This window comes from Microcoleus sp. SVA1B4 (assembly GCF_036700545.1).
In the GTDB taxonomy this organism is placed as follows: Bacteria; Cyanobacteriota; Cyanobacteriia; order Cyanobacteriales; family Microcoleaceae; genus Microcoleus.
Map to the genome: position 1 here is coordinate 1 of NZ_JAUBPB010000048.1, position 52289 is coordinate 52289.

Below are 52289 nucleotides of genomic sequence, written 5' to 3' on the forward strand. Positions count from 1 at the left end.
GATAGATTTACCGTTGGGTGGGGGCGGGTTTACGAGATTGTGGATTATTGACGATTATTGTGGGTGAACCCGCCCCTACAATTCCCGAAATGATTAGTCCCAGCCGAAGTCTCGATCGCACAATTGGGCTAGTCTTTGGTTGTGCGATCGAAAATATGCTCTCAATTGGTCGTATACTGTCTCGCTGATGGGGGTATATTGGGTGGCGTTGTATTTTTCGTAGGTTTGTAGTTGGTGCGGCGGCAATTCTAGAAATTCTAAGACGCTGTTGTATGTGCCGAAGGGATTGGTATATAAGTCTTCGCTTTTGAGGATTAAAAGTTGTGATTTGGGAAAAAGTTTCATCCAGGCTGGGAGTTGATCGGCGTAAATGCCGCGGGTTAGATAACTGTGGTGTTGGTGTTCGTAACTGTAGTAGTTTGGGTTGGCTTGGAGTTTTTCTATTTCGCCTTTGAGTCTTTCGGGTTCGGCGGCGATCGCACTTTCTAATGATAGGGATTCGTAGCCTATTTTGATATAGTAATAATAGTGGGAGATTGCGCGTTCTACTGGGTTTCTCAGCAGGGCGATTATTTTAACTTTGGGACATAAATCATAAATTCGCTGGGGAACTTGGGGGTGACAGATATAGTAGGGGCTGGCTTCTCCGGTTACTAGATTTTCGCTTGTTTGGGGCTGGGGAAATTGGGCGTAGTACCAGTCGGGGCTTTTGTCGAAGTTGAAGTCGAAGTAATGGATTTCTTTTTGGACTGCGGGGGCGACTTGGGGATGTTGGATTAGGTAATTGTACAGGGATGTTGTGCCGCCTTTTTGGGCGCCGATGATGATGAAGTCGGGGGGTTTGGGGGGTTGTTTCATGGGTGGGGATGCTAGGTTTATTTGGCACTTGTACTGACAGTGTTTCGGATTTGGCATTTGTACCGATTGTCCGCCGGGGGTTAAAACCCCCGTCTCATAGCGCAAGTCCTTTGAAAAGGACTGAAGATGTATTTATATATCTAATATCTTAATATTTGATTAGTCCTCTTTAGAGGACTTTAGCTATGAGACGGGGGTTTTTAACCCCCGGCGGGCTGGGGCGCAAGACGGAAATTCGATCGCACTTGGGGGCATTACAGCAATTCGATCGCACTTGGGGGCATTAGGGCAATTCGATCGCACATCTTGCACCATTCTCAGGAACAGGCAAGATGCCTGTTCCACAAAGAGTAAATTTTCTTGTGGAACAGGCATCTTGCCTGTTCATAAAAAGCTTATTGAGAATGGTGCAACATCTCAATTCGATCGCACTTGGGGGCATTAGGGCAATTCGATCGCACTTGGGGGCATTAGGGCAATTCGATCGCACTTGGGGGCATTAGGGCAATTCGATCGCACTTAGGGGCATTACGGCAATTCGATCGCCCAATTTAGATTTGATCGCGCTGACAGGCATAACGATTCGATGGGCCGATCGTGATTGTAGATTCCGGTGGTTGAAAAGCGCTAGCAAGGCGAACACAACAACAAAGCCTGCCAGATAAGGGCTGGGAAATACATGGGATACGATCGCGATCGCTGTTTTTGGGCGATCGCATTCACTCTGGGTCTGACCACGAATTTCAAAGGTGGTATCAAGCCCCCGCATTTATCTCGCGCAAGTCAATCGAAAATCGAAAATCCTCAAGCCCCCGCATTTATCTCGCGCAAGTCAATCGAAAATCGAAAATCGAAAATCGAAAATCGATTGACCCCTGACATTTCAATTTAACTAGATTAGAGTGGAGTTAGGAATATCTAATCCCTGCGGGGCAAATCTTTCGCTGAAAAATATATTATCGGCGGCGATTTTGGTTGTGGGTTTGTGGGTTTTATTTTTCAGCCAAGGTACAAATTAAAATTTGTGCAAGAGGCTGATATGCAGGTTGTGGAAAATGGGAACAATAAAGATGGGATTGTACTGTCGAGCAGTAACTACCAGCAATACCATCTCTGAAATTATTCAGGAAGGCGTCAATGTTTAAGAGCAAATTATCCAAAGTTATCGTATCCCTGCTGCGGCGGATTGCTGGTGTTACCAGATCCGGGGCGAAGCGGCTGATGAGAGCAATGCTGCAAACCCTGATGGCTATGGGCCGGAGGGCGAGACTGCCGGTGGCGGGGTTTGTGCTGCCGACGGTGACGATGGTGTTGCTGGTAGTCATTTTGTTGACTGTGGCGATTACCCTGCGATCGTTCGATCGGGCGAATACGGCGCGTAACGTGCGCGTGAACCAGCAGGTGCTGGCGGCCGCGACTCCCGCGCTCGATCGGGCAAAAGCGAAAATTCAGTTCCTGCTGGAGCAAACCCAGAATCGGGGTACCCCTTCTGATGCAGACTTGTATTTGCCGATCGCCAACCCCACTACACCTGGAAGTACAGTTGATAATTATACCTTTGGGGACGAAGAACGCCTGAGACTTAAGTATGACCTAGACGGTAGCGGTGGCATAAGTCCCGATTTTAAGGTTAACGATACTGGCTTTGATATCGAAACCAACGAATCTATAAATACTGCTTGGAGATATCCCGTCGATACAAATGGAGATGGCAAATTTGACAGTTTTACCCTCTACGGCATATTCTTCCGCACCCCCCCAAGGGGCACGCAAGCCCCTACTTTGGGGGACTTTGAAAGAAAAAGAGAGCCGTTGGAGGCAAGAAAGCCACCGCAGAAGCCACTTAAGGCTGGTTGCGAACAGGGTGGAGGTACGGTCGCTACTTTAGCGGGGGACTCAGGCTGGTACAGGATAGACGGGAAACTTAAAAAAAGTTTTTTCGTTTATACAGTTAACGTACCGATGACAGAAGCAGATGTTGCGGCTGCTCCTGATCCTACTAAGTATCAAAAATTCACAGGAACTTCTAGCATTTCAGCCCTGGAATATCAGCAAGACCAAGCTCTTATTCCGATCCCCAACAACGCGGTTGTTTATGAAAACGATCTAGACATATCGCCGGGACCTCCGTTGAATCTAAACGGGCGGATATTCACAAACAGTAATTTGCTAGTGACAGGGTTGAATAATTCTAACAGCATAAAACTGTATCAGGTCAGCAGCCCAGATTCTTGTTTCTACGAACAAGAAGGTAGCAAAATTGTTGTGGCTGGTAATGTAGTAAATGGTTGGTCTGGTAACAACACCGTTAAGAATGCAGTGGACGTGCACCTTTTCAAACAAGGTAGCCTCCCTACGAGCGGAAAAAACGCATTCATGCTGAGTAAAAAATTAGAAATTAAGGCGGGTACGGAATCAACTAGCGATTCTAGATTGAATGTTCTTTACAATGACGAAGCCTATACAAAGCGCCTAGATTTGCTAGTACAAGGGCAGATGGGAAACCCCGCCAGTCCCAACCCGGAGGCTAACGATCCGTTGTCAGTGCGGCAGCGACCGCAAACCCTAGATCGTAAACAAGCGCTGACAGAATATTTTAAGCAGATGCTCCGCAAGGTTCCCTATGCGGAAGTGCCACTTGGAGGAGACGCAACGGCGGGTTACGGTCTTCCGTGGTCAACACCTGCCGGAACCCCACCCATTGAAGGCACAAAAGAGACCCTAAGACCAATAGACAAATGGACAAGCCTTGCGGAAACCAAAGTTAACCTAACGCTTGCTCAGCTAGAAGCAACAGACCCCTCAAAAGAACCTGAAGAAGAACAATTTCTGGGTGATCGCGTTGTGGTAGGCAACAACCTACCAGCCAAGAGATGGGACGCCACCAAATCCGAATTTACCAGTAAGCCGGAAGAAATACCAGCAGCGAAGTGGAATTCGATCGACCCCCTAGATCCTAATTTTCCGCGCACTCGATCGTCCCAGGTGACAAAGATCGCTGATGTAGGAGCGACAGACCGCAACGGTTTTTGGGAACAAGAAGCAGCAAGAAACCCGAAAAATCCCTTGGATGGCATTGGCGGTTTGCGCGTCATTACTGGTGCAGGGGTTTACGATCGCACTAATTCATTCCTCCCACCGCCTAGCTGGATAAATCCTTCGAGTGGTGCGCTCAAAGGCGGGGAATTAGACCCTACTGCTACTTACGACGACCCAACAACGACCGCCGCCACTGAGCAGTACCGTGTCGTCTGGCCCGACTCCATGCCGATGTCACCACTGGGGCAGGGGTCAGAAGTATATGATAATGTTGCCGGTAACTGGATTAGCTGGGACCCAGCTTGGTCTAGTCCTACCGATATCAGCGCCACTCTCCCACCAGCAGTCGCCTCTACTACTCTACTTCCAGGTATTGTTGAGCAAGCTACCACCGCTAGGAAATATGCCAAAGGCGATTTGCGGATGCGGGCGACGGTAGTTTATCACTATAAAGATAATCCCCCGGCCAAGGGAGAGTTGAATGACAAACCGCTGGCCTGCGTAAGCACCTATTACGACCCTAGCAACGCTTCCACAGCGAGAAACATTTCGACGGGAAGCCTACCCGATGTCAGCGGCCAGGGAGCGCTCGCACCAGATATCGCAACACGCGCACCTGGGCTAGGAAGACGGCAGACCTTTATCGGCTCCAACAACGGCATCACCTACGCCCCCCCGAAAGCGCGACCGGGTGGCGCTTCAACGCTTTCTGCTACAACAGGCTTGCTTAGTGGCGGAGAAGCCGCTTTAGATATGCAAGCTAATTTAGTCTTCCCCGACGGTCGGTTTGCTAATAAGCCGTTGAGAGATGCTCTTGTGAAAGCAGACACCGATCGCAATTTGGCAGAAAAAGCTGCGATCGACTCAACGAATTGCGCGCTACAGATACTTAAGGGCGAGATAGCTCCCAATCCGGCACTGATTCCTCACGGGGCTATCCAAGAAGTAGCATTTTTGAATGCCAGAGAAATCAAGGCGATCGATCGTGATGATCCGACTACCACCAACGTTAACGAAGCCTTTACGCTGAGCAGCCCGACCACAGGTGCCCAAGCAGCAAAACTAACAGGGAATTACAACCAGCCCTTAGAAGAAAGGCAACCTTTAGAAATTCGTGCCACTCAGATAGACCTTGATGTACTGCGAAGGACTAAATTTGGAACGGACGAGTATTTACTGCCAAACAGCGGGATTATTTATGCCACTCGCGACGATGCGCTGCCCGATCGCAGTGCTCGCCCTGGTCTTGCCGCAGGTGGCATAGATGAAAGTAGTAGCGCAACAGTCAGCCCCACAGATTCCCGGCTAGACCCTACTCGCAAGCCCAACGGAATTCTACTTGTCAATGGTAAGGAGCTAGGCAGACTTCCTGGTTCCTCCGCTACTGTGGCGGATGTGGTCATGGAAAAGGGGCTGACTTTGGCATCTAATTTACCCGTTTACATCAAAAACGAATTTAACCTTCACTCCGGCGAAGAGTTTACTCAGGCCGTGGGTGATTGGAGTGCCTTTTACGATCGCGCAGCCGCAAACCTCAATAAGAACTTTGCCTGTCGCCCAAACGACCCCAGATTAGGTGGTAAATGTACAACCGGCGACACCTGGCGTCCCGCCAACATACTGGCAGATGCTGTCACCCTGCTTTCAAAAAATTACCGTTTTGGCTTCCGCAACGAGGGAGATTTTGACCTGAGAAATAATGCCGGTGCTGCTGCTGTAATGTATCGCAAACAGCAAGGATTTTACAGCAACAACTTTGTGACAAACGGACTTTCCAGCGGGGCGTTTTCAAACAACGGAAATTTACTAGGTACCACAGGTGCTAGCACTACAGCGCTGACAGATGCTACCTACGTCACCACCACTCCCCCGATTACAAGTTCTTACTTCAACAACTTTGTTACTCCAGTGCAGCGACGCGGGAAATTCCCAGAGTATTTAATGGAAGTTTGTAACAAAATCCCGGTTTCTGCCTGTAAGGATGCAGACTGGTTCGTCAATCCGCAAACTAAGCTTTCTGCAAATGTTGGTGTGCCCTCTGCAGATTGGCTAGCCGGAACAACTGCTGCTCCCCCAGCGCCCCAATATCAACGCTTCCCCCGCCGAGTTGCTTTTCAAAGAAGCACCTCTCCAAGTGCTCTGGTGCTAGATGCAAACAACAATCCAACGCCTTTAGGGATTAGTGGCACAGCAGTTGTTGCTGGGCCAGGCACAAATTTAACAGATAATTCTCTGTGGTTTGCCACGACTGCTGTGGCTGGCGGTACTACAGTGACTTATGGTTCAGAAAAATTTCCCTATGTGTTTAACCAGGCGCGGAAGGACGGGAGCGGTGCAGATATGCCAAAATTAGCCGCAAAATCACTACCCGAATACCCATTATCAGCACTCCCAGGAACCGTAGCTGAAGGCTCGCAGCCGCTATTAATGCCGGTTTTGCAGATCCAAACTGTAACGGCGGCGCCTGCAGTTACTTCATCGACCAGCTTGCCATTAGGTACAGCTATTGTGAACGCAACCGGGTGGATAACGAGGGCTGTAAACACAACATTTAATATGGTCGTAGGCTCGAACGATACTCCTTCGCGCTCGTTCGGTAATGTCGGTGACTTTAACGGAGGCCTGCAAAACTTGCCCCGCTTCTTGGAAAGCTGGAATTCCGGGGCAGTTTCCACAAACATCCAGGGTTCCTTTATTCAGTTCGGCCGGAGTGCTTACAGCACCGCGCCCTATATCCCGATTCTAGATCCGCTGGCTTCCCAGCAGATAGCTTTAGGTACTAAGTTGCGGAGTCTTTTCGATTCACCGCCAAACCCACCGAGTCCAGCCCCACCCGCAGTCACTTACACTGGCGGTGTTCCAAGAGCTTTATACAGAACAGATGCCGGCGCCGGTGCCCTTCCATTCTTCACCCCTCCTGCTCGGAATTGGGGTTATGACTTGGGCTTACTATCTCAGCCACCCGACTTGTTTACCCGAAAGTTCACGACTCCTCCCACAAAACGCACCCCGGATGAGTATTTCCAGGAAGTACCTCGCGATGATGAGTGGGTACAAACATTGTTGTGTGCTTTCCTTGATAAGGACGGGACAACGAAAGCTGTCACTGACGACAAGTTGCGCCCAACAGATTCATTCTGCAAATCTAAAGCAGGTGCCTAACCATGAATAAACTACTAAAAGACAACAGCTACTCGCAACCCTTGTTATTCAAGGGAGCAAAGACAGAAACAGGATTCAGCAGCCAGCCGACTGAGAGTAAATCTGGCAGTTGCGCCCAAAAACTGAAGCCACAAGATTCTGGCTACACGATTATCGAGTCCTTGGTAGCGATGATTGTGGTTTCGGTACTGATGATTGCGATCGCCCCTGTGATGGCTTACTCAGTAGCAACTCGCGTCCAAGCGCGGCGGATCGAACTGGCTGCTATGGCGGGGAGAGCTTACATTGACGCTCTGAGAGTGGGGGCGATCAGACCTAATGATGCAAAAAGCCCAGTAGGTTTTCCTACCGCAGATGCTAATCCTATTCCTGCTGCTCCTACAAGCTCCAGTGGTTTGTACTGCGTTGACACGGATGGGGGAGGTTGTGCTAGCAGCAAAGACTTTTATATTCAGGGTGTTCGTCCCCCAAATACAGGAACCACTATTCCCACAGACACAGGCTACAACCTGATTGTGCGGGTTTACCGAGCCGACGGGTTTACCGGAAAGCCGATGACAACTACACAGCAATCAGTCGCTAATTCCGGTCTGGGCAATCCTCAAGCGCCTTTGGTGGTAATGCAATCACAAATTCCCCCTACTACAGGAGAGACCTCCTCCTATGGATCGTTGTGCACTCGCCTCCAAGGTGATTCTCAAAAGTGTACAAATTAAATTCCTTGTTATTAGATTAAAACCGCTCCCCCCCTTTGACAAAGGAAAAGTCAAAATGAAAACTTTACTCAGGTTGCTTCTAAAAAGTCAGCACCAGCGAAACCGCTCCGGGCCAGTTCAAACCGAAAAGGGCATGACTTTGGTCGAGCTATTAGTCGGAGCAATTATGGCGTTTTTAATCATCACGCCGATGCTCGGTTTTGTAGTCGATATGTTGAATACCGACAGGAGAGAACAAGTCAAATCAAATACCGAGCAAGACCTTCAGGCCGCCGCTGATTTCATCTCCCAAGATTTGAGTCAAGCTATTTATATTTACGATAATAATCCCGCCACTACCAGCACTCTCACCACTACTCCTACAGGCATCCCTGCTATCAAAGACCAACTTCCTAAACCTGATAATGGAACTCCGATCCTCGTATTTTGGAAGCAGCAACCGAGGAAAAATTCTATTCCTTTTAACCCAGAAGTTGCTAAGACGGTAAAACCAAAAGATTGCGATACTAACCCTGGTAAATGCAACGACACCTATGTACTATCATTAGTTGCCTACTACCAAATTAAAGACAGCGACGCTACTTGGTGTCAGCCTTCAGGAGGCACTTGTCCTAGCCGTATAGCCCGCTATGAAATTACGGATGGAATCAAAAACCCTGACGCGACAAGTATTGCAGATATTTACTACAGTGATACTGACACAAAAGACACTCAACAACGAGATCCAGCTTTTAGTAAAGAGTTTGACTTTACTAAACCAACAGAAAAAGTGACAGATCCGACGGGACTAACAAATCCTAAATCCGGGGCAACAAAGCCCCAGGTACTGGTTAACTACATCGACCACACTAAAAACTCGGATACGGCATTGCTAGGAACTGAATGCCAGACTGCTCTTGGTAATCCTATCAATCTCAAAACTACACAACCATTGACAGAAACAACCCTAAGAGTAACCGATACAGAAGGTATAAATAGCTTCTACGCTTGTGTAGATACCTCTAAAAACATAGCCAGAGTGACTATCAGAGGAAATAGTCTCCGCCGCCTTCAAGCCAACGATGCTGATTATGATGCCAACAAATCGGCATATTTCCCAACAGCAACCGTGCAAGTACAAGGTCTAGGTGCGCGAGGAAACTAACTGATGCCTGAAACACATTTCCGAATCGCCGCCCGCCGATAAACAATAGGAGAATACGATGAAAACCCCACCAATATTATTAAAACTTTTGCATAAATCGGCTGCCAAGCCCAGCCCTAATTTCAACAAAACTGCATCCAGAAAAGGCGATGGAGGATTCACCCTTCTAGAAGTGCTCGTGATAGCGTTGCTCATAGGTATATTCAGCTCGATCGCCGCTCCAAGCTGGCTGGGATTCATCAACAGACAAAGAGTTCGCACAGTGAACGATCGAGTTTTCCAATCATTACGAACTGCACAAAGCGAAGCAAAGCGAACTAAGCGGGATGTCAGAGTTACATTTTATACCTCATCTTCTACCCCATCTTTCGATCCGCCAAGAGTTGAGATAGATACCAATCCAGCAGAACCCGATCCGTTAAAAAAAGAGATACGAAAAGAGACTTTCAGCAGCGGAGGCGAAATTAAACCCGGCACTATTAGACTTTTAACTAATGCACCCTCAATCACTTTTGACTATCAGGGTAGGCCCTCCACAACTCCGTTTGTTGCCACAGTTTCTACTGTTAACGGTGGTGCTAAGCAGTGTGCGATCGTGGACACTATCATAGGAGGCATGAGAACTGCTGAAGGAAATGATCCCGTAACTGGCTGCCCCTAATAGCTTTCAATAAATTGAATCTTAATCTGTAACAGCAATTCCGCATAAGTTGTGAATTGCTAAAATCTATTAACTGAAATTATTTTATATTTCAAATCCTCTTAAAACAGTCAAAAAATGCAACTAGAACTAAAACAAATAATCATCCAGCCCGGAAATCAACTATTACTAAAAGACCTAACCTGGCCGATGTTTGAAACCCTACTAATATCATTTCCGGTAACACCGAAATGAAGTTGACGGTTGACTGTTGACAGTGAACAGTCAACCGTTAACTGTTAACAGTGAACTCGAAATTACTATTCCAATGCTAACCAATTTGATATTATAACTGCTTAACTAACCAAGCGATCGCCCCTGCAACATCAGCAACCTGCTCAACATCGGGAATCGGCGGCCGCTGCACCATCACCACCGGAATTCCCAGTTCCCTAGCCGCAACAATTTTCGCATAAGTAGCACCGCCCCCACTGTTTTTACTAACAATAGTATCAATCTGATATTCTAATAGTAATTGGCGCTCCTCATCCAAAGAAAAAGGCCCCCTTGCTAATAACAACTTACCATTAGGAATAGGAGAATTGACTGCCGGAGGATCGATCGCCCGCATCAAAAACCAAATAGCATCCAAACCAGCAAAAGCAGCCAATTCCTGCCTACCAATCGTCAGAAACACCCGCTGAGACAGCCCTAATAAAGCCTTCGCAGCCTCCGAGTGGCCCGCAACTTCAATCCAGCGATCGCCCTCCACCCTCTCCCAAGCAGGCCGCACCAGCATCAAAAAGGGCACATTACATTCAGCAGCAGCAACAGCAGCATTGGCAGAAATCTGAGCCGCAAACGGATGAGTAGCATCGATTAAGAAGTCGATCGGGCGATCGACTCCGTGGGCGTAGTCCCCGTAGGGGCGGGCTGAGCTAACGCGCAAAAACGCCGCCAGCCCAGCCGCCCCACCAAACCCCCCAATTCGCACCGTACCCGTTTTGGGGGTAAAAGGCTGTTGAGTGCGTCCTGCTAGCGAAGAAACCACCTCTATATCAGCAATTTGAGACGCTCTCACCGCCAGTTCCGCAGCATCCCCCGTCCCCCCCAAAATTAGCAACCGTTTTTTCACCAAATTATACTTCTGCCTGCAATTTTCCTTAAAAACCGATGACTTGAGTGTCAGCAGGCAGTGCAGTGGCCTCGGAGACCTTTTTAAACACAGTTGCCTGCTCGTTTAAGGAATTAGGCCTCGCCTGTCCGGGATTCGTGCCTTGCAACTGAAGCCGCATTTGACCTTCGGGAGTCAACTCAAAAACAGTCTCAACGGTTTCTGTGCTGCTGAGGCCGACATCAATGTGCATCGGTTTTTCACCCAGATTAACTTTGTACCTCATTTCTTTGGCGCGGGCAGCTCCGTCGGGGCCTTTAGCCATGAGAAACAATTTGCCTTCTGGCGCAAAGACGAAGGTGAAAGACTGACCGGAGGGGACTGTGCCTTGCCATTGGCCTAGGAGTTGCTGGTCGAGGGTGCTAGCGGCCGGGGCTGCTGTTTCTTGGGCAATTGTTGGTGTTGCTGCGGATGCTGAACCGAGGGCGGCGTTGAAGCTAATGAGGATGCCCAAGCAAAGGCTACTTGCGATCGCTTTACCAATCATTTTTGAATTAGACATGAGACCGATCTAAAAATTGGTTATTTGTTTTGTACACTGTAGCGGTAAAACCGTACATTAGTGTAGTTTAAATCCCTTTTAGGGATAGATATAGGTTGAGGTTCCAACCTGCAACGCAGTTGTCATCCCCGGACTAAAGCTTTTCCTGAGCTTGTTGAAGGGTCACGGGGCTTTCAGTTTTTTTTTATTGTAAAATCCAATACAAATTCGGCTTAAGCTGCACAGTTCGCTGTTCTGAGTAGATTGTTCTTAACTCAAAACAGCTAATTGACTATTGCGATCGCACCCCCAGATAATTTGGCAAATCGATCGCATTAATAGTCCTTCATTAATTTTTTTCAGTATCGGGTTCGACTTGTTCTATAGGAGATTGCGGCGCTGGTTCCTGTGGATTTCGCGATCGTTTCATTAGCTCCAATGCCTCTGCGTAAGACCAAGCCACGTTCACAAGAAAAGCTTTCGCCATGCCGGACAAATTTTGTGCATCCTCGGTTTCAGGCGCTTCAGCTTTTTGGTTGCCGTCATTCATCATATTTTTGTTTTCTCCCGGCCAGGTTTTTATAGCGATTTTTTGCAGTCTGCGATCGATACCCACAAATTATGATTTTTCTTGCACCCGCACCCTAAGTATCTTTGAGGATATGACCTTGATTACCACGAATAATATCATAAATACGCTGATTGGATGACCACATCAGAAAGAAACCTTAACTTCGCTGGTTGCCCGCAGCACTGACTCTTGCTGGAAAGTGCGCTTGTAAGTTTCGATAATTTCCTGAATAGCTTGATTTTTTTTAGGACTCCTTTCATAAATTAAAATAACTATTTTAGAGTTTTCTCTAATCAGAATTCCCGATCTGTTGAGAAACTGCCCTGAGCCGTCTAATACGGTTAGCCATTCCCGAAAGCGAGGGGTAATAACTGCCTTGACAAACTCCTGCTATTCTGATTCATAAATTGTCTCGCATCCCGGTTTGGTTAAGCCAAAAAATAGTTCATTTTTGAGGAGATTTGTTTGCTTGGCATTAGTCTCCGAAGTTTCGGGAAGTTGAGCGCCGGCAATTGTCGCAGAACAAACAGGCAGGATGAACAGCAGGCCGGTTAAGCAAAGACTGTTAAGATGTTTATTCATCAGGAATTACCTGCAACTTCTATATGTAGGGTGCAACTGAGATGTTGCACCATTCTCAATAAGCTTTGTATGAACAGGCAAGATGCCTGTTCCACAAGAAAATTCACTCTTTGTGGAACAGGCATCTTGCCTGTTCCTGAGAATGGTGCAAGATGTTAGGTGCAACCTAAGCGCTTTACCACTTATTTATTCGTCTAAAGGGAAAGAGACGAAAGTTTGCGTAGTTTGACCTCGAACTCGTATTCCAGAGGCTAGCTAAGTCACAATGGATTTGATTTAACATAAAAGACTTCCAACTCAAAAACCCAGTTTCACCTGAGAAACTGGGTTTTTGAGCATCTGTTCTAGTTTATTTATGATTGCCTACTTGATTGCGTCTGTCGTATTAACTAGCTCAACCTATTTTAAACGTCAAACTTTTCAGGTGTCCAGAAACCCGGAAGGGCGAGCACTCTTGGCTGCGCCCCGAAAGCAATCAGGTTTCTCAGTGTTATATTTTTTTAGTGGGAGCTACTAATCCTTTAATTCGCGGATACTTCTCTTAGCAGTGTCTTGATACATCTCCCCCATTTCTTTCACGGCTGCTCCTGCTTCTTGGCCAATCTTCTGAGCTCGTTCGCCGGGAGAGTCTGAGGTTTCGCGAGCTTCTTGCCTCCATTCCCGTGTTGTTTGGGGTCTTTCAGGATTGTTGAGCTCAGACTTTGAGCTGGCTTGCGCGCCAAAACCTTTGTTACTGCTTCCCGAATCAACATTTGTTGTTAGCAGCAAAAAACCGACTAGGACAACACTCAAAAAACTCTTAATTTGAAAGCCCTTAAGCAGGGAACTAATTCGAGCAATGGCTGTGGAAATCAAATTCATCTCAGTAATACTCCCGAAGTTAATTGGTGATAATTTTCAACATTTTTTCATCTAATTGACTCGCTCCAAATTTAGCAGCTAATGCGAGGTAAAGCCAACTTAGCTTTAACTTGCGATTAACCACCTAAATAGAGTTATAGGTTAGCGATAAAATCTGGTAAACACGCAACCTATGTGTCAGCCAATTAGCTTTTTCACACATGAATATCACCTTAACAGCAGCCAAATAGTTCTACCTCTAACTAAAGTCATAACTTAGTTAGAAGCAAAAAACATATTTTTATACACATGGTTAGACAATTTTTAATCAAGCATGGTATGCAGGGCAAATTCTTATTGCAAGCGATCGCCCGTTTTCACGTCAAACCAGTGCAGCAACTGAGGCGGAAAAACCAGCTCTACAATTTCGGAATTCCAGTGGCGGTCATTTGGCAGCAAAGCCCGCACCGTTACTGACTCCACACCTTTAACTCGGACGCTAACTAAATTTTGCATCCCCAAGTTTTCCACTAAAAAAACCTCACCTTTAATTGCCTCTGGGGCCGACATCTTGCCGGCCTCTACATCTGCAAAGCCGACGTGTTCCGGGCGAATTCCTAAGACAATTTCTGGCGGCACAGTCGGCATATTTGGGAGTGGAACTCCAAACTCCCCCAACTTAGCAAAATTTTCCTGGCATTTAAGCACTAGCAAATTCATTTGCGGGCTGCCCACAAAACCAGCTACAAACTGATTTGCCGGACGAGTATAAATTAAGTGTGGCGGATCGAGCTGCTGCACGTTGCCGCTGTTGAGAACTGCGACTTTTGTTGAAAGCGTCATGGCTTCGGTTTGATCGTGAGTTACGTACACTACAGGAGCTTTTTGGGAAGAAAATAATTGTTTGAGTTCGGCCCTAACTTTTTCCCGTAATAATGCGTCGAGATTGCTCAAAGGTTCGTCGAGCAAAAATACTTCCGGTTGGCGCACTAATGCGCGGCCGAGGGCCACTCGCTGCCGCTGTCCGCCTGATAGTTTTCCTGGTTTGCGATCGATTAATTCCGTCAATCCGAGGGATGTCGCAACTTCTGTCACTAACCGATTGATTTCGCTGGAGGATATTTTGCGAAGTTTGAGACTCGATGCCATGTTCTCGTATACTGTCATGTGCGGATACAGCGCGTAACTTTGAAAAACCATTGCAATATCGCGATCGCCCGGTCTGAGATAAGTGACATTGCGATCGCCAATTCTAATCTCCCCCCTAGTCGGCTGTTCCAACCCTGCAATTAACCGCAGCGTCGTAGATTTACCACACCCCGACGGCCCCAACAAAGTCAGAAATTCCCCTTCGCTGACATCCAAACTAATGTCTTTCACGGGAACAACTTTAGGGCTGTAGGTTTTATTGAGGTTTTTGAGTTGCAATTTTGCCATGATTTTTAAAGTGTTGACTGTTGACTGTTGACTGTTGATTGTTTACTCGTTTCCAGGCTCTGCCTGGTAACGCATATCCGGAGGCTCTGCCTCCAATTTTCCTGTTTAACAAGCGAGGCAGAGCCTCTAGATATCGGTTCCCAGGCAGAGCCTAGGAACCAGTTCTAAACTATCCTTTTACCGCCCCCGCAGTTAAACCTTGAACGATGCGCCGCTGGAACACCAAAACCAGCAAAACCAAGGGCAAAGTTCCCAAAACGGTAGCTGCGGCGATCGGGCCGTAAGGAATCTCAAATACTGACACCCCGCTGAGTTGAGCAGTTGCGACGGGAATAGTTTTCAGAGATTCGCGAGTCATAAATGTCAGTGCAAAAATAAACTCGTTCCAAGCTGAAATAAATGTTAAAATTCCCGTTGTTACTAACGCGGGAAATGTCATCGGCAGTACGATTTGCCACAGCATTTGAAAAGTGTTGTAGCCGTCAACTTTAGCCGCATCTTCCAAATCTTTTGGCAACTGTTGAAAGAAACTCCGCATCACCAAAATTGTCAGCGGCAGATTGATAGCAGTGTAAGGAATAATTAAGGCTAAATAATTATTGCCTAAATCCAAAGCTTTGACAATTTCCAGCAGTCCCAAAAATAGCAGCACCGCCGGAAATAGCGTTACAATCGTCACACTTGCCAGGATAATTCTCTCGCTCCACAGCCGCAACCGGGCTAAAGCGTAAGCTGCGGGAGCGCCTACTGCTAAACACAGTAATGTTGAAGTAATCGAAACAAAAGCGCTATTTAAAATGTAAAGTGCAAACGGGCGGCGCTGGAACAGCGACAGGTAATGCTCGAAAGTAATTCGTTTGGGAATGTAGACGTTGGGAATCGCCGAAATATCCGCATTTACTTTGAAAGAAGTTAACACTTGCCAGATAATGGGTGCAAGGAAATATGCGACAATTAAGAGCGCTGAGATTGGCAAGATTAATTGCCGGATGTCAAAGGTTTTTTTGCTAGGTTGTTCGCGGGCGATCGACATAATTTATACCAATGAAAGGAAAAATTTAAACCGTTCAGCAATCTAAAATCTACAATCTACAATCCTCAAATCTAAAATCTAAAATCTAAAATCTAAAATCAATTGATGCGGGCTCTCGATAACAGATAAGTGGCGATCGCAACTGCTGCCACTAACATCAAAAAAGTACACACCACCAAAGCCGCCCCATACCCAAAGTCTAAATACCTCATTACCGTGCTGTAAATGTAGATAGAAACCGTCTCCGTTGCCCCCGCCGGCCCCCCTCCCGTCATCACCTGAATCAAGTCAAAAATGCCGAAAGATTGGGCAAATCGAAACAGCACAGCAATCACAATTTGGGGCATCAGCAAGGGCACGGTAACTTGACGGAAACTCTGCCAGCTACTAGCGCCGTCAATCGCGTGTGCTTCGTACAAATCACCGGGAATTGATTGCAATCCCGCTAGCAAAAGCAAGCTGACAAAGGGCGTAGTTTTCCACACATCCGCTGTAATCACTGCCATCATTGCCAAAGTCGGATCTCCCAGCCAGCTAATGCTATTTTGAATCAATCCCAAACGCCTCAAAATGTCGTTAATTACCCCGTATTGGTCATTAAAAATCCACGCCCAAGCTACTCCCATCAATGCAGTGGGCAGCGCCCAAGGTAGTAGGGAAATTGTGCGAACAATGCCGCGCCCTGTGAAGGATTGATTTAAGACTAAGGCAATGCCCATACCGAGAATTAATTCCAGCACAACAGAGGCGACAGTAAATACTGTGGTGTTGCCTAAAGTTTGCCAGAAACGCCCGTCACCTAACATTCGACTGTAGTTAGCAAAACCGGAAAAAACCAGTTTTAATTCTGTACCGAGGTTTTGGGTGAATAAACTCAGCCAAAAAGCCCGCAATATTGGGTAAGCAAATACTAGCATCAGAATTATCAAAGCTGGTGCTACTAATATCCACCCGGTTTTTTGTTCGCGCTGTCGCATCTTGTCTAATTGCATCTTGTTCACCTTTAATTTATTTTTGGGCGGGCTAGAAGCCCAACCCCTACTCCCCACAATTGAATTAACTGGTTTGTGGAACAGGCATCTTGCCTGTTTCTAACTCTTTGTGGAACAGGCATCTTGCCTATTTCTAACTCTTTGTGGAACAGGCATCTTGCCTGTTTCTAACTCTTTGTGAAACAGGCATCTTGCCTGTTTCTAACTCTTTGTGGAACAGGCATTTTGCCTATTTCTAACTCTTTGTGGAACAGGCATTTTGCCTATTTCTAACTCTTTGTGGAACAGGCATTTTGCCTGTTTCTGACAGAGGCAAGATGTCAAATTTACGAAGCTTGGGGTTGTTTCAAACTACCTAATAAATTGCGAGTTTCGCTAGCGGCTGCTTTCATTGCTTGTTCTGCACTCATTCTCCCGGTAAAAGCGGAACTCAAATAGCGCTGCAAAATATCAGAAGCTTGAGCGTATTGTGCCAGGGGCGGGCGCAAAGATGATCGTTCCACTACTTTTAGCAGTTGCGGGTAGTGGGGATATTTGGCGACTATTTCTTTGTTGGTAAATAGGGATTTGTAACTGGGAACTAAACCGGTTTGTAAAATAAATTTGCGCTGGGTTTCCTCGCTGGTAAGGTACTCAATTGCTTTCCACGCTTGTTCTGGATGTTTTGAGGTTTTGGCAATTCCCCAGCCCCAGCCGCCCAAGCAGGAACCGCCTGTTTGACCGGTACTGCTGAGCATTGGCTCGATCGCAATTTTACCTCTAACATTCGATCCTTCGGCATTTGCCAGCTTCCAAACATAGGGCCAGTTTCGCAAAAACAGCGCTTGGCCGTTTTGAAATAACAGCCTGGTTTCTTCTTCGCCGTAGGTGGTGACACCGGGAGGAGAAATGCCAGAGGCGATCGTATTTTTGAGAAATTCCACTGCTTTAATTGCTTCTGGTTTATCTAACCCAACTTCAAAAGTTTGCGGGTTAGCCCAGAAGCCACCAAAACCGGAGAGCACTTCGACAAACATCGCAGATACTCCCTCGTATTGTTTACCTTGCCACAGATAACCCCAAGTTGCTTTTCCCTGTTTTTGCAAGTTTTGAGAGATTTTTACCATCTCTTCAAAGGTTTTCGGGGCTGGAATTTTCGCTTGTTCTAAAATGTCTTTGCGGTAATAAAGCATTCCGGCATCGGAAGCGTGGGGAATTCGATAAAGTTTGCCCCGATACCGCCCGCCTTCGACGTTTCCTTGGATAAATTTTGATAGTTGTTCGGGGGGAATTCTGTCTGTCAAATCGCTTACCCAACCTGCGGCTGCAAATTTGGGAACCCAGACAATATCCATGTTGATGATGTCGTAGGGCGATTCGCCTAAAAGAAAGGCAGATGTGTAAAGATTTTCTATGAGATTGCTGTCAAAAGGCCCTTCTATGAGGTTGATGCGAATGTCGGGGTTTTTCTGTTCAAATTCTTTGACAAAGGGTTTCCAGTTAACAAGGTCTTGACCTTGCATTAACATGGTGATCGCGACTGGCTGTTGAGTCAGTGCCGGCAGAATAAATAAAAGCAAGACGGTGGCTAATGTGACAGCGAATAAGGCTAAAAGACGGGGACGCTTCTGGCTTCGTTGCTGCGGGGAATTTATTTTTTGCATTTGCTTTTGAGAAATGGCGGTGCGATCGCCTTATTTCTTTGATAACTCGCTTTCTTTTGTTTCGCTGGATTTAGCCAGTTTGTGCAATAAAAATTTAACTACCAGCCGGGAAGTCCCTCGGTATATTTAAAGGGGATTAATCTGAGCGCTGCGCGAAGTACCCCGTTGGGAATTACTCCTTGGGATGAAAGGCTCGTCGGGTGTAGGTACCCAAAGCGACAATTATTTCTGTATATCCCTTGATAATCTGGAAATACTCGGATACTATATTAGCAAGTGGGGGTGGAACTACCTCACTATAAAAAGCCTTTGAAAAAAAGGAAAAAGAAGCCTGCGGTCTAACTGTACTCAGTTGACCGTCAGGTTTGTTCACGTAAACTTTAGCTTACTTAATAATGCTTGAGTGAAGAGTGCACATTTTGATTTAAGTAGGTGGAAGGGGAGTTTAGTAGACATCTATCTATAGAGAGATATTGAGATAATTGTCTAATATAGCAGTTGTCAATCGGATGAAACTCACATCTTGCACCATTGTCAAGAACAGGCAAGATGCCTGTTCCACAATGAAATTCATCTTTTGTGGAACAGGCATCTTGCCTGTTCCTAAACAAGTAATTGAGAATTGTGCAATATCTCAGATGAAACAAAGTAGGGACTTACACCCAGCCTAAGTCCCTACAGATGCTCGCATCCAATCTATATTTATCCCTACTTTTAAGCATTGGTATAACTTTTGTCGATCGCCCGATCGACGATCTATTCTGCTCTAAAAACCAGGTTTCTGAGTAAGTCCTAAATACAAACTAAATACAAAAAACACCGCTCCTCAAAACAGGAGAACGGTGTATAGGGGGTGTTATGGGTTGTTGTCTGGGATTAACCTTAACAAATCACGATCGGCTGAGGCTATGCCTTGTGATGGTTAAAAAATTGGCACAAACCTGAACGATCGCCCGCTGCTCGATCGACCGCGAGCGATTAGCCCAACCATTCCACAACAGCATCCTGCTTGGTATTGGTGCGCCGTTCTGGGGTTTCGCGGTTGAATTTCAAGTGGATGGCGCGGTTTTGTTCGCCGTCTGCTGCTACTGCAAAAATCGGATAGTCGATTAAGCCGTCTTGGAAGGACATCTGGAAGCGGAAAGTGCCGTCAGGATTGAGTTTAATCGGCTGTCCGCCTACGTAGACGGTAGCGTCAGGCTCGGTGGCGCCGTAGACAATCAGTTCGGCATCAGCAACTAACCAGAACTGGCGGGGGCGCATCGGGGCGGCGAAGCCAACTCCCGACATACCGACACCCGACATACCGAAACCCGACATGGTGAGACCGGACATACCGACACCGGACATGGTGAGGCCGGACATACCGACACCCGACGCGGTGAGGCCGGACATACCGACACCCGACGCGGTGAGGCCGGACATGGTGGGAGCCGCCCACATTCCGACGCCGGAGGGGAACACGTAGGAACTGAGAGCTTGTTCGTGGATGCCGACTTGCTGGACTGAACCGGCTACGTGCTGCATGGAACCGAAGATAGAACCCGCTACACGCAGGGATTCTGCCGATTCTGCCATGCCGAAGATTTGTTCGTAGATGGCGTTGCTGGTGCTGTAACCACCGCCATTGACTGCTTGTGCGAGTTTCTTGGCCGGAGGAACCAGTTCCGCGAAGGTTTTGCCCTGCAATTCTTCTTCCCAATCGAGGGTGATGAATTGATCTTCAATCCAGTCGCTGGGATAGACGGGAGGAACGCGGACTTCTGCCGATCGAGCTAATACCAGCCAGCGGCCATCTGCACAGCGGTAGCCGATGTCGATCGCGTAGTCCCGATCGCTCACGGGGATTGGCACGTACCATTCCCGCGCCAGTTCGTCGCAGGGATATTCTTGAATGCTGTGCGGGCTTTGAATGTCGAGGTTAACATCTGTAACGTCGTAGATCCGCAGGGCGAGTTGCTGTCCTCCTTGGCGACGCAATTCTTCTTTGCGATCGTTGGGAATGTCCCAGTAAGTGTAGGCCCATTCTGGGTCGCGGGGCATTAAAACCACCCGGCTTTCGCCGTAGCCGTTGGGCAAATCTGCTAAACCTTCATCTACAGACGACAAAGAACCGCCTGTTCTATCTTCTTGACCGAGTTCAAACTTTGCTGCTTCCACTGCTTCTTGTGCCTCTAGTTTGCGAGATGGGCTGTAGGAAAATTTGGTGCGCTGAATTTCTTGAATTGATGCCAGGAGTTGCGATTTCCGCATCCGGCTGTAGCGAGAGACTCCACATTCGCTAGCAACTCTGCGGAGTTGTCGCAAAGTCATCTCTTCTAATGGTGGGCGTTCTTTTGCCATGAGTTTGTTCTCCACTAATTTAGGATGGCGGGTTAGATTTTTCGTTTCAACACAAATGTGTTGACTTTTTGAGTTAGAAACTCTTTTTAATCCACATATTATCGAGCTTCCAAATCTCTCCAACCTTTGAAGCCTTGCTTGTTTTTAGCTTGTCTTTTCCCCAATGCGATCGGGGGTTTGGACTTATTGGCTTCTGCGCGCACCGTTCGATCTAAATAAAGCTTTATCTGTCGATTCTTGATTGACAAGATCGATTTTGTGAGTGCGATCGGTGCTGCTAGCAACGCTGTGCTGGCAGCACACGCGCTATTCGACTCCCAGTGCTGCTTAATCGAAGCATTTCTTTGGGATCGTTTTGTCATGACTCAATGTTGCAGACAACTTGCGATCGGGTCAAGGGGTCTTTTCCTTTAATTCTGGGTACTTATACGCATTTTCGTGATTTTGGGGATCACTTTGTCAGGGAATGTTGACAATTAAGCGCTTGTGGGGATCGTCAGGGAAACAATTGTCAACATTCCCTGACATGAATTAGATGTGAGATTGAGTCGGCCAGGGCGGTACTATGGATAGAGGAGATTTAGTACAAAATTTGGTAGGCTGGCAGTTGGGCGGTACTCTTGTGCGAGCTTCGCTAACGGGCGATCGCAACTACAAACCAACATTCCTGAACCCAAAAAAGGTTTGACGCTACCTATACAGATAAGGTGGGCACTGCACACCCTACACATAGAGCTTCTGCGTAAATCTTGTAAAATCTAAAATCTAAAATCTAAAATCTAAAATCGAATGACTCTAACGCTTTACAACAGCTTGACCCGTCGCGAATCACCTTTTGATCCCCTCGAACCAGGAAAGGTGCGGATGTATTGCTGCGGCGTTACGGTATACGATTACTGCCACGTCGGCCACGCCCGCGCTTACATTGTTTGGGACATGGTGCGCCGCTATCTGATGTGGCGGGGATACGATGTGCGCTACGTGCAGAATTTTACAGATATTGACGACAAAATTCTCGATCGCGCCCGCGAAACCAATTCCACAATGGAAGCCGTGGCGGAACGCTTCATCGAGGAATATTTTGTAGATATGGACAAGCTGAATATTCTCAGGGCCGATGAATATCCCCGCGCCACCCATACAATCGACGGCATTAAACGGCTGATTCACGAATTAGAAAATAAAGGTTATGCCTATGCTTCCGGCGGCGACGTTTACTATAACGTGAGGCAGTTTGCCGATTACGGAAAACTTTCCGGCCGCAAGTTGGAAGAAATGCAGGCCGGGGCTAGCGGTAGATTGGAAACCGCAGAAATAGAAGCTCAAAAAAAGCAAGATTCCTCTGATTTTGCCCTGTGGAAAAGCGCTAAACCCGGAGAACCTGCTTGGGATTCATCTTGGGGAAAAGGTCGCCCCGGATGGCACATTGAATGTTCGGCTATGGTGCGCGATTGCTTGGGCGAAACTATTGACATTCACTGCGGCGGTTCCGATTTAACTTTTCCGCACCATGAAAACGAAATTGCTCAATCTGAAGCCGCGACTGGCAAGTCACTTGCTAATTATTGGATGCACAATGCTTTTGTGACTGTCAATGGCAAAAAGATGTCGAAATCTTTGCACAATTTTATTACAATTCGCGATTTGTTGGAGGGCAATTGGTCGGGTGATTTGGAATCTAACCCCCCCCAGCCCCCCCTTGGTAAGGGGGGGAGTCAGAATGAAGACTCCCTTGGTAAGGGGGGGAGTAAGAATGAATCTAACCCCCCCCAGCCCCCCCTTGGTAAGGGGGGGAGTAAGAATGAAGACTCCCTTGGTAAGGGGGGGAGTAAGAAGGAAGGAAGCGAGAAGTCAAAAGCGGTGGAACCGATGGCGGTGAGGCTGTTTGTGTTGATGGCGCAGTATCGCAGTCAAATTGATTTTACCGAAGAGGCGATCGCTAGCGCTAGAAATGGCTGGAATACCATCAATGAAGGTTTGCTGTTTGGGCTGCGCTACGGTTCTCAACTGAGTTGGGACGTTGAGAAAACTGGACAGGATAGCAAAGCTGTGCAGGAATTTCAATCAGCGATGGACAATGATTTCAATACTCCCGGCGCTGTGACGATTTTGTTTGAATTGGCTAAGGAATTGGCCAAAGAAGGCAATGTTTTAGTGCATCAGGGAAAAACAGAAAGTTCGCCGGATTTGTTGCAGCAAAAATGGGTAACTTTGGTGAGTTTGGCTGGGGTTTTGGGTTTAGAAGTTCAGCCGGAAAGTGATAGCAATGATGCTGTTGACGGTTTGAGTGATGCGGATATTGAGGTGATGATTCAGCAGCGGAAAGATGCCCGGAAAGCTAGGGATTTTGCTGAGGGCGATCGCATCCGCAACGAACTTAAGGATAATGGGATTACTTTGATCGATCAAAAGGATGGTACAACCATCTGGCATCGTGGTTGAAACTAAATTCATAGTCTGCGGAGGCCGACTTTGTTTGACAAGAAGCGGTTTCAACCGCCGAATTCTAAACACGCTCTAATGTCTTCCTCCGTCAACTCTGGAAAATCGTCTAGAATCTCTGCGTGAGACATTCCCGCAGCCAGCCAACCCAACACATCATAAACGGTAATTCGCATTCGCCTGATGCAAGGCTTTCCACTGCGTTTACCTGCTTCAATCGTAATGATGTTGTCGCTCATGACAAAACCGAGTTTAGTACATTTTTTTAGTGTAGCCTAGTCTTTGAATAAGCGATACAATTTACTCAACTTCGCAATTTGTTCAACCTTAGAGCTAATAGCCTAACTCTATGAATACCCTCGACCAAGTGCTAGAAACTGCTTTACAACTGTCCTACGAACAGCAGGAAATGCTGATAAAAATCCTGCAAAACCGTCACCGCGAGAGTGTCCGCGCGGAAATAGCTGCTGATGCTCAACAAACCTTAGCTGATTTCCGTACAGGCAAATTTCGACAGCAGTCAGCCGAGGATGTTATTGCAACATTACGCCAGTCTTTGGACGAGCCGGAAGCATGAGACAACTGGTTCTGACTCCCAAATTCAAACGAGCATTCCGCAAGTTTGTGAAACGAAATCCTGACCTCCAGCAACGTATTGAAGACTCTCTTCAACAAATGGAAGCAGATGTATTTTTTCCAAACCTAGGTACCCACAAACTAGGCGGCAAACTCGACGGTCTTCAGTCTTGCTCTTGCGGCTATGATTGTCGCATCGTTTTCTCGATTGAAGAGGATACGGAAACAAATAGTGAAGTCATTGTTTTACTCGATATTGGGACACATGATGAGGTCTATTAACTGGGTCAGTTATTATTAGACGACCACTTCATAAAAAACTTGAACTTGTATTTAACTTATCCACAAACTCCGCAACAGCCGCGACAAATTCTGCGGTGGATTCATAAGGTAAAACATTGCGCCCCGGCATTAATAAACCTTCCCCATTGGGAAAATAAGCTAAATATTGCGCTAATCTTTCATCCGGTTTCTCTTCCTTACCCGCTTGACTGATGCTTGAGGCTTTTTCTCCCATGACAATGAGTGCAGGTCGATCGAACTTTTGAATCGTACCGCTATAATCCTGGCGCCAAAACCCCGCTAAAAACGAGAAAACCGCGTGTCTGCTGTCAGGATTTGCCGCCCCAGCCTGCAAAGCATCCAACCATTCGCTGTCAACTTGTGTGGCATCGCCAAACAGTTGTTTCACAGAAAAAGACCGCAAAAACTCAGCGCGTCTGGCGTAGCGGTAAAAAGCGTTTCCCAAGGGAGAATTTAACAAATTCCAGACAATTCGTTGCTGTCTTTCGGTCGAATGTTTGTTCATTACCGCCCAAGCTGGAGGCCCTGCGAGAACTAAGCCACGAATTAAATTTGAGCCGCTTTCCTGCTGCATTTTTGCTAAAGCCAAGCCTACAGACAGTAAAGCACCTTGCACGAGTACGATCGCAGGTTTTTTGACCACAGTTTCCAAGAAATACTGCAACTGTGCCGCCCAATCGTCAGGATAGCAAGCCACAGCAGGCATTTCGCAATCGCCGCAGCCCAAAAGGTCGGGATTATAAATTGGATTAGTGTTCCCTGCTTTGTACCAACTCTCACAAAATCTATGCCAAAAGATTCTTGACAAACCAACTCCTATCGGGTGAATTAATAACAAAGGGATACTATCTTCGGTCGCAGTAGTTGGTTGATAAACTTCATAAGCACAGCGATAATTTTGCCATTCGTAAAACAGCGTTGGGGATTTTATAGACGAGATGGTGGAGAAATCTTGGGTTGAATATTGCGGTTGCATATTATTTTTTTGTGCCGATGTTACTTTTTATTATAATATGAGTAGGTTCGGGTTTTACCCGACATATATTTGGTAACTGAGAATATAAATAAACCCGCCCTGCGGGATGACATAAGCGCCAATACAAACCTTGATTACTTAATTATGTCAGAACAGCGGATTACCATTTCTTTACCTAACTTGCTGCTAATTGTAGCATCGTCCTTGCTGCTAGTGCTGCTGTGGCAATTGCGGAGCCTGCTAGTAATTCTGATGATATCAGTTGTGCTGGCTGCTTCGATCGTCCCGATCGTGAATTGGGCCCAAACGATGCGGGTTCCGCGCTGGCTGGCGGTGATTATGGTTTATTTAACTCTCATCGGCGGATTTAGCGGGACGGTAGTGTTAATCGGGCCCACGGTAATCGAACAAATAGAGTTACTGCTGCGGCAGTTACCAGTTTATGTCGAAAGTTTGCGAACTGTGGCAACTAATCTATTGAGTCGCTTGAGCGACGATGCCCCAACCTTGGTGGGTCTGGTGGACACTCAATCGCTGACTAATTGGCTGATTCGATCGAGCCAACAACTGGTTTTGCGATCGTACAGTTTAACGAGAGGCATTCTAGGCGGTGTCTTCAGCCTAGTTTTAGCATTATTTATTTCAGGTTACATGGTTGCGGACAGCGACACATTAATCAAAAGTTTGGTGCAATTTTTCCCGAAACCTTGGGACACAAGATTAGCCGCACAAGCCGCGCCAATCGGTCAAAGAATGGGGAGTTATATTCGCGGGCGAGTGTTAGTTTCGGGCATTTTAGGGATATTTATTACCACAGGTTTAAGCATTTTGGGAATGCCGGAATTTGCTTTAGGCTTGGGTGCGATCGCAGGTGTGACAAACTTGATTCCGTTCATCGGCCCAGTATTGGGAGCAGTACCAGCATTAATTGTAGCATTAGCTAAAGGTGGCTGGGTACTTTTGTGGGTATTACTGTTATTTGTAATTATCCAGAATTTAGAAACTTACGTCCTCGATCCTTTGCTGGTTGGTTCCTCGGTTGGTGTGCATCCTTTATATCAATTGCTGTCTGTATTGGGAGGCGTTCAAGTATTAGGAATTATTGGAGCTGTAATTGTGCCACCTTGGTTTGCGGGAGTAGCAGCTTTGATTGAAAACTTGTATTTAAAACCGAAACTTAGGAGCGAACATCGAGAGGCAATAGATCGGGCTAAAAATAATTCTGACTTGCCACCTCTTACACCTTCGGCGTGACAGCAGGGGAGAAGAGGAGAAGGGGAGTAGGGAATTGAAACATACAATTTATATCGTTTCTGTTGGCATCGGAATAATAATTTTCGGAGTTCAGCGCTTACGTGACCGATCGCGGGGACACTCGTACTTGGGTATAATTCCGTAGTTGCCAGGTTTGATCTTAAATTCAAAACAGCAATTTTAACATCCCAGAAGCCGTTCGATATCAAATCCGTTGGCATCGGAATTATTCATCTCTCTCTTCTCTTCCTCTGCGTCCTCTGTGCCCTCTGCGGTTAAATCATTCCGGTTCAACCGGATGTGATATGACCACGAATTTCAAAGGTGGTACCCGCCACGTGATTTATCCGTGGAATCAATCCAAAATCGAAAATCGAAAATCCTCAAGCCCCCGCATTTATCTCGCGCAAGTCAATCTAAAATCTAAAATCTAAAATCTAAAATCGATTGACTCCAATTATTCGATCGCTACCATTGACACTTCAACAGTATCTACAAGTCTGCCGACTGATAACTGATGACTGATGACTAAAAACTAAGGACTAATTGCCACCTCAATGCGGCGGTTGCGCTGCCGATTAGTATCAGAACTATTATCCACCGAAGGGCGACTTTCCCCATAGCCGATCGCCACCCAATGATACTTCTGACCGAGCACACCAGACAAATACTGCACCACCGCCTGAGCCCGGGCAAACGACACATTGCGATTATCCGCCGCTTCCCCCGCGTCGTCAGTGTGGCCCGCAACCCGCACAGTTGCCCCCTCGTGATTGCTCAACTCCGCCACCAAATTGTCCAAAATCGCACTTGTTCCCGCGCGCAAAGAAATGCTGCCAGTATCAAACAAAACATCGCTAGGCAGAGTCACCATCAGCCCATCCCCCCCAAACACCGGATTATTGGCATTCTGTGGGGCAGTATTCACCGTTTCAGGGTTCAGACTGGGGCTGCTGCCGATCGCGGGTAAAGCAGGGGCAATAGTTGCCGCCGTTTCCGGCCCCGCCAATTGCCGCGACATCAACTGCAAACGCTTTTCCAAAGTTTCCGTCGGGCGGCTGCTGCCCAACTGACTCTCCAAAGCCGCAGTGCGACCAATCAGCGCGTTGAGTTCGCCCTGCAACTGTCTCAAATCCGACTGCAATTTCTCTCTCTGGGCAGGACTGACTGTTGACTGGGGAGTCGGTGTAGCGGTTGGTGGCGGCAGCGCCGGAATTGGCGTTGCTGGGGCGCGTTTCGGGCTGGAGGTCAAATTTTGAGTTACACGCAGCAATCTCTCTGCGATCGGCATCTCCGTCGCCCCTGACGGATAAATTTGAGCGATCGCCATCCCCAAAACCCACGCAAAACCGCTGCCCACCCCCAGCAGCAGCAGTCGAAAAATCAGCGACAGTACAAGCAAACCTTTTCCCCGCGACTTGGAGACGCGAGTGGGGGGGATTGAAGGTTTTTGGTTAAAAGATCGCGTCATATTTCATCCCTCTCCGTGTACAGACCACATTAATTTCGATACTATCTTACCTATCCGATTTGAAATTTGAGATTTGAGATTTGAGATTTGTCCTCCAATCTCAAATCTAAAAAAGAAACCCGGTTTCTATAAATCTGGGGTTTGGTGGCGAAGCATCGAGGCAGAAACCGGGTTTCTAGTTCGTTGCGTGCCAGCCTGAATCTGTTGGATAATTCAGTAAAACTTTTGGGAAAAAAACCGATGACTGACCCTTTAAATAGCCCTTATCCCGTTCCTTGGGAATGGATTAGTGCCACTCATGCTAAAGTGAGCTCCACTGCAGGCACAGGCCTCCGCTATTATCGCAGTCCATCCCTCGTATCAACTAACGGCCAATACGCAGCTTACAGTCGAATTGAGTTGCAAGTACAGCCGGAATTCGGCCGGTGTCGGGTTAGCAGCGTCATGTTTGTGGAAAATCTCAAAACCGGGGAACTGCAAACAGTGGCGGCTGCTTCGCCACTGGCCGAAAGTGGGATGTATGCTAGCGATGATACAGATATGTCCGGGACGATCGCCATTTTAGTGCCTGTTTCTTGGAATCAAGACGGTTCCCGGATTCTCGCCCGCGAATTTGAAGCACTTTTCAACTCTTCCGATATGTCCGACTACGGTGTCATTTGGGACAAAAATGATAATTATACTTATACCGTTGCTCCCGCTCGCAGTCTTTACACTCATGCTGTATTGTTGGGTTGGAGTCAAGTTTGTCCCGGAAAAGTTCTGTTCCGCGCCGGCAATTTGGGCGATCGATCTTGGCCTCTTTGTGCAGTGGATATGACAGGGCAAACAGTAGCAGTCACCGAGGACAAACCCCTAGTTTTCGGCAGTCAAGCCAGCACAGACTGGATCGAACCTAAAACTCGTTTTTAGATATTATGGCGGCATTTTCATTAATCTGGCCAACAATTTTTTTAGTTTCAGGTCAGTCTTTCAACCAATTCATTTTGGTACTGGGGCTGATTATTTTAACTGTTGTTTGTGGTTTAACAGCGTTTATTTTTATTCGCATTTTTCTCAATTGGTTGCAGGCGAAATTGGAGAACCGTCACCTTTTTTGGGGCAGCTCGTTCACAAAAAAAACTGGGAATTTAACCGCCAATATTTTACCACATGAAAAGGTCTTTTTAGAACCAAGATTCGTAGAAAGTGACGGCAATTTAACTGCTACTATTTTTGGAGGCAAAAGCGATATTTCAAGAGCGATTGAGCCGGAGATAATCTGCGAAAATCCAGCATCAGTTGCCTATCTCTACAAGCCGATCGCTCTTTGGCACGGCCGCTTAATTTTGCCCTCAAACGAACAGCGCCAGCCCTACGGTACAGTATTTTTTGAAGTAATAAATGCACCCAAAAAATATAAAAATTTTATTGGTAAAACAGCCTTTTTGAAATGGAGTACAAATCGCGAAGTACAGTTTTTTGTCCACGCAGTCAGTCAAGATATAAACTTCACACAAGAAACTCAAAAAAGTCAAAAATCTGGCAATATCCATCCAGATAGATTAAACGGCTGGCGAAATGTCGGCCCTTTAGAAACTCTAGCAGGCAGCAGACTTGAAGACAGCGTGACTGTGATGCTGCGGAGGCCGGTGATTGCGATTAATTATAGCAGCGGCGATCGCCATGAACTCACGATCGATCGCGAACCAGTACAAATTATCGGACGTTTCTGCGCCTTAGTCTCAATTTTACAGCGAAAAGAACGCGACAGCGACAAATTTATTGTCCGGCATTTCAACAAAACATCTCAACAATTTGACGGCGCCGCCGAAATCATTCGGATTCCACAAGTACAGCCAGACAAACATGGCGTAGCGAGGTCTACCAATCACCTGATCGAAAAATCGCCATTAAATCCAGACGGCTGGTACATTTACGGCGAAAGAGACGAAGACAGTATATTTGTAGTACAGGCAATCGAACCCCGCAAAATTGCCCAATTAATCCCAGATGAAACACATTTCGGACTAAAAAAATCTCTCGCTTATTTAAGCAACAAAAATTGGGAAAATACACCAGCCCAAAAAGGGCAAGCAAAAATAGTATTGTTAACCCCAAATGATGCTACAGAAAACGCTTCAATCTCTCCTTGGCAAGAAGGAGATATCGGGATAGTGATTCACAGTTTCGGGGGTATCGGCGGCAAAAAAGGCGAACGGCAACCCCTGGGAATTGTCACCGGACATTTTGCTTTCGGAGTAGCAAAAGTAGTGCGCGATCGCTTTACCAGCGAACTGCGTTTTGACATAGAATACAAACAAGTTTACGCCCACAATCCCGACGGAATTGTCGCCGGTTCCAGCAAATGGCAAAGCTACATGGGAGACTTGCAACGCGGCTGGTTGGGCGATCGCCCGGTTTGCGATATCATCTGTAAATTAGACTGCGTGTGTTGCGACTACGATTTTGACGGCATCACCTTGTCGCCTTTAACCGAATTAAACCAGCAGCTAGATATCATGATGGCCCGCTACCGCAGCGGAGACGGCACCGGCGCAAGTTTAGTCACGCCAGCAACTTCTTGCGTGCAAGATTCAAGTCAGGCAATTTACGCCACAATTAAAAAAATCACTTCCGAAATAGAGTCAAATCCTCAGATTCAAGACTGGCTGAAAACACATCCCACCGACGCACAAACCCAAAGATTTCACCAATTAGTAGCTTTAGGAGAGAGTTTAGAAAAAGTATTAATGCCCCTCGGAATTGTTCGTCCAGATTGGCGGAAAAATTCGACATTGGCGGGGATTGATGCGGAACTGAAAAAAACCTTTTTTGCAGGTATAGCAACCATGATAAAAACTGCTATTAGTTACCGAACAATGCTGCCGAGGCGAACCCAAGATGAAATAGCCAAAGTTTTATTAAAACAAGGAGCTTTTTTGTGGATAATTCGCACAAATCAAGTTGGAGGATTTGACCCAGACATTAAGCCGATCGCACCAACAGGGTTTTGAATCAGCAATCGGTTTCTAGATGATTCGGCGATTTAAATCGCTACTAGAAAAACCAAGTCTGCCTCCCCAGACTAAGAGATTGATATCATGTCCGGTCAATTACCCTGATTCCTGTAGGGGCGGGTTCACCAACAATATTTGCTAAAAACCGACAATCTCAAAAACCCGCCCCGGCAATTGTATTATGCGCGATCGATCGGACATGGTATGAGGCAGCATTTAAGCGGGAGTTGGTATCAGTCAACAGTCAACCGTTAACAGTCAACAGTCAACCGTTAACAGTCAACAGTTAACCATTACCAAGGAGTGACTTGAACAGTGCCGTCTGGTGCCAAAACTACGCGGAAATCAGCCAGCGGTTCCGCAGGTGTCCTGGTGCCAACCGGTTGGTAAAGCAACTCCGACAAAGGCGTTTCGGATCGATCGACTGCTGCCGAATTTTCCGGCTTGTAACCGACAATCGCCCCGTCTGGGGCCACACTCACCCGATAAACCAACTCCGCATCAACCGGAGGCTTATCCTTCACAACTCCGTCAATTTGCTGGGAAAGTTTGCCCCTCAACAGGTCAATTTCCCCTGGATCTGTAATTGGCACCGCTGCCACATCTGGGCTTGCCAAACCTTCAGCAACAGGACTGGGCGTGCTTTCCGGCGAAGTGCTCGACTGCGGTGTGGCGCTAGGTGAAGCGTCCGGCTGCGGCGCGGGGATCGGAGTCGGCGAAAGCGATTCAGCGTTCGGAGTTTGAGTCCCCGGCAGCAAACCGTCAGCAGGGGGCGTGGGATTGGGATTAGGCGAACCCGATCCGCCCGGATTCGGCGTCCCCTGATTCTGGCCCGCTGGATTGGGCTGCGGCACCGGATCTCTCTGGCGCTGGACTTCCGGCACCGGCACCAAGAAAAACGCCATCGCAGCCAAAGCCAAACTCGACACCCCCACGACAGCAGGTAAAGTCCGCTTCGCCAAAGGTTCGGCCGACTTGATATAACGCCTGGAAATTGGGGTTAATTGCAGCGACAATTCCGGCAGTGTCTGCGTGTCGGCAAAAAACTGATCGATCGCCTCTACCAAGTCAAATAGCTGTACCGTTGTCAAATCAACTTTTGCCGACAGTTCTGTTTTTTGATCGATTTGGGTGGCGCTGCCTGTGGAGGCGGGTAGAACGGTCAACCGATGCACATTCCCGTCAATTCTGTGTAACTGCACCATACCCACATTCGGGCCGTAGCGATCGGGATAATGCACTCCGCTCATAAATTCTTGAGCGTAGCTGCTGACTGCCCTCACCAAGCTTTCAAAAAAGTCTCGTCCCCCGCTTAGGGGCTCGCCGAGACCTGTCACATAGCATTCAGCGCTCATTAATATGGAAAGCACCGGCCGTATATCTAAGTGGCTGGCTGCCGATCCATCGCTCAACCCTTCTAGAACGAGGGTGCAATTTGGCAGACTGTACTGACGCCTAATAGTCATTTTTTATTCAACTTCTCCATCAAACAGGCTAACCCAGAAGCGCTGCATTCCGGCTGTGCCTGTACAAAATAGCAGTTTGCTCAACAAGTTCAAAGCTAGTTCGTTGAGCTTGTCGTCGGAATCGTAAGCTGCAACGAGCGATCGCTTGGGGTTCATGCGCGATCGAAAGTGAGCTCGAAAGCGTTCTAAATACTCCGCCAGCGGCTGGTTCTGGTTGAGGGGGATATTTTTCGATCGCAACTGCTGGGAGTCTAGCAGCAACTGCCGAATTGTGGCGGTTAACTTGCGCGCCATATTACAGGCGATCGCCACCAGCGCTTTTGCCTCCACAATGGTAAGGGAGCGGCGCTGGGTATAGCGTCTCAGCGGGTTAGTATTACGCATCAGCCAAAGGGCAACCCGATTTTTGATAATTGATTCCAATTCCAGGTCCCTTGACACAGCCAGCATTTCTTCTGCACCTCCGAGATACAAGGCTTCGATCGCCAGCAACATCAAGTCAATTTGCAATCTGGCTCGGCGGGAACATCCCCCATCGGAGGGCGACAAGTCTGGCAAACTGTCTAAAATCAAGGGGTTTGACTGGGTAAGCGAAGTTTCTGACGGCATTAATATCACGGCAACATCCATTCCAAACAAACTATACGGGCACGGGGGGTCTTGAGCAAGACAAATTCTCAACCAAGAACTTCTCTGGGATACTTTATTTTTATCATTGACTTTTAGGTATATTTTCTAATTTAGCAGCAACCGACCGTCGCGGGCGAGCTCCGGCGGCAGGAGTTCGATCGCCCACTCCCCCACCCCGCCGCAGCTTTGTGATTCCTTGCTTCATCAGGGGAGAAGGGGAGAGTCAATCGATTGCGCGATTTTAGATTTTAGATTTTAGATTTTAGAATTGAAGCATTGATCCCACGGATAAATTCTGGGGTTCCTTTATCGGATACAGGTTTTTTATTTCTGGACGGATGAATTACGTGGCGGGTATCCTGGATGCTTTCGGTCGGAAAGCGACAAAGAATTACCCATTTCCCATTTCTTATTCTCTATTGGGATCAATCAATGTTGCTGCTTCTGGGGTTGCACCGCCGCTTCTCTTTGAGCCGTAAAATCAGTAGCCGCCGTCTTATCAGTTAGACTAATTTTTCCCTTGAGGCTTTCTTGCTCGACAATTCCGCGCATTTTAACAGAACTGTTTTGACCGGTTGTTGTGGAGTCCCTGCAACCCGCTAAATTAGGAACCGCACCCGACAAGTTCAATCCTTGAGTTTCCCACTTACCCAATAGATAAGGTTTCTCTTCGGCTGTTTTTTCCCTGCCCTCCCTGCTGCCCGATCGCAAATTACCGCTCAAATAAACACCCGATTGCTCGATTGTCAATACCAAAACATCAGAATTCAGACATTCGGGCAAACTTTTAGGATCGAAGCGATAATTTCCTGCAATTGCCGGGGCCGCCTTTAAATTTGCTTCCCCGTAAGCAGTTACTACTTTAAACAGCAGTGAAACTGAGCCGATCGCAATCCCGTAAAATGCCAGTGATTTGAGGCTTAAATGATTCATCATCTTGGTAATTGGTAATTGGTAATCGGTAATTGGGTAAAATGCCCAGTGCGCCCCTACTCATGACTAATACTGAGTAGTTTGACTGAGTACCGATGCCAAGTGCGATCGCACTTTAACGTAGCACCGCGCAATCAGCAGCGAAGAATGACACTGCACAGCCAATTCATCAGTATACTGTCCCAAAGTTTGGCGCTCAATTCCCCACTCCCGACTCGTACCCGCAATAGTTAAATCAGCATTAGCAGAAGCCGCTACTACTGCTTGAATTGGCTCAGCAGCCTCCACAATCGGAGTCTCAATGCGCGATCGCACCTCAACCGGTAACTGATCCATCACTCGCCCAAACTCGTAACTCAGATTGTTTTCAGCTTCCCCGTCAACCGCCACCCGCAGCACCGTCAAACGGCGTTCCTCGCTATTAACTAACAGTCTCAGCGCCAATTCTAACCCCAAATCATCGTGAATGTTTGCCGCGTAAGGTACTAACAAGTTATTCAAATTTTCCCTGCCTCTGTCAACAAAAATTGCTACATCCACCTTAGCGTTGCTGAGAATTTGGCCGACACGTCCTCCCAAACGGTTGCTGCTAAAAGTAGGTCTGTGCCATCCTAATAAAATCAAATCTGCGCGATCTATTTCCGCAATTTGTGCCGTTTCCCGCGCTACATCATTAGTAACCCGAATGATCGGATGTACTAACTTTTGTGCCTCCGGCAGTTCCAAACTCTCAATCAATTCTGATAATTTCGAGCGGCGCTCGTGAATAATGCGATCGGCTTCCGCAGGCGTACTTTCAAAAGCATAGTCATCATTTAATTCTATCAAACTCAGAGGATGAACCGCCGCCGACTTTAAATCATCACCGCCCCTACCAGCAGCCGGCTGCGCCAGCGCTACCGCTAGTCGCAGTAAACCTTTCTGCGTGCTGGGATTGGCAACAGGTACTAAAATTCGATAAGTGGGCAGCAATTTGCTAGCAGTTTCTTCGCTGCTGTCAGCAATTTGTGAATCTTCTAATTCTGAATCCTCAGAGTTAACTTCTGAAATATCTAATCTAATTAACCGTTTTGGATAAGTCCACTCCAACAGCGGCGAAGTCATAAAAGTTGTCACTAAAGCCATGATGACTAACATCGTAAATAGTAGCGGCGACACTACGCCCAAGGAAAGACCGATATTCAGCACAATTAGTTCAGTCAAACCGCGAGTATTCATCAGCCATCCCAGCGCTGAAGCTTCGCGGTTGCTGATGCCACAAATTCGCGCCGCAACGTAAGTGCCGAGGTATTTGCCGACAATTGCCACTCCTAAAACTGCGGCGCACAGCAGCCACAATTCGGGACTGTTGAGCAAGCCGATTTCAGTCCGCAAGCCGCTGTAAGCAAAAAATATTGGCAGCAGAAATATTAGTACAAAGTCTTCGGTTTTTTCAGCTAATTCTCTGGTTAATCCCGCATTTTTCGGCATAACAGCACCCAGCAAAAATGCACCGAAAATTAAATGAATGCCGATCCATTCAGTAATTAAGGCAGAAGCTACAACTCCCATGTAAATTCCCGAAAGCACTAACTGTGTTAATCTGCCAGTGCGGTTGTACTGTTTGGAAAGTCGCTGCAAGAACCAGCGGACTACAGTCAGCATGAAACCGATGTAAATTAAAGATTGAATAATTGTCGGCAAAGCGCCAAGCATGGAGTTAGTTCGCGTAACTGCGATCGCCACCGCTAACAAACACCACGCCGTCACGTCATCTACCGCAGCGCAAGTCAGGGCCAGCGTCCCCAATTTTGTATTCTGCAAGTTGTGTTCTGTAATAATTCTTGCCAGCACCGGAAAGGCAGTAATTGACATCGCAGCGCCCAAAAACAAAGCAAAGGCGGTAAAGGAAACGCTATTATTTGAAACGATGGGATACAGCAGCAGTGCGAGCAAGCTTCCCAGGGAAAACGGCACTAGAATGCTGACGTGGGAAGTTAAAATCGCTATATCTAAATTGCTTTTGAGGTACTTGGGATTCAATTCCAAACCAATCAAGAACATGAAAAAAATCAGCCCCACCTCAGACAACACATTGAGGAAGGGAACGGCTTCGGCTGGAAAAAGTGCAGTTGCGGTGGCAGGTGCAACTAAGCCAAATAGAGAAGGCCCAAGCATAATTCCTGCTACAATTTCTCCAATGACTTGAGGTTGTTTGATCGCTCGAAATCCTAAACCTACAAGTCTCGAAAGTGCGATAACAATTAGAACTTCAAGCAGGACGAGAATGGGTATGGGCATGGCGTTTTTAGCTTGGGGATTTTTGCGGATCGAGAGGGCAAGGTACTAAAGCTGACTGAATTGCCGATCGAAAAAAATGGATACCAGCTCGATCGAAGGTAGAAGGTACCAGAGGCGCACCAACAAGGCCATTCTCTCACAAGCCAACAAAGGCTTTGGCAACCTCCCACCTGGATTTTTCGTTTTTTAGAAGCGCTTGTAAGTAACTTTAACCGCACCGTGCGTACCCCGCACCCAACCCGCGCCCTAAATCTCACCTCCGGGTGCCCACCGCCCATTTAAACTCACATCTTGCACCATTCTCAATTACTTGTTTAGGAACAGGCTTTTCGGCCTGTTCCACAAGAAAACTCATTCTTTGTGGAACGGGCATCTTGCCCGTTCTCGACAATGGTGCAACATCTGAGTTTAAACCTAGTGATATAAAATTGTCAGAAAAAGTAGCGCGCGCTGTGATAAACTAGAAAAGTTGTTTAAATTCGCACATCCGGGTTTTCGGGTGTTTCTAGGGCGCAAACCTTCAGAAATACGACCGGGTGGAGGATTAACCCGAATTAGGAGTTAAAAATACAATGCCAGTAGTCAGTTTGGCTCAAATGTTAGAGTCAGGGGTTCACTTCGGACACCAAACCCGTCGGTGGAACCCGAAAATGTCTCCATACATTTTTACAGAGCGCAACGGGGTTCACATCATCGACCTCGTGCAAACCGCTCAGCTTATGGAAGACGCCTACGAGTACATGAGAGTTGCCTCAGAAAAAGGCAAAAAGTTTTTGTTCGTGGGTACGAAGCGCCAAGCTGCCGGGATTGTAGCCCAAGAAGCTCAACGCTGCGGTGCTTATTACGTCAACCAGCGCTGGCTGGGGGGAATGCTCACCAACTGGACGACGATTAAGTCCCGCGTGGAGCGCCTCAAGGATTTGGAGCGTCGCGAGGAAATCGGCGCCCTGGATTTGCTGCCGAAAAAAGAAGCTTCGGTACTGCGCCGAGAAATGGCAAAACTCCAGAAATATCTGGGCGGGATTAAGTCTATGCGGAAGATTCCCGACGGAGTGGTGCTGGTAGACCAACGCCGCGAGTATAATGCGGTGTTGGAATGCCAAAAGTTGGGAATTCCGATCGTCTCTCTGTTGGATACCAACTGCGACCCGGATTTGGTTGACATTGCGATTCCGGCGAATGACGATGCTATTCGATCGATCAAGCTGATTGTCGGCAAGTTGGCTGATGCCATCTACGAAGGTCGTCATGGTCAGCAGGGCGGCGACTCTGAGGAAGACTACGACTACGAAGGTGGTTACGAAGGCGCTGAATATGATGTCGAAATCGAAGAATTGGATGACCCCGATTATGTAGATCCCGACGACGCTGCTGAGGCCGAGGGCGAAGAAACCGAGAGCTAGTATTGCCATCGGAATCTGACACCAGGAAATTAAAAATTAAAGATTGAAAATTAAAAATAATTATTATTTTTAGTTGGATATTTTTAATTTTTAATTATACATATAGCAATCCTTGCAGGAGTCGTAAATTTTTTACCCCACCCCAGCCCTCCCCTTACCAAGGGGAGGGAGTAAGAAATTCAGAAATGATGCGAGGATTGCTATAGCACGAGTCTAAGTCATTAGTAGAGCTCTGGCAAAAGCATTCATTGTGTCAGGGCCAGAATTAATTCTGGCGCTACACCTACAAAGTCGGTACTAAAATCGACTGGGTATTTCTTCACTCTGGTCTAATCATTAACATTAAAATTAGTGACTAATGACTGATGACTAATGACTGATGACTAATGACTGATGACTAATGACTAATAACTAATTTTGATTGGGAACTTAAAGAAGATGGCGGACATATCTGCAAAACTTGTTAAAGAACTGCGCGAAAAAACTGGCGCGGGCATGATGGACTGCAAAAAAGCCCTCGTTGAAAACGAAGGCAATATGGAAACATCCATTGAGTGGCTGCGGAAAAAAGGTCTGGCTTCGGCGGGTAAAAAAGGTGGACGAGTTGCCTCAGAAGGGCTTGTAGGTAGCTACATTCACACCGGCGGCCGCGTGGGAGTGCTGGTAGAAGTTAACTGCGAAACAGATTTTGTGGCACGTCGCGAAGAATTCCAAAAGTTGGTGCGGGATATTGCGATGCAAATTGCAGCTTGCCCGAATGTGGAATACGTGAAAGTTGAAGATATCCCCGCCGAAGTTGTCGAAAGAGAAAAGGCAATTGAAATGGGCAAAGATGACTTGGGCAACAAGCCGGAAAACATCAAAGAAAAGATTGTTCTAGGGCGGATTGAGAAGCGCATGAAAGAGTTATCTTTGATGGATCAGCCTTTTATTAAAGATCAGAATATCTCGGTGGAAGAGTTGGTGAAACAAACGATCGCCCAAATTGGAGAAAATATCCAAGTGCGCCGCTTCGTGCGTTTTGTCTTGGGCGAAGGCATTGAAAAGGTAGAAGCTAACTTTGCCGATGAAGTGGCAGCCCAAATGGGTGTTCAATAATCCCAATTAAGATTGAGAATTAAAAATTAAAAATGTGAAAACTTGATTTTTTGCATTTTTAATTTTTAATTTTTATAGGACTTATGGACAGACTATATTTGTAGGCCGATCACTGCAAGCCTTACTACTACAGACAGCGTAAAAAGTGAAAATTTGCGTAAGTCTTAAGCTGTTGTGCATTTAAATTTTTTGTTGAGGGCGGGATCGGCTGCCGACGCCACAAAAGTGAAAATTTATTTGACCATGGAATTTAAAAGTGGATTAGCTTATTTTAATTTTATACGAGAGATATGGTGCGACCAAGAGAGAGAATAGAGCAAGATTTGGCAGGACTCGAAGAGGCTTTAGCAGCCTTGAATATGGAGTTTCGCAGTACCTACGATGGTTATTTAACTGCGTTGGGACAAGCGGTGCGACAGCAGTTAATTTTGGCTTGCTATCACCTTTGCACTCAAGCAGTACCGGAGTCGTTTCTCAAGTTGTCCTTCGAGGGGCGGCAAAAAATGCAGCAGTCTGTAAAGGCTTTGGCTGCGGCGTCGGAGGAAAAATTGCGATCGCTGGTGACTGAATCACAAGCAGAGGAAGAAATAGAGGAAGAGGAAGAGGAAGACGACTTCGATGAAGAGGAAGACGAAGACGACTTCGATGAAGAGGAAGATGAAGCAGACGACAAGGAAGAAGACGAAAAGGAAAAAAACCCAGTTTCCGCCATTAACTATCTATTTTCCTTGGCAAATTATCAATTGCCAAGTGCCAATTCGCCAGAAAGTTTGGCACGCTGGCAAAATAGTATTGAAAAGTCGATCGTCCATATACTCAAGCTGCTTTCTCGCGACACCAACCGCTTGCTGCAACAGTCGGGAATCTTGCCGAGTCAATTACCAGAACCGGTTCTAGAAGCTGCTTCTCAAGCTGAATCCTCCGGCGATAGTGTTGCCGGGCCGCCTAACTTATTAAACTTAATCATTGAAACCGATGCCTCATCAGCATCGCGAAAACTGGCCGCAACCTTTGGTAGTAGGGCACTGCACATTACAGCGATTAAACTGCGGCTGTCGGAAATAGAGTTTGCCGATGCGGGAACCTCGGCTTGGCGTCAGCAAATTCGTAACCTGTCTGTCAAGTTGAACTCGCTGGGCCGCGATTACCAGAAAAAGCAGCGGGAACTTGCTGTGGTGGAGGCTGAGTCGGCTTGGCGATCGAGTTGGTTTGAAGATTAGTCAGTTGTTAGTTGACAGTTGACAGTTGACAGTTGTCAGTTGTCAGTTGTCAGTTGACAGTTGACAGTTGTCAGTTGACAGTTGTCAGTTGTCAGTTGACAGTTGTCAGTTGTCAGTTGTCGGGAATTCTTGAGCTATGATTAATAACTAATGACTAACGACTAATGACTAATGACCAATGACCAATGACTAATGACTAATGACTAATGACTAATAACTAATGACTGATGACTAATAATCAACCCGAATGGCAGCGATTGCAAAAAGCTCTTTCAGTAGAAGCCGATCGCGGATTTAACGACATCCAAGGCAGTCAATACCGCTTCAGCGAGTTTCTGGGCCTGAGTTTGAGACAGTTGGCAGGTTCTGTGGCGGCTTCTTCGCGCGATCGAGCCAGACAACTAGCCGCTGAATTTGACATCTACCCTCAGAAGGATCTCGAACAGCGCCAACATTCGATCGCCATTACGGTCAGTTTTTTGAGGCAAATGGAGCAAGTTTGGGAACAAGAAACTCGCCACCAGCAAGAACCAGCAAGACAAGTCAGACCCGCAAACGCAAACGCTTCTGAACCAACCGCCCCAGCAGTTTCCGTTCCCCGAACAGCACCCCTGAGTACAGCACCTGCCCCACCAAGCCTGACTCTCGACCAACAGTTAACCCGCGTCACCGGCATCGGCCCCGCCAACGGCAACCGCTTGGCAAAACTGGGTTTATACACTGTATATGACTTGCTTTACTACTATCCCCGCAACCACATCGACTATGCAAAGCAAGTACAAATTCGCGAGCTAATAGCTGGGGAAACTGTCACTTTAATCGCTGAAGTAAAGCGCTGCAATTGCTTTTCTAGTCCGAAGAATAAGAAATTAACCATATTAGAAGTAATTTTAAAAGACCGCACCGGAGAGATAAAAATTAGTCGTTTTTTTGCAGGCCCTCGCTATAGTAATCGCGGTTGGCAAGAATTCAAAAAGCGGGAGTATTGTACAGGTGCGGTGCTGGCAGCTTCCGGGTTGGTGAAGCAGGGTAAATATGGAATTACTTTAGAAAATCCTGAATTAGAAGTATTAGACGACTCCGGCGGTGCGATCGAATCAATGAAAGTCGGTCGCCTGATACCAGTTTATCCGCTAACGGAGGGAGTGGATGCTGGTTCGGTGAGACGATCGATTTTGGCTGCAATGCCGGCGGCGAAAATGTTGCCAGAATCGCTACCAGAGGATTTGCGCCAGCGTTACGGTTTAATGGGTTTAGCCGATTCCGTAACTAATATTCACTTTCCGCTCGATCGAGATTGTTTGGCCGCCGCCCGCCGTCGCTTAGTTTTTGACGAATTTTTCTACCTGCAATTAGGGCTTTTAAAGCGCCGCCAAACCCAAAGAAAAGCTCAAGCTAGTGCAGTCATCCTTCCTACTGGCAAATTGATCGAACATTTTTATGAAATCTTGCCTTTTGCCTTGACTAATGCTCAGGAAAGAGTCATCAATGACATCCTCAACGATTTAGCTTCGTCGCAACCGATGAATAGATTAGTGCAAGGCGATGTCGGCGCTGGCAAAACCGTAGTAGCTGTGGTGGCAATGCTAGCAGCAATTCAATCCGGCTATCAAGCCGCTTTAATGGCGCCGACTGAAGTTTTAGCAGAACAGCATTACCGGAAATTGGTAGGTTGGTTTAACTTGATGCACTTGTCTGTTGAACTGTTAACAGGTTCGACAAAAATAGCAAAGCGCCGGGAAATTCACAGCCAGTTAGAAACCGGAGAATTGCCCGTTTTAGTGGGAACTCACGCACTTATTCAAGATACGGTAAATTTCCATAAATTGGGTTTGGCGGTAATTGACGAACAGCACAGATTCGGTGTGCAGCAGCGCGCTAAATTGCAGCAAAAAGGCGAAGCTCCCCACGTTTTGACGATGACGGCAACTCCCATTCCCCGGACGCTGGCGCTGACGCTGCACGGGGATTTAGATGTGAGTCAAATTGATGAACTTCCCCCCGGCAGGCAGGCTATTCAAACCACTGTACTGTCTGCCAAAGAACGCATACAAGCTTACGATTTGATTCGGCGGGAAGTGGCGAGCGGGCGTCAAGTTTATGTGGTGCTACCACTGGTGGAGGAGTCGGAAAAGTTGGATGTGCGATCGGCAATTGAGGAAAAAGAGAAACTTGAAAAAAGTGTATTTCCTGAGTTTAAGGTGGGTTTGCTCCACGGTAGAATGAGCAGTGCCGACAAAGATGACGCAATTTCTAAGTTTCGGGACAAAGAAACGGATATTTTAGTATCTACTACTGTCGTCGAGGTGGGAGTAGACGTGCCGAATGCCACGGTAATGCTGATTGAAAATTCTGAGCGTTTTGGACTGTCGCAACTGCACCAGTTGCGGGGTAGAGTTGGTCGGGGCAGCAACCGTTCTTATTGTTTGTTAATGCCCGGTTCCAAAACGGCGGAAGCTATGCAGAGAATGAAGGTTTTAGAACAATCTCAAGATGGCTTTTTTATTGCGGAAATGGACATGAGATTGCGCGGGCCTGGTCAGGTTTTGGGAACTCGGCAGTCGGGTTTGCCTGATTTTGCTTTGGCGAGTTTGGTGGAGGATCAGGAGGTTTTGGAGTTGGCGAGGGCGGCGGCTCAAATGGTAATTGAGAATGATGAAAGTTTGAATCAGTGGCCGGTGGTGCGGGATGAATTGGAGCGCAGATATCAGCGGATGATGAGTGGGTCTATTTTGACTTAGATAGTTTTGAACGCAGCAACGGGGTTTTTAATAATATTTTGTAGTGGCCGGTTAAGCAAAGATATATCAAAGCTGCCAGTTTATTGCTGCACTCAGCCCCCCTCCTCCCCACAGGGAGGTTTATTTGCACCTACTTAGGAATGAGAATTAAATAACTTCCACTCTTGAAAGTGGGATGGGCGTCCCGCCCGTCCAAAAAGGACGGGCGGGACGCCCATCCCACAATAACAATTAAAATTGTAAGTTATTTAATTCGCGATCCTTATTTAATGTCAGTAATGTAAGAAATCGGTTTTCTTCCCATAAACTCACGTAAAATCCTAGGTTTTTTGTCAGGAAACGCGGTTTATACTTTTTTGCTGAGACTGCTGCAAAATATCAGGTTGAGCGAAACGTCAAAAACACGAAGTTGTTGGGTAGGAGTGCCTCAACCCAACCTACTTTCGGAGACGATTTTTCCCTTGGTCTAGGGTATTTTTATGAGTTGTCAGGCTTGGGGCTCTTATTAAACCAAGAATCCTTCGCAGGAATGACGGAGAAGTGTCAAAATTAAGATAGTCCTGCCAGAAACAGGAAAAAGGAAATCCGGCCTGTACTGGCCTTACCAGGCAACATTGATTCCTCGCTAGTCACGCTTGCAGGTGGTCGCCGACGGTTCGTCGCATTTAATCTCAACACTAATTTATGAAAGATCTCACTCGTTATCGAAATATCGGCATCTTCGCCCACGTAGATGCTGGCAAGACCACCACAACTGAAAGAATCCTGAAACTGACGGGTAAAATCCACAAAATCGGTGAAGTTCACGAAGGCGCGGCGACTACTGACTTCATGGAACAGGAGCAAGAGCGCGGTATTACGATTCAATCCGCTGCTACCACCTGCTTCTGGAACGAGCATCAGCTCAACATCATCGATACTCCGGGACACGTCGATTTTACGATCGAGGTTTACCGTTCTTTGAAGGTTCTCGATGGTGGCATTGGTGTGTTCTGCGGTTCGGGTGGAGTTGAACCGCAATCTGAAACCAACTGGCGCTACGCTAACGATTCCAAAGTCGCTCGCGTCATCTACATCAACAAGCTCGATCGCACCGGTGCAGATTTTTACCGCGTTGTCAAGCAAGTTGATAAAATCCTTGGCGCTAAACCGATGGTAATGGTATTGCCGATCGGCATAGAAGAAAAGTTTTGCGGCGTAGTCGATTTGCTGACCCGCAAAGCCTGGATCTGGGATGATTCCGGCGATCCCCTGAACTATCAAATTAAAGATGTTCCCGCCGATATGGTGGATGATGTCGAAACTTGGCGCGAAAAGTTGATTGAACTGGCCGTCGAGCAAGACGACACTGTGATGGAACAGTATCTCGAAGGCAACGAGCCGAGCCTCGACGACCTCAAGCGCTGCATTCGCAAAGGTACTCGCGATCGGGCATTTTTCCCCACCTACTGCGGCTCATCGTTTAAAAACAAAGGCGTGCAGTTGGTTCTGGATGCCGTAGTTGACTACCTGCCAAACCCGATGGAAGTCACACCGCAGCCCGAAGTCGATCTCGAAGGCGAGGAAACCGGCGAGTTTGCGATCGTCGATCCCAACAGGCCATTGCGGGCACTCGCGTTTAAGATCATGGACGATCGCTACGGCGCTCTAACCTTCACACGCTTGTACTCCGGTACTCTGTCCAAGGGCGACACCGTACTCAACACCGCCACAGGCAAAACCGAGCGCATCAGTCGTTTGGTGGAGATGCACGCCAACTCTCGTGAAGAAATTGAATCCGCCCAAGCCGGGGACATTGTGGCGATCGTCGGTATGAAAAACGTCCGCACCGGACACACCATCTGCGACCCCAAAAATCCCGCCACCCTAGAGCCGATGGTATTCCCCGATCCCGTTATTTCGATTTCGGTTAAACCGAAACAAAAAGGCGGCGAAGAAAAAATGGGAGCAGCCCTCACCAAGATGGTGCAAGAAGACCCATCCTTCCACATGGTGACGGATCAAGAAAGTGGCGAAACGATTCTCAAGGGGATGGGCGAGTTACACCTCGACATCAAAGTAGACATTCTCAAGCGCACCCACGGCATCGAAGTAGAAGTCGGCGAACCACAGGTAGCCTACCGCGAGTCGATTACCAAGCGCCTCGAAGACGATTACACCCACAAAAAGCAATCAGGTGGTTCCGGTCAATTTGCCAAAATCGGCTACGTGATCGAGCCTGGTGAGCCTGGAAGTGGCTTCATATTTGAGTCAAAAGTGACTGGTGGTAGCGTGCCGAGAGAATATTGGCCAGCGGTCGAAAAAGGCTTTGAAAGCTGCATCGACAAAGGCGTCTTGGCCGGATTCCCCTGCTTGGACTTGAAATTCACGCTTCTAGAAGGCGGTTTCCACCCCGTTGACTCGTCAGCAATGGCTTTTGAAATTGCTGCCAAAGCGGCCTATCGTCAGTCTTTGCCGAAAGCCGGGCCTCAGTTGCTCGAACCGATTATGAATGTCGATGTATTCACTCCAGATGATTACATGGGCGACGTGATCGGCGACCTCAACCGCCGCCGTGGGATGATGAAATCTCAGGAGACAGGACAAACTGGAGCGCGGATCAAGGCAGATGTACCGTTGAGCGAAATGTTTGGTTACATTAGCGACTTGCGTACTATGACATCTGGCCGCGGACAGTTCTCAATGTCCTTCTCGCACTATGCTCCTTGTCCGAATAACATCGCTGAAGAAGTGATCAAAGCGGCAAAAGAGCGTCAAGCCGCGAAGTAATGTATTGACTGCGACGAAGTGATTTGTCGCACTCAATCACTAATGTTAAAAACTAGATTTTTCTAGTTTTTAACATTGGTGATCGGAGTCTCCCAATTTTAGTTTCACAGAAGTGTTCGCTGTAAGAACTCGAAGCGAGATATACAACCAAGCGAGAACTCCTAAAAAATTCTTTTTACTGTCTGAAAGAGATGCTCTCTTCAAAAATTGCTCTAAAAGGGTGATCGCCCGTCCCTCAATATAAGGTTTGCTAAGATACAATCAATAATTAAAAAAGCAAGCAGGTAGCCATGACAGCCACCCTGATTCAAACCCCAAAAGCCGGATTTCTGCTCAAAAACATTAGTTGGCAGACTTATGAATCTTTGGTAAACGAACTCGCCGAACAGCCTGGAATTCGTTTGACTTACGATCGCGGAAATTTAGAAATTATGACTCCATCAGCACCCCATGAAGGTAGTAAGAAAATTTTAGGCCGTTTTGTGGAAAGTGTGAGTGAAGAATTAAACATCGAAATTCGGAGTTTGGGTTCTCTAACTTGCAGGCGCGAGGATTTGGCTCGCGGTTTGGAACCGGATCAGTGCTATTATATCGAAAATGAGGATGTGGTTTGGGACAAAGAACAAATCGATCTCAATCAAGATCCGCCACCGGATTTAGTGGTAGAAATTGACGTTACTAGCAGTTCGATCGACCGACTTTCTTTATATGCAAGTTTAGGCGTACCAGAAGTTTGGCGCTACGACGGAAATCGTTTAATAATGTATCAGTTGGAAGCACAGGAATATACAGAAAGAGATGTTTCTCCGACTTTTCCTTTTTTGTCGCAAGTTGAGATGCTGCGCTTTTTGGAATTGAGAAGGACTACAAAAGAAAATGCTTTAATTCGCTTGTTCCGGGAGTGGGTGAGGAGTCAAATTCACTCAGGAGATTGAAGCAGCGCGATTCCCTTCGGGATGGCTGAGTTTGACGCTCTTTTTAGCAACCGCAGATGAACGCTGACTGACGCGGATGGATGACTCGGGCGAACTCCTGGAATTTACCTTAATTTAGCCCTTGCATATCTTAAACCAGATCGCTAATGTTCTCCTCCATCTCAATTTTGATAGAGATGCAACGCGCTCAACAAGAGATGCAACGAACCGATCGCCTGGCCCCAAAACTGCGAGAATTAAATATTGACCCTGATACAATTTAGCAATTTTAGCAAAGAGCGAGGTTGATATGACTCAAATAAATCCCGATCGCACTGCTGGTACAATTGCGATCGACGTTTGCGCTCAATCAAACGGGCAGTATCTTTGTCATATTTCGTCATCTCTGAGCGATCGCCCTGATGATACCATTAATTTTTACGGACAAACGAAAGAACACGCGATCGCGATCGCCCTGGAACATTTAGCCGACGAGTATCGCGAGAAAGCCGAAGAATCTCAGAATATAGATTCGCTTGCCGTGGAAATTTCAGATTCTGGAGAACCAATTAATAAATATTATCATGTGATTGTACACTACGAAGAAATTTCGGAAGCCGAATCTAAGTTTGAGGCAGTACACAATACAATGATAGGAAATACGATAGTTGAGAATGCCAGAATTGCAGCCATTGAGATTGCTCCAGATATCGAAATCGAGCCGTTAGAGCGATCGGGATATTGAACCATCGGGACTTAGGTGCAGATGAGCATCTTACCCTACGCATCAACGCTCGAAACGTGAGTTTGAGGCGGCGATCGACTAGAAGCGATCGCATAATTTCAAATCCCCAAAATTTCTTTTCTATTACTCCCCCGCAAAATCTGCCCTAAACTTCTCAACAACTCGATTCAACTCAACTGAATGAGAAGCTTTAAATAAAATCCGATCGCCCTTTTCGACAAATCCCAACAACCGCTTTGCTAAATCTTCCCGCCCATCCTTGGCTGTAATATCTCCTATCTCCACAAAAGGCAAACCCGCCGCACCTGCAGCCATCGCCGCCGCTTCCTCAAAATCAGCAAAAACAAACAAAGCATCGAGATTCAAATCTCGCGCCGCCCTTCCCACTTGTCGGTGAAATTCGATCGCCCTGTGGCCCAATTCCTTCATCGTTCCCAACACCGCAATCCGGCGCTTTCCAGGAGTATCTGCTAACAGTCTCAGGGCCGCCAACATCGACTCCAAACCAGCATTGTAAGTCTCATCCAGAATCACAATATCCTGCGGCAAATCGTAGCGGCGCGCCCGTCCATCCGGTAACTGCACAGACAAACCTTGCTTTAAAACTTCCCAATCAATACCTAACACTTTTCCTACCGCCAAAGCCGCCAAATAATTTACTGCATTGTGGCATCCAGGCAGCGGCAGCGGCAATTCCATACCATCTATAAGTATTGTATCATGATTGAGCAATTCTCCGCACAAATTCCCGCATTCTAAACCGTAACTTAAAGTTTTTCCCTGCCAAACTTCGGTCGCAGTTGCCATTAATCTATGATTATCGTGATTTAGAATAGCAATGCTATCAGCAGGCATTTCGGCTAACAGTTCGCACTTAGCTTGGGCGATCGCCTCTTCGGAACCCAATCGCCCGATATGTGCCGTTCCTACATTAGTAATTACCGCCACAGTAGGACGCGCAATTTGCGACAGTAGCGCAATTTCACCACGGCCGCGCATTCCCATTTCAATTACAGCATAATTGTGTGCGGGTGAAAGCTCCAACAGAGTTTTTGGTACGCCAATTTCATTGTTGTAGTTATATTGAGTTTTAAGAACATTTCCCGTCGTTGACAAAACCGCCGCAATTAACTCTTTAACAGTAGTTTTACCTACAGACCCAGTAACAGCAACTATAGGTATACTGAATTGGTCACGCCACCAACGGGCGATCGACTGGTAAGCTTTTAAAGTATCGTCAACGCGCAACAGCGGAAAATTCGGCAATTCCTCTTGCCAATGTCGATCGACAATCGCGGCAATCGCCCCCAAATCCCTGGCTTTTGCCACAAATTGATGGCCGTCAAAATTGTCTCCCCGCAGCGCCAAAAATACTTCACCCCCCTCAAGAGTGCGCGTATCTGTGGCAATACCTGTCCCTACAACTGTCAAAACGCCTTCAGACACAGTAGGCAAAGGTACAGTTAAAATTTCAGCAAGTTGGGCGATACTTACGCGACAAACCATAACCAGCACTCACATTTAAAATAATTATTTTCACAGCTAATTCTACCTCGCCCAACCTCAAATTTAACTAACAGCGGGCGGCGGATCGGGATTGACCTCGATCATCCTAATACTAAATCGTCGGTTCACCAAAAAATTATCCCGTACCCACCCACGATCTTTACCAATACTTTACACAGTCGATGGTATTTAAGGCCTTGCTAATTACCAACAATTCATGTCATGCTGGTGTTGATAAATAGTTTAACTAAGCAAAAAATATCGATCGGCTTAAGCTGCTGACAGCTTCTACCCATAAGTCTCCGCCGGCGAGAAGCTCGGTTGACTCAATTATTGCGATTCATTTGCCAATTCATCAAAATAATAGCGCTGAAAGCTCCTGCCCCAGCCTCGGAGGGTTAATCCACAGTGAACGACTACAACAGACAAAGCCACGAAGAAGAACAGCTACTTTACAAGCATTGGCTGGAGTTGGTACAACGAGAGCAGCCTGCCGAACTCATCAGCCGCTTTCGCACTTTGTTTATCCAGGGTACTGGATATCCCGATCGCTCGATCGCCGAAGCACTCGAAAAAATAGCAGCCTCAAAACACGCCGAACAAGAATTCAAATACATTCTCAACCGCTGCTGCCACATCCTGATCAACCGCTGGCAAACCTACCCCAGCAAGCAAGCAGCCATCCCTGAATTGATCGCTATGTTTGAAGAAGCACCCAAAATCTTATTTGGATACCATCGATCGCGGGGGCGAGGCTCCATCCCCCAATTAGTAAATCAATTTACCGAAAGCGAACAGTACCTCACCCTCCAACGTTTAGCCAAAGTCATAACTCACAACAATGAAGATAGCAGCAGCAAAACCCCTGCTACCCTCGCCCTCGGAACCTTAATTCCCCGCTACCCTTACCTCTACAAACACTGCCTGCTCAGCGACGACAGCAGCTACGAACAGCAAAAAATCATTAAAAAAATCCAAGCTCAAAAGCAGCAGCAATTTGAGATCAACCTCTCCCAGTATGTTGCTCACCAAGTGAGAAAAGCCCAAACAGCCCGTCGGGAAACCTCAATTGTCTTCAAAAGAAGTATACAACCTATAAAAAATCCGACCCTGTTGACCGACCCGGAACTATTCTTTGCCCTCAAGCAATTTGTCGGAAAAGTAGAAGGAGCAGATACCTACAGACAGCTAGCGGGCCGTTTCACGGCGAACGCCAGCACAAATCAGTCCTACCGCTCCTTTAAAGACGACTTGTACGAATACCTGATTTCTTCTGTCACCGACGATCGCTACGGCAAACGTCTCTTTAACGAAAAATTGTATAAGCAACTACAAAATACCCTGCCCCACAGCGACGATCAGAAGTTTAACGAATTTTTAATGATCAGAACTTGCAGCCAGTTATTGAACTTTTTAGTAGTAGAGAGTCCTGTGCGGCCCAACCACTTTGTCTTCATCGACCTGATCTCAAACCTCGGTCCCACCCAAACCACAGGTTTGCTGCTGAAAATCGTACTAATTTGCGGCAAAGTCAAGCCCTACCTAGAAAAGCGGCTGGCAATTTTGTTCGGTCACTACGAATGCAGTACCCGAGAAGGCGTGGTGTGGTTAGTCAAAGCCCTAGAAAACGTAAACCTAGCTTTGAGTACCAACTTTGGCAAGGTGGATGTATCTTTCCTGCGGTGAGAGGGCGCGGCATAACTTTCTTTGCTTCCACTGCAGGCAAAACATCACACCCATCAACCAGGTTTCTGAATACCCTAAAAGTTTTACCTTTAATTTGAACGACTTAATTAACTCCTGAAACCTACTCAAAAGACATTATTCTATGTTAAAGTACCAAGTGTGAATCAGATTCAGTTGCAGGCTTTGTTCATTGCTACAGAATTGTCTAAAAACTTGCCCTTCTGTATCGGCAGGGGACTCTCCGAAACTGAAATCTTCGCACTGTCTAAATTTTGGAGTTATTCCTCATGTCGATATACGTCGGTAACTTATCCTACCAAGTTACCCAAGAAGACATCACCACCGTCTTCGCCGAATACGGAACTGTTAAGCGGGTACATCTACCTACCGACAGAGAAACCAGTCGCCCCCGCGGCTTCGGTTTTGTAGAAATGTCCACAGATGCAGAAGAAGATGCAGCGATTGCTGCTCTCGACGGAGCAGAGTGGATGGGTCGCGACCTCAAAGTTAACAAAGCCAAGCCCCGCGAAGATGAAGGTGGCCGGGGCGGCGGCAACCGGGGCGGCGGTGGCCCTGGAAAATTTGCTCGCGGAGGGGGCGGCGGCGGAGGACGTTATTAATTTCCTCTGATAAAGATTTGAGATTGAAGAGTTGAAATTGGCGCGAGAGCTCACCTAGCTCCGAACCACTTCCGGCCTTTCCGAAAAACCTATGCTCTTCAAGTTTCCATATCTACCGCATTAAATATACCAAAAAGCCAAGGGCCGAACCCTTGGCTTTTTGGTATGTATGAGGGTTGACGGTATAAGTCTGAAACCGGCTGGGCGAATCCGTTGCAGTACCGTCAGGTTCTAATCGTCAGGTTCGATGCTGCTGCTCAATCCGTGATTATTGAGCGTTTCAGCGTAAAACTCAGCGTGTTCGAGAGCGCAAACAATCACCAATCCCATCCCGTTAGTATGGGCTTCCATCATCACATTTACCGCCTGTGGCTGAGTCAGACTCGGTACCGTCGCCATCAAAGTCTGCACCACGTACTCCATAGGATTGAAATCATCATTGTGCAGCAGAACGCGGTAGCGCGGTGCAAGCTTGCGGACTGTGGAAGGCTTTTGAATAATTTCGACAGACACTAATCTATACCTCCTGACTTGTAAAATGTTAAAATTTGTCAACAATCTTGAGCCGGATTCCTCCGCTGTGCAAGACTATCTCACTTTCAGCTATTTTATTGAAATCTGAAACTTCAGACAAGGCAGCCCCTCGGTCGATCGCGAGCTGTGAACCCAACACCAAACCCACAGGGCGTGTCCTGGACCCTGGGCAACCACCTTCCTAGCGCCATAATATTAGAAAGGCGCGATCGGTTAAAAATAACAAACTACTACCTGTTGAGTCTCCAGAACTGAGGGAACGAACATTATATGAAACGCAAACCTAAATCCTACAACGACAGATTCAGCGGCGACCCATCCCGAGGAGATGAAGACTCCGACTACCCAGGCTCCTTTGGCGGACAGTCGCGGCGTCAACCTCAGTCCGGCAAACCCTCTTTCCTCAATTCCGCCACCCTAGGGATTTTAACAGCCGTCTTTATTCTGGGAATTGGGATTGGCATTGCCTTTAGCTCCACAGCTACAATTAGCCCAGAGAACGTAGCCTCCCGCGAATTTATCGATCGCAGCGCCCCGAACCCAGAACTTTGCGTGCAGTTTGGAGCCAGCGCGATGGTGACAGATATGCGCCTCTACGTCACCCTCAACCCCTTCAACGTCTACATCTCGCAGCCGAGTATGCGCCCCGGATGCGTTTTGCGAACCAATAACTGGGCAATTCTCGAACAAAGAAAACTCATCAGCCAAGACCAAGTGCGCGATTGCAAAAATCGCATGAACACCTTTGGCTTCACCGGCCCCCTGGAAGCTCAACCCGAAATTAACTGTATCTACCAAAACGACGGCGCTAAAAACCTGTTCCTCAACCAACCGGGTTCGATAGCTCCAACCACGGAAGGTCAAAATTTCTAAATCCCCGATATAGCGGTTTTCAGTTGAGTCAATTTCAGATATGGGGTAGGGACTTAGGCTTAGCCTAAGTCCTTACTTTATTTCAGAGAATGGAAAACTGCTCTGAGAAAATATTAAACTGAAGTTCCCCCAGTAGGGGGAATGTTCAAATCTCACAAACCCTTGCACTACAAGGAACGATCGCCTTTTTACCCC

The 52289-nt window shown here is 47.2% G+C and carries 45 protein-coding genes and 1 pseudogene; 21 read left to right on the forward strand and 25 right to left on the reverse strand.

Features of this window, described 5'->3' with window-relative positions; genetic code table 11:
- Nucleotides 1-93: 93 nt before the first annotated feature.
- The 3 genes from QT987_RS20155 to QT987_RS20165 all read right to left on the reverse strand — a co-directional run bounded on the left by QT987_RS20155 (nucleotide 94) and on the right by QT987_RS20165 (nucleotide 1627).
- Nucleotides 94-858 (reverse strand): sulfotransferase domain-containing protein, encoded by a 765-nt coding sequence (locus QT987_RS20155; protein ID WP_333243439.1) that lies wholly within the window; start codon nucleotides 856-858, stop codon nucleotides 94-96.
- Between the two features lie 183 nt (nucleotides 859-1041).
- Complete coding sequence (locus tag QT987_RS20160) at nucleotides 1042-1233, reverse strand: hypothetical protein (protein ID WP_333243442.1); 192 nt, start codon at nucleotides 1231-1233, stop codon at nucleotides 1042-1044.
- Nucleotides 1234-1357: 124 nt separating this feature from the next.
- The gene (locus QT987_RS20165) at nucleotides 1358-1627 is read right to left on the reverse strand and encodes a hypothetical protein (protein WP_333243445.1); all 270 of its coding nucleotides are present in this window, start codon (nucleotides 1625-1627) and stop codon (nucleotides 1358-1360) included.
- Nucleotides 1628-1995: 368 nt separating this feature from the next.
- Here QT987_RS20165 and hpsA point away from each other — a divergent pair, with 368 nt between their 5' ends.
- From hpsA to QT987_RS20185, 4 genes are read left to right on the forward strand one after another with little or no spacing between them, the layout of a single operon-like run.
- Nucleotides 1996-7059 (forward strand): hormogonium polysaccharide biosynthesis protein HpsA, encoded by a 5064-nt coding sequence (hpsA, locus tag QT987_RS20170; RefSeq protein ID WP_333243448.1) that lies wholly within the window; start codon nucleotides 1996-1998, stop codon nucleotides 7057-7059.
- A gap of 2 nt (nucleotides 7060-7061) precedes the next feature.
- Nucleotides 7062-7775 (forward strand): hormogonium polysaccharide secretion pseudopilin HpsB, encoded by a 714-nt coding sequence (gene hpsB, locus QT987_RS20175; RefSeq protein WP_333243451.1) that lies wholly within the window; start codon nucleotides 7062-7064, stop codon nucleotides 7773-7775.
- 55 nt (nucleotides 7776-7830) lie between these two features.
- Nucleotides 7831-8919 (forward strand): hormogonium polysaccharide secretion pseudopilin HpsC, encoded by a 1089-nt coding sequence (gene hpsC, locus QT987_RS20180; RefSeq protein WP_333243454.1) that lies wholly within the window; start codon nucleotides 7831-7833, stop codon nucleotides 8917-8919.
- Nucleotides 8920-8977: 58 nt separating this feature from the next.
- The gene (locus tag QT987_RS20185; RefSeq protein WP_333243457.1) at nucleotides 8978-9580 is read left to right on the forward strand and encodes a GspH/FimT family pseudopilin; all 603 of its coding nucleotides are present in this window, start codon (nucleotides 8978-8980) and stop codon (nucleotides 9578-9580) included.
- Between the two features lie 325 nt (nucleotides 9581-9905).
- Here the strand turns inward: QT987_RS20185 and QT987_RS20190 are convergent, their stop codons facing one another.
- The 13 genes and pseudogenes from QT987_RS20190 to QT987_RS20250 form a co-directional block, all read right to left on the reverse strand.
- Nucleotides 9906-10694, reverse strand: coding sequence for a cobalt-precorrin-6A reductase (locus QT987_RS20190; protein ID WP_333243553.1), 789 nt, complete (start codon nucleotides 10692-10694; stop codon nucleotides 9906-9908).
- Between the two features lie 28 nt (nucleotides 10695-10722).
- Entirely contained in the window at nucleotides 10723-11235 is a 513-nt protein-coding gene (locus tag QT987_RS20195) for a hypothetical protein (RefSeq protein WP_333243461.1), read from the reverse strand.
- A gap of 328 nt (nucleotides 11236-11563) precedes the next feature.
- Nucleotides 11564-11830, reverse strand: a complete 267-nt coding sequence (locus QT987_RS20200; protein ID WP_333243464.1) for a hypothetical protein — start codon at nucleotides 11828-11830, stop codon at nucleotides 11564-11566.
- 99 nt (nucleotides 11831-11929) lie between these two features.
- A pseudogene (locus QT987_RS20205) lies at nucleotides 11930-12163 on the reverse strand (DUF3574 domain-containing protein); the annotation flags it as partial.
- A 12-nt stretch (nucleotides 12164-12175) separates the two neighbouring features.
- Nucleotides 12176-12367, reverse strand: coding sequence for a hypothetical protein (locus QT987_RS20210; RefSeq protein WP_333243467.1), 192 nt, complete (start codon nucleotides 12365-12367; stop codon nucleotides 12176-12178).
- Nucleotides 12368-12880: 513 nt separating this feature from the next.
- Nucleotides 12881-13228 carry a hypothetical protein gene (locus QT987_RS20215; protein ID WP_333243470.1) on the reverse strand — a complete coding sequence of 116 codons (348 nt, stop codon included), beginning with the start codon at nucleotides 13226-13228 and terminating at the stop codon, nucleotides 12881-12883.
- 333 nt (nucleotides 13229-13561) lie between these two features.
- Nucleotides 13562-14644, reverse strand: coding sequence for an ABC transporter ATP-binding protein (locus QT987_RS20220; RefSeq protein WP_333243473.1), 1083 nt, complete (start codon nucleotides 14642-14644; stop codon nucleotides 13562-13564).
- Between the two features lie 169 nt (nucleotides 14645-14813).
- Nucleotides 14814-15677, reverse strand: coding sequence for a carbohydrate ABC transporter permease (locus QT987_RS20225; RefSeq protein ID WP_333243475.1), 864 nt, complete (start codon nucleotides 15675-15677; stop codon nucleotides 14814-14816).
- Nucleotides 15678-15775: 98 nt separating this feature from the next.
- Entirely contained in the window at nucleotides 15776-16669 is an 894-nt protein-coding gene (locus QT987_RS20230) for a sugar ABC transporter permease (protein ID WP_333243478.1), read from the reverse strand.
- 326 nt (nucleotides 16670-16995) lie between these two features.
- Entirely contained in the window at nucleotides 16996-18312 is a 1317-nt protein-coding gene (locus QT987_RS20235) for an ABC transporter substrate-binding protein (protein ID WP_333243481.1), read from the reverse strand.
- 460 nt (nucleotides 18313-18772) lie between these two features.
- Nucleotides 18773-18904, reverse strand: coding sequence for a hypothetical protein (locus QT987_RS20240; RefSeq protein ID WP_333243485.1), 132 nt, complete (start codon nucleotides 18902-18904; stop codon nucleotides 18773-18775).
- A gap of 386 nt (nucleotides 18905-19290) precedes the next feature.
- A complete protein-coding gene (locus tag QT987_RS20245; protein ID WP_333243488.1) occupies nucleotides 19291-20655 on the reverse strand; it encodes a DUF4912 domain-containing protein in 1365 nt (454 codons plus the stop codon).
- A 98-nt stretch (nucleotides 20656-20753) separates the two neighbouring features.
- A complete protein-coding gene (locus QT987_RS20250) occupies nucleotides 20754-21017 on the reverse strand; it encodes a hypothetical protein (RefSeq protein WP_333243491.1) in 264 nt (87 codons plus the stop codon).
- Nucleotides 21018-21220: 203 nt separating this feature from the next.
- Between QT987_RS20250 and QT987_RS20255 the strand changes: the two genes are divergently transcribed.
- Together QT987_RS20255 and cysS are read left to right on the forward strand one after the other, a co-directional pair.
- Nucleotides 21221-21343, forward strand: a complete 123-nt coding sequence (locus QT987_RS20255) for a hypothetical protein (protein WP_333243494.1) — start codon at nucleotides 21221-21223, stop codon at nucleotides 21341-21343.
- 101 nt (nucleotides 21344-21444) lie between these two features.
- Nucleotides 21445-23097 (forward strand): cysteine--tRNA ligase, encoded by a 1653-nt coding sequence (cysS, locus tag QT987_RS20260; protein WP_333243497.1) that lies wholly within the window; start codon nucleotides 21445-21447, stop codon nucleotides 23095-23097.
- A gap of 50 nt (nucleotides 23098-23147) precedes the next feature.
- On the opposite strand, the gene QT987_RS20265 is transcribed toward cysS, so the two are convergent.
- A complete protein-coding gene (locus QT987_RS20265) occupies nucleotides 23148-23336 on the reverse strand; it encodes a DUF433 domain-containing protein (protein ID WP_333243500.1) in 189 nt (62 codons plus the stop codon).
- Between the two features lie 110 nt (nucleotides 23337-23446).
- Here QT987_RS20265 and QT987_RS20270 point away from each other — a divergent pair, with 110 nt between their 5' ends.
- Both QT987_RS20270 and QT987_RS20275 read left to right on the forward strand, forming a co-directional pair.
- Nucleotides 23447-23674: a hypothetical protein gene (locus QT987_RS20270; RefSeq protein WP_333207243.1), complete on the forward strand. Its 228-nt coding sequence runs from the start codon at nucleotides 23447-23449 to the stop codon at nucleotides 23672-23674.
- Nucleotides 23671-23955 (forward strand): type II toxin-antitoxin system RelE/ParE family toxin, encoded by a 285-nt coding sequence (locus QT987_RS20275; RefSeq protein WP_333243503.1) that lies wholly within the window; start codon nucleotides 23671-23673, stop codon nucleotides 23953-23955. The genes QT987_RS20270 and QT987_RS20275 overlap by 4 nt, the downstream gene beginning before the upstream one ends.
- Nucleotides 23956-23983: 28 nt before the next feature.
- Here QT987_RS20275 and QT987_RS20280 read toward each other — a convergent pair whose 3' ends face one another.
- On the reverse strand, nucleotides 23984-24952 hold the full coding sequence (locus QT987_RS20280; protein ID WP_333243506.1) for an alpha/beta fold hydrolase: 969 nt from the start codon (nucleotides 24950-24952) through the stop codon (nucleotides 23984-23986).
- 144 nt (nucleotides 24953-25096) lie between these two features.
- On the opposite strand from QT987_RS20280, the gene QT987_RS20285 reads away from it, so the two are divergent.
- The gene (locus QT987_RS20285; RefSeq protein WP_333243509.1) at nucleotides 25097-26206 is read left to right on the forward strand and encodes an AI-2E family transporter; all 1110 of its coding nucleotides are present in this window, start codon (nucleotides 25097-25099) and stop codon (nucleotides 26204-26206) included.
- Between the two features lie 535 nt (nucleotides 26207-26741).
- Here QT987_RS20285 and QT987_RS20290 read toward each other — a convergent pair.
- Nucleotides 26742-27677, reverse strand: a complete 936-nt coding sequence (locus tag QT987_RS20290) for an OmpA family protein (RefSeq protein WP_333243514.1) — start codon at nucleotides 27675-27677, stop codon at nucleotides 26742-26744.
- Nucleotides 27678-27917: 240 nt separating this feature from the next.
- On the opposite strand from QT987_RS20290, the gene QT987_RS20295 reads away from it, so the two are divergent.
- Together QT987_RS20295 and QT987_RS20300 are read left to right on the forward strand one after the other, a co-directional pair.
- On the forward strand, nucleotides 27918-28589 hold the full coding sequence (locus tag QT987_RS20295) for a hypothetical protein (protein WP_333243517.1): 672 nt from the start codon (nucleotides 27918-27920) through the stop codon (nucleotides 28587-28589).
- Between the two features lie 5 nt (nucleotides 28590-28594).
- Nucleotides 28595-30673: an abortive infection protein gene (locus tag QT987_RS20300; RefSeq protein ID WP_333243520.1), complete on the forward strand. Its 2079-nt coding sequence runs from the start codon at nucleotides 28595-28597 to the stop codon at nucleotides 30671-30673.
- Nucleotides 30674-30969: 296 nt separating this feature from the next.
- Here QT987_RS20300 and QT987_RS20305 read toward each other — a convergent pair whose 3' ends face one another.
- The 4 genes from QT987_RS20305 to QT987_RS20320 all read right to left on the reverse strand — a co-directional run bounded on the left by QT987_RS20305 (nucleotide 30970) and on the right by QT987_RS20320 (nucleotide 35985).
- Nucleotides 30970-32142, reverse strand: a complete 1173-nt coding sequence (locus tag QT987_RS20305) for a DUF4335 domain-containing protein (RefSeq protein ID WP_333243523.1) — start codon at nucleotides 32140-32142, stop codon at nucleotides 30970-30972.
- Nucleotides 32143-32145: 3 nt separating this feature from the next.
- Nucleotides 32146-32772, reverse strand: a complete 627-nt coding sequence (locus QT987_RS20310; protein WP_333243525.1) for a DUF3038 domain-containing protein — start codon at nucleotides 32770-32772, stop codon at nucleotides 32146-32148.
- 429 nt (nucleotides 32773-33201) lie between these two features.
- Entirely contained in the window at nucleotides 33202-33708 is a 507-nt protein-coding gene (locus QT987_RS20315; protein ID WP_333243527.1) for a hypothetical protein, read from the reverse strand.
- A 63-nt stretch (nucleotides 33709-33771) separates the two neighbouring features.
- Nucleotides 33772-35985 carry a cation:proton antiporter domain-containing protein gene (locus QT987_RS20320; protein WP_333243530.1) on the reverse strand — a complete coding sequence of 738 codons (2214 nt, stop codon included), beginning with the start codon at nucleotides 35983-35985 and terminating at the stop codon, nucleotides 33772-33774.
- A gap of 572 nt (nucleotides 35986-36557) precedes the next feature.
- On the opposite strand from QT987_RS20320, the gene rpsB reads away from it, so the two are divergent.
- The 7 genes from rpsB (at nucleotide 36558) to QT987_RS20355 (ending at nucleotide 46875) form a co-directional block, all read left to right on the forward strand.
- Nucleotides 36558-37388, forward strand: coding sequence for a 30S ribosomal protein S2 (gene rpsB / locus QT987_RS20325; protein WP_333035195.1), 831 nt, complete (start codon nucleotides 36558-36560; stop codon nucleotides 37386-37388).
- A gap of 438 nt (nucleotides 37389-37826) precedes the next feature.
- Nucleotides 37827-38486, forward strand: coding sequence for a translation elongation factor Ts (gene tsf / locus QT987_RS20330; RefSeq protein WP_333081940.1), 660 nt, complete (start codon nucleotides 37827-37829; stop codon nucleotides 38484-38486).
- Between the two features lie 290 nt (nucleotides 38487-38776).
- A complete protein-coding gene (locus tag QT987_RS20335; RefSeq protein WP_333243533.1) occupies nucleotides 38777-39706 on the forward strand; it encodes a hypothetical protein in 930 nt (309 codons plus the stop codon).
- 227 nt (nucleotides 39707-39933) lie between these two features.
- Nucleotides 39934-42447 (forward strand): ATP-dependent DNA helicase RecG, encoded by a 2514-nt coding sequence (recG, locus tag QT987_RS20340; RefSeq protein ID WP_333243536.1) that lies wholly within the window; start codon nucleotides 39934-39936, stop codon nucleotides 42445-42447.
- 684 nt (nucleotides 42448-43131) lie between these two features.
- The gene (fusA, locus tag QT987_RS20345; protein ID WP_333243539.1) at nucleotides 43132-45216 is read left to right on the forward strand and encodes an elongation factor G; all 2085 of its coding nucleotides are present in this window, start codon (nucleotides 43132-43134) and stop codon (nucleotides 45214-45216) included.
- A gap of 290 nt (nucleotides 45217-45506) precedes the next feature.
- Nucleotides 45507-46151, forward strand: a complete 645-nt coding sequence (locus QT987_RS20350; RefSeq protein WP_333243543.1) for a Uma2 family endonuclease — start codon at nucleotides 45507-45509, stop codon at nucleotides 46149-46151.
- A gap of 289 nt (nucleotides 46152-46440) precedes the next feature.
- A complete protein-coding gene (locus QT987_RS20355; protein ID WP_333243546.1) occupies nucleotides 46441-46875 on the forward strand; it encodes a hypothetical protein in 435 nt (144 codons plus the stop codon).
- Between the two features lie 123 nt (nucleotides 46876-46998).
- Here the strand turns inward: QT987_RS20355 and QT987_RS20360 are convergent, their stop codons facing one another.
- Nucleotides 46999-48381, reverse strand: a complete 1383-nt coding sequence (locus QT987_RS20360) for a UDP-N-acetylmuramoyl-tripeptide--D-alanyl-D-alanine ligase (RefSeq protein ID WP_333243548.1) — start codon at nucleotides 48379-48381, stop codon at nucleotides 46999-47001.
- Between the two features lie 408 nt (nucleotides 48382-48789).
- Between QT987_RS20360 and QT987_RS20365 the strand changes: the two genes are divergently transcribed.
- Complete coding sequence (locus QT987_RS20365) at nucleotides 48790-50067, forward strand: hypothetical protein (protein ID WP_333243550.1); 1278 nt, start codon at nucleotides 48790-48792, stop codon at nucleotides 50065-50067.
- A 287-nt stretch (nucleotides 50068-50354) separates the two neighbouring features.
- Nucleotides 50355-50687 (forward strand): RNA-binding protein, encoded by a 333-nt coding sequence (locus QT987_RS20370; RefSeq protein WP_190743136.1) that lies wholly within the window; start codon nucleotides 50355-50357, stop codon nucleotides 50685-50687.
- Nucleotides 50688-50918: 231 nt separating this feature from the next.
- Here the strand turns inward: QT987_RS20370 and clpS are convergent, their stop codons facing one another.
- On the reverse strand, nucleotides 50919-51200 hold the full coding sequence (gene clpS / locus QT987_RS20375; RefSeq protein WP_015178019.1) for an ATP-dependent Clp protease adapter ClpS: 282 nt from the start codon (nucleotides 51198-51200) through the stop codon (nucleotides 50919-50921).
- 291 nt (nucleotides 51201-51491) lie between these two features.
- Between clpS and QT987_RS20380 the strand changes: the two genes are divergently transcribed.
- Entirely contained in the window at nucleotides 51492-52094 is a 603-nt protein-coding gene (locus tag QT987_RS20380) for a DUF3172 domain-containing protein (RefSeq protein ID WP_333142979.1), read from the forward strand.
- Nucleotides 52095-52289: the final 195 nt, after the last annotated feature.

What these genes read in the sequence shown, in the direction of transcription:
- QT987_RS20355 (WP_333243546.1), top strand. Translation starts at nt 46,441, where the DNA reads ATGACTCAAATAAATCCCGATCGCACTGCTGGTACAATTGCGATCGAC.
- QT987_RS20335 (WP_333243533.1), top strand. Translation starts at nt 38,777, where the DNA reads ATGGTGCGACCAAGAGAGAGAATAGAGCAAGATTTGGCAGGACTCGAA.
- QT987_RS20310 (WP_333243525.1), bottom strand. Translation starts at nt 32,772, where the DNA reads ATGGATGTTGCCGTGATATTAATGCCGTCAGAAACTTCGCTTACCCAG.
- QT987_RS20185 (WP_333243457.1), top strand. Translation starts at nt 8,978, where the DNA reads ATGAAAACCCCACCAATATTATTAAAACTTTTGCATAAATCGGCTGCC.
- rpsB (WP_333035195.1), top strand. Translation starts at nt 36,558, where the DNA reads ATGCCAGTAGTCAGTTTGGCTCAAATGTTAGAGTCAGGGGTTCACTTC.
- QT987_RS20265 (WP_333243500.1), bottom strand. Translation starts at nt 23,336, where the DNA reads ATGAGCGACAACATCATTACGATTGAAGCAGGTAAACGCAGTGGAAAG.
- QT987_RS20155 (WP_333243439.1), bottom strand. Translation starts at nt 858, where the DNA reads ATGAAACAACCCCCCAAACCCCCCGACTTCATCATCATCGGCGCCCAA.
- QT987_RS20220 (WP_333243473.1), bottom strand. Translation starts at nt 14,644, where the DNA reads ATGGCAAAATTGCAACTCAAAAACCTCAATAAAACCTACAGCCCTAAA.
- QT987_RS20290 (WP_333243514.1), bottom strand. Translation starts at nt 27,677, where the DNA reads ATGACGCGATCTTTTAACCAAAAACCTTCAATCCCCCCCACTCGCGTC.
- hpsB (WP_333243451.1), top strand. Translation starts at nt 7,062, where the DNA reads ATGAATAAACTACTAAAAGACAACAGCTACTCGCAACCCTTGTTATTC.
- QT987_RS20210 (WP_333243467.1), bottom strand. Translation starts at nt 12,367, where the DNA reads ATGAATAAACATCTTAACAGTCTTTGCTTAACCGGCCTGCTGTTCATC.
- QT987_RS20350 (WP_333243543.1), top strand. Translation starts at nt 45,507, where the DNA reads ATGACAGCCACCCTGATTCAAACCCCAAAAGCCGGATTTCTGCTCAAA.
- QT987_RS20215 (WP_333243470.1), bottom strand. Translation starts at nt 13,228, where the DNA reads ATGAATTTGATTTCCACAGCCATTGCTCGAATTAGTTCCCTGCTTAAG.
- QT987_RS20370 (WP_190743136.1), top strand. Translation starts at nt 50,355, where the DNA reads ATGTCGATATACGTCGGTAACTTATCCTACCAAGTTACCCAAGAAGAC.
- QT987_RS20320 (WP_333243530.1), bottom strand. Translation starts at nt 35,985, where the DNA reads ATGCCCATACCCATTCTCGTCCTGCTTGAAGTTCTAATTGTTATCGCA.
- recG (WP_333243536.1), top strand. Translation starts at nt 39,934, where the DNA reads ATGACTAATAATCAACCCGAATGGCAGCGATTGCAAAAAGCTCTTTCA.
- QT987_RS20360 (WP_333243548.1), bottom strand. Translation starts at nt 48,381, where the DNA reads ATGGTTTGTCGCGTAAGTATCGCCCAACTTGCTGAAATTTTAACTGTA.
- QT987_RS20250 (WP_333243491.1), bottom strand. Translation starts at nt 21,017, where the DNA reads ATGACAAAACGATCCCAAAGAAATGCTTCGATTAAGCAGCACTGGGAG.
- QT987_RS20160 (WP_333243442.1), bottom strand. Translation starts at nt 1,233, where the DNA reads ATGCCTGTTCCACAAGAAAATTTACTCTTTGTGGAACAGGCATCTTGC.
- QT987_RS20275 (WP_333243503.1), top strand. Translation starts at nt 23,671, where the DNA reads ATGAGACAACTGGTTCTGACTCCCAAATTCAAACGAGCATTCCGCAAG.
- cysS (WP_333243497.1), top strand. Translation starts at nt 21,445, where the DNA reads ATGACTCTAACGCTTTACAACAGCTTGACCCGTCGCGAATCACCTTTT.
- QT987_RS20240 (WP_333243485.1), bottom strand. Translation starts at nt 18,904, where the DNA reads ATGCCTGTTCCACAAAAGATGAATTTCATTGTGGAACAGGCATCTTGC.
- QT987_RS20245 (WP_333243488.1), bottom strand. Translation starts at nt 20,655, where the DNA reads ATGGCAAAAGAACGCCCACCATTAGAAGAGATGACTTTGCGACAACTC.
- QT987_RS20315 (WP_333243527.1), bottom strand. Translation starts at nt 33,708, where the DNA reads ATGATGAATCATTTAAGCCTCAAATCACTGGCATTTTACGGGATTGCG.
- QT987_RS20285 (WP_333243509.1), top strand. Translation starts at nt 25,097, where the DNA reads ATGTCAGAACAGCGGATTACCATTTCTTTACCTAACTTGCTGCTAATT.
- QT987_RS20230 (WP_333243478.1), bottom strand. Translation starts at nt 16,669, where the DNA reads ATGCAATTAGACAAGATGCGACAGCGCGAACAAAAAACCGGGTGGATA.
- QT987_RS20255 (WP_333243494.1), top strand. Translation starts at nt 21,221, where the DNA reads ATGGATAGAGGAGATTTAGTACAAAATTTGGTAGGCTGGCAGTTGGGC.
- hpsA (WP_333243448.1), top strand. Translation starts at nt 1,996, where the DNA reads ATGTTTAAGAGCAAATTATCCAAAGTTATCGTATCCCTGCTGCGGCGG.
- QT987_RS20300 (WP_333243520.1), top strand. Translation starts at nt 28,595, where the DNA reads ATGGCGGCATTTTCATTAATCTGGCCAACAATTTTTTTAGTTTCAGGT.
- QT987_RS20225 (WP_333243475.1), bottom strand. Translation starts at nt 15,677, where the DNA reads ATGTCGATCGCCCGCGAACAACCTAGCAAAAAAACCTTTGACATCCGG.
- QT987_RS20380 (WP_333142979.1), top strand. Translation starts at nt 51,492, where the DNA reads ATGAAACGCAAACCTAAATCCTACAACGACAGATTCAGCGGCGACCCA.
- QT987_RS20305 (WP_333243523.1), bottom strand. Translation starts at nt 32,142, where the DNA reads ATGACTATTAGGCGTCAGTACAGTCTGCCAAATTGCACCCTCGTTCTA.
- QT987_RS20235 (WP_333243481.1), bottom strand. Translation starts at nt 18,312, where the DNA reads ATGCAAAAAATAAATTCCCCGCAGCAACGAAGCCAGAAGCGTCCCCGT.
- QT987_RS20165 (WP_333243445.1), bottom strand. Translation starts at nt 1,627, where the DNA reads ATGCGGGGGCTTGATACCACCTTTGAAATTCGTGGTCAGACCCAGAGT.
- QT987_RS20280 (WP_333243506.1), bottom strand. Translation starts at nt 24,952, where the DNA reads ATGCAACCGCAATATTCAACCCAAGATTTCTCCACCATCTCGTCTATA.
- fusA (WP_333243539.1), top strand. Translation starts at nt 43,132, where the DNA reads ATGAAAGATCTCACTCGTTATCGAAATATCGGCATCTTCGCCCACGTA.
- tsf (WP_333081940.1), top strand. Translation starts at nt 37,827, where the DNA reads ATGGCGGACATATCTGCAAAACTTGTTAAAGAACTGCGCGAAAAAACT.
- QT987_RS20295 (WP_333243517.1), top strand. Translation starts at nt 27,918, where the DNA reads ATGACTGACCCTTTAAATAGCCCTTATCCCGTTCCTTGGGAATGGATT.
- QT987_RS20195 (WP_333243461.1), bottom strand. Translation starts at nt 11,235, where the DNA reads ATGTCTAATTCAAAAATGATTGGTAAAGCGATCGCAAGTAGCCTTTGC.
- hpsC (WP_333243454.1), top strand. Translation starts at nt 7,831, where the DNA reads ATGAAAACTTTACTCAGGTTGCTTCTAAAAAGTCAGCACCAGCGAAAC.
- QT987_RS20270 (WP_333207243.1), top strand. Translation starts at nt 23,447, where the DNA reads ATGAATACCCTCGACCAAGTGCTAGAAACTGCTTTACAACTGTCCTAC.